Source organism: Mucilaginibacter aquatilis, assembly GCF_009755275.1.
GTDB classification, from domain to species: Bacteria; Bacteroidota; Bacteroidia; order Sphingobacteriales; family Sphingobacteriaceae; genus Mucilaginibacter; species Mucilaginibacter aquatilis.
On the sequence record NZ_WQLA01000004.1, the window covers coordinates 403,699 to 461,369 of the forward strand.

Consider the following 57,671-nt stretch of genomic DNA (forward strand, 5'->3'; position numbering starts at 1 on the left):
ACTTAGCTATTTCAGCAGCAGGTAAATCACCCACATACCTCGGCGATTTGCTATAGAAAATAAATCCTATGTAATCGGGTTTTAGACCAGCAATGCCCTTAATGTTACCGGGCACTTTCATGCCGCATACTTTTATTTTCATCTGATAGCTTATAGATGATGGATCATAGTTCATAGTAGCTTCTTTTAGTTTGATAATTCTTACTATGAACCATGAATGAAATCTAATTCAACAAGGCATTAAAGCTCTTTAAAGCACTTCCTTTCAACAATGATTCCTCTGCCTCATAAAAACAATCGGCGAAGGTTTTGGCAGGCTCAATGGTGCGTATGGCTAGTGCAGCGTTGCATAGCACAACATTATTTTGCACGGTACTGCCTTCAACTTTTAATACCTGCGTAAATATACCAGCCGAATCAGCAACTGTATGTCCACCGGTTATATCCATAGCGTTTACTTTATCAAAACCTAACTGAGTAATACTGTTGATTTTTTCCCCTTCGGCCGAAAACGTTTTAAAATCTCCGGTTAGCGATACTTCATCATAACCATCCAGCGCATTAACAATGGTGTAGTTCACATCGGCTTTTTGGTAAAGGTAAGCATACAACCTTGCCAGTTCGAGGTTATACACCCCCACCATTTGGTTGTTTGGCCTTGCTGGGTTTACCATTGGCCCAAGCATGTTAAAAAACGTTTTTACAGCCAATTCTTTACGTACGGGCGCAACCGTTTTCATAGCCGGGTGAAACAGCGGAGCATGCAAAAAGCAAATGCCAGCCTTATCCAAACTGTTATTCAGCTTATCCAAATCATTGGTAAACTGGTAACCTAAATATTCCATTACATTGCTTGAACCACAGCCCGACGACACACCGTAGTTGCCATGCTTGGCCACTTTATACCCTGCCCCAGCTACAACGAATGATGCCAGCGTAGATATATTGAATGTGTCTTTGCCATCACCGCCGGTTCCGCACAAATCTATAAGCTCATCGGCCTCCAGCTTAATAGGAAGGCAAAGCTCTAGCATAGCATCGCGGAAACCTTCCAGCTCGTCTACAGTGATCATGCGCATACAATAGGCCGTCATAAACGAGGCCATTTGCGAGGTATTATACTTGCCTTGAGCAATATTGGTCAAAATTTCTTTCGACTGCTCGCGGCTAAATGTTTTATGCTCAAATAAGTGGTTAAGTATAGCTTTCATAGCTCCCAGCCCCCTAAAGGGGGAGCTGCCTTTCTAAATTTGTTTAAACTTTTTATCCCTGGTTGATTTTTTTGCTCCCCCTTCAGGGGGCTGGGGGGCAAAGAAAAAGGGTTGCCTTTTGGGCAACCCTTCGTAATATTTTGTACTTACAAAAACAGGAGATTGCCTTACGATTTCTCGTTAAGCCACCACCAGTTGTTGTTTTGTAATTTCATGTTCTGTTTATGTTGGCAAATATATTATTGATTTTTTGAAATGCAAATCTTAATATAATTTTATCAACAAATAATATTGCAATACATCATATGGCTTTTGATAAAAAAGTGAGCAACTCAGAAGATGATTTAGGTTTTGGCAGGCAGGCAGTTGCTAAACGGCAACGCACTATAAATAAAGACGGTTCAATTAATGTAAGTAGAAAGGGATTACCCTTTTTTAGAACTACTGATGTTTACAACAACCTCATCAGCATGAGCTGGACCCGCTTTTGGGCAGTTATTGTAACCGGATATTTAATTACCAACCTTATTTTTGCAACGGTATATAACTTAACCGGTATTGAAAATCTCAGAGGTGCCGATGGCGGAAACTTGTTCGAGCACTTCTACAATGCCTTTTTCTTTTCGGCACAAACGCTTTCCACTGTAGGGTACGGGCACATAAGTCCCAAAGGTTTTTTGACAAATACTATTGCAGCTTTTGAGTCGATGTTGGGTTTGCTAGCCTTTGCCTTAGCTACCGGCTTGCTGTACGGACGCTTTTCCAGGCCCTCGGCCAAAATTATTTTCAGTGAAAACATGTTGGTAGCACCGTACCTGCAAGGCGAACGCGGTCTTATGTTCAGGCTGGCAAACATGCGCGCAAATACTTTAATCGACCTAAATGTAAGCGTAGTATTCTCCTACAATGAAGATGTTGACGGTAAAACCGTTCGTAAGTTCTTTCCTCTTGCCCTGGAACGTACAACGGCAAATATACTTACCCTGAGTTGGACGGTTGTTCATCCATTGAATGATGATAGCCCGATAAAGCATATCACCAGCGACGATTTAGAGCGCACCAATGCCAACTTTGCCGTATTGTTGAAGGCATATGACGATTCTTTTTCGGAAACAGTACACTCCCGTACCTCTTACCAATATGATGAGGTTGTTTGGGGTGCACGCTTTGTGCCTGCTTTTTACGCCGATGAGACCGGCAAGATGATATTAGATTTAGGTAAGATAAGTGATTTTGCACAGGCTGAAATGCCTTTAGATGCTTAATTTGAATTAAATTGAACTAATAGTTAACAAATAGGTTTAGTATTAAAACTACTGAACTATGGAAAACAAACCAACATCATTCCCGGCTGAAACGCAGGAACATCAACCGGGCGACGAAAGCGCGATGACTCCAAGACCCGAGTACATTAGCCCAAACTATAAAGCAGCCGGTAAGCTTAACGGCAAAGTTGCGTTAATTACCGGCGGAGACAGCGGTATAGGACGTGCTGTTAGTGTGCATTACGCTAAAGAAGGTGCCGATGTAGCAATTGTTTACCTTGATGAAGACACCGATGCCCAGGAGACCAAGAAGTTGGTGGAAGAAGCAGGTAAACGCTGTTTACTGATGAAAGGCGACATTAAAAACAGCAGCTTTTGTAAAGAAGCTGTTGAAAAAACAATTGCCGAATTGGGTAAACTGAATATTTTGGTTAATAACGCGGCTATACAGTTTCCACAAAAAAATGTGAGCGATATTGACGACAAGCAACTGGAAGACACTTTCAGAACAAATATATTTTCACACTTCCATTTTGCTGCGGCAGCGGTACCGCATTTAACTAACGGCGATACTATTATCAACACAACATCAGTAACTGCTTATCGCTCATCGCCGGAGTTGATTGACTATTCATCAACAAAAGGTGCTATTGTAACTTTTACAAGGTCGCTTGCTAAAAATCTTGCTGAGAAGAATATTCGTGTAAACGGTGTAGCCCCCGGACCGGTTTGGACGCCACTCATCGTATCTAGCTTTGATGAAGAAAAAGTTGCAAAGTTTGGACAAGATGTACCGATGGGACGCGCGGGTCAACCTTCAGAATTAGGCCCGGCTTATGTGTTTCTTGCGTCTGAGGACTCGTCATACATTACCGGACAAATTATCCATGTAAACGGTGGAGAAGTGATAAACGGCTAATTAAGTTATTTTAACAGTTAGCGAAGCATCGTTTGAAAAAGGAAATCCTCGCCTTTTAAGGCGAGGATTTCCTTTTTTGATTATTTCAATAACGGATCTTTTTCCTTCGCGAATACATTGTACACCAGCTTATCTAACCAAGCCGGGAATATTTTACTGAGCAACACAGTTAGCTTACCCTGCCCTGTTAAAATTAAAGTTCGTTTACGGTTAATAATACCGTTAGCAATAATTACCGCTACCTCTTCAGAAGTCATCATTTTGTCCTCTTCCAGGCTGCTTTCGCCTTGTTGTTTTGCTTCTTTATTTAAGGCTGTATTTCGAATGTTTGATGCAGTGAACCCCGGGCAAGCTGTCATTACATGCACACCGGTTTTCAAGTTTTCAACCCTTAAGGCATCTAGAAAGCCGTTCATCGCAAATTTTGATGCAGAGTAACCGGTACGGCCGGGCAAGCCTTTATATCCGGCTATTGATGATACTCCTACAATACTTCCCTGAGTTTTTAAAATTTCAGGTAATGCATGTTTGGTACAATAAACCGTACCCCAAAAGTTAACGTCCATCAATGACTTTAAAACCTGCAGGTCGAGGTCTTTAAATAAGGCGCGCATTGATATGCCGGCGTTATTTATAAGCACGTCTACCCTATTAAAAGTTAGCTTGGCCTGCTTAATTAAATGAGCACAATCATCTTCAACAGTTACATCGCATTGTACTGCCAGTGCCTTTACGTTAAACTGCTTTTGTATATCGCTGGTTATATCACACAAGGTTACAAACTGCCTTGCACCTAATACAAGATTTGCGCCGCGTTTTGCCAGTTCATAGGCCAGTGCTTTACCAATGCCCGAAGATGCACCAGTGATTATTATTACTTTATTGTTTAAGCTCATATGCCGGAGAAGACCACCCCGGCATGTTCTTTACGCGCAGCTCAGGCAGCCTGAATAAATATTTAACTGCGAAAGTAAGCATTGCACCGTAAAAATTTTTCATATGCTGCCAACTCATTTTTGATGCTGGTTGTGATACTTGCTGAATTACGAATGTTTTGGCAAAGTAGTAGTTTTTAAAACCGGCCAGGCGTATACGGTATGATAAATCTATATCGTTGCCATAATCTTTAAAGCGGTCATCAAACATGCCAATATCCTGTAATACCGAGCGGCGTAATAGCATAAAACATGAGTTAAGCACGTCGGTTTCGGTATTTTCAAAGCCCTCAATCCAACCTGCTTCATAATGTTTGCTGAATAATCTTGATTTGGAAAACAACCTTGACAATCCAGTTAATCTAAAAAAGCTAATCCACTCAGGAGGCATATTTTTGTTAGACCCTTCAACGAAGTTTCCCTCGGCATCAAGCATACGTACAGATACACCACCGGCATCAGGATGTGCTTGCAAGAACTCACTCAATTTGTCAAGGGTTTCCTCACTAACGAGTATCGAGGCATCAAGTAAAAGTACAAACTCTCCTTTACTTGCCTTAATTGCTTCGTTAGCTGCTTTTGCAAATCCCTGCTTACGCGAATGCTCGATAACTTTTGCCTGAGGAAATTCAGCTTTTACCATTCTCACCGAAATATCCTCAGAAGCATTATCAACTACTATTACTTCACTATCTGATAAAGCTGCGCGCTTTAAAGCCCCGAGAGCGTGTCTTAAAGGTCTACATTGATTATGATTAACAATAATTGTAGATAGCTGCATATTTTACTTAGATAGAGAACTTTCGTATGGTACGCGGGTAGCAATCGACCTACCAAGGGTGATTTCATCTACATACTCCAGTTCTCCTCCAAACGCTATGCCACGGGCTATAGTTGAGAAATTTATTTTGAATTCTTTTAGACGTTTGTGCAAATAAAATATGGTTGTATCGCCTTCCATAGTAGCGCTAAGCGCAAATATCACTTCGCGCACCTCTCCGGCCTTCATTCTTTCTACCAACGAATCAATTTCAAGGTCAGAAGGACCTATTCCATCCATAGGAGAAATGAGTCCGCCGAGCACATGGTATACACCAGTGTACTGATTTGTATTCTCTATTGCCATTACATCGCGCGTGTCTTCAACAACGCAAATAGTTACATGATCGCGTTTACGTGACGCGCAAATTTCACAAACGGTAAAATCTGATATATTGTGGCAGGTACGGCAGTGCTGTATATCGTTACGTAGCTTAGTTACCGAGTTACTAAACCGCTCCACATCAGCCTTATCCTGCTTAAGTAAATGCAGCACTAACCGAAGAGCTGTTTTTTGCCCAACACCGGGTAATTTCGAAAATTCTGCAACTGCATTCTCCAGCAACTTCGACGAAAAATTCATTACCAAAATTACAAAAACAACAGCAATTAGGTTTGCCGTTTTAAAGGCTTTACTTTATCGTTACTAAAATTCGTATATATGCGAGAATATTGCCACGTATTGTTATTTTGATATAAGAACGAGGCTAAATAGATATTACACTTAAACAAGATACAGCATGTCGCCCGGAGTTTTACTTTTATTTATTGCTGCCTATTTTTTGGTGCTCATTTTAATTTCGTATTTCACGTCGCGCAAATCGGCTGATAACGATACTTTTTTTGTGGCAAACCGCAATTCAAAATGGTATTTGGTAGCGTTTGGTATGATTGGCACTGCGCTTAGCGGTGTTACATTCATTTCGGTTCCGGGCAAGGTTGGCGCCCCCAGCGGCGATCAGTTTGCATATTTTCAATTTGTACTAGGCAATGCTGCGGGTTTCATCATAATTGCAACGGTGTTGCTACCATTGTATTACCGCTTGCAGGTCACCTCCATATACAGTTATATTGAAAGCGCACTAGGTAAGTGGAGCTATAAAACAGCAGCAACCATATTTTTAATCAGCCGTACTATTGGCTCGTCATTTAGGCTTTATCTTGTGGTAATTGTGTTGCAAAAATTCATATTTGACAGTTATGGATTACCGTTTGCAGCTACGGTTTTGTTTTGCCTGTTGCTTATCTGGTCGTACACATTTAAAGGCGGCTTAAAAACAATCATTATTACTGATAGTCTTCAGACACTATTTTTGGTATCATCTGTTTTCCTATCAATTTACTTTATATGCCGAAGTTTAAATTATAATGTTTTTGAAGCCGCCGAGGCAATTAAGAACAGCAGTTACTCGAAAGTTTTCTTCTTGAATGACTTTATGAGCAGCAAGCTTCACCTGAGCAAGCAGTTTTTAGGTGGCCTGTTTATAACCGTTGCCATGACAGGGCTTGACCAGGACCTGATGCAGAAGAACCTCAGCTGTAAAAACATTGGCGAGGCGCAAAAGAACATGTTTAGCTTTACTACAGTATTTGTAATCATAAACATCTTCTTTTTAAGCGTTGGCGCGCTGCTTTACCTCTACGCAGCAAAAAATGGAATATCGGTAGAAAAAACGGACTATTTGTACCCTACCATTGCCCTGCAACATTTAGGCACCTTACCGGCTATTGTGTTTATGCTTGGTTTAACAGCAGCAACTTTTGCCACCACCGATTCTGCACTTACGGCGTTGACCACCTCCTTCTGTGTAGATTTTTTAAACTTTAACAAGCGCGCCGACGTTAATAGTGAAGCCATGGTTAAAACCAGGCATTACGTTCATATTGCCTTTTCGGCGCTCATGTTTTTAACCATTATTTTATTTAATGCTGTAAATAATGATGCTGTGGTAAGTGCTATATTCAAAGTAGCATCATACACCTACGGACCGCTGCTGGGGCTTTACGGGTTTGGACTGTTTATGAGTAGCCGCCAGGTAAACGACAAGCTGGTACCTTTTATTTGCTTGATTTCTCCGGCGGTATGTTACTTTTTAAGTACAGAGTCAAAAGAATTAATGGGCGGTTACGTATTTGACAATGAATTAATCATCGTAAACGGATTGATAACCTTTGCGGGCTTGCTGCTTACCTCAAAGGCTAAACAACATATTGCAGCGTTGTAATTATTAATATTCTGAATTGATTTTATATGACAAGTGATGATAAAATAAGACAAGCTTTTCAAAACCAAAACTGGCACGAAATAAAGGTTACTGACAGCTGGCAGATCTTTAAAATAATGGCCGAGTTTGTTGACGGCTTCGAAAAACTGGCTAAAATAGGTCCGTGCGTATCAATATTTGGCTCGGCACGTACCGCTAATGATAACCGTTATTATGAAATGGCTGTAGAATGTGGCCGTTTGTTAACTGAGCAAGGTTACGGTGTAATATCGGGCGGTGGGCCGGGTATTATGGAAGCAGCCAATAAAGGCGCTTATGAAGCCGGAGGTAAATCAGTAGGGTTAAATATCGAGCTACCTTTTGAGCAATTTCATAACAAATATATTGACCGCGATAAGCTATTGGAGTTTGATTACTTCTTTGTGCGCAAGGTTATGTTTATGAAATACTCACAGGGTTACATTGTACTGCCAGGCGGCTTTGGTACTATGGACGAAGCATTTGAGGCGATAACCCTTATTCAAACCGGCAAAATTGCTCGCTTCCCTATTTGCTTTGTGGGCGTAGATTACTGGAAAGGTTTGTTTGAGTGGATAGAAGGAACTATGCTTGGTAAGGAAAAAAACATCAGCCCCGATGATTTAAACCTTTATCGCCTGGTTGACACTGCCGAGGAAGCGTGCGAACACATCTTTAGGTTTTATAACAAGTACCTTCTTAAACCTAACTTTTAACCGTAACAGTATGGTTACAGTACAAGTTTAAAACCTATTAAGTTAGTGATTATTTATCCACCACAGTATTGACAGCCACCTTTAAACAGGTAAACGTAAGCTAACACTGCGAGGTAAGCTAACAACAGTAAACCAAAAACTATCAACATAATTAAAGCCATTGCTTTCCAAAAAGGCACTGGCTTTTTTACTTTTATTTCATCTATTGGTGTTGCAGGCTGTGGCTTACCAAATACTACGGTTAAAACAACAATCAAGATAAATCCTCCAAGCAACAAAGGCCAAAACCAGTTACGGCTCCACCAGTCTTTTAAGTATAAAACTGTTGCATGGCTTTCCTCACCAGGCAAGGTGTAAAGTTTGGTAACGTAATACCCGTAATCAGATGACTTGCCAATAACTATCCTGATTTTCTTTTTATGCTGTAACAAAAAATAGTTAGTACGCGAGGTTTGGAGCTTCACCTCTTTGTTATCATAGGCGATAGAAACATTTGTATAAGAAAATGAGCTTTTCGTAAATTTCTTAGTAACACTTAAAACCGGCACAACCACATCGTTCCTCTTGTTGAATGTAGCACCATAAATGAAGTTAACTTTTTGAATAGTACTTAACGTACCCGCCCAGGTTACCGCAGTAACAAAGACTATTAATGTATAAGCTTCCCATTTTTTGAGGCCGTAATATTTGAATGCATAGTAAATTGCAATTCCAAGACTGATTATGAAAATTGCTGTACCGTATTTATAGCCGGTGCCTGCATCAATCATATCAAACATAAAGTACGATAATGAATATACTACAGCAAAAATTGCAACGATTGTAATGAGGAAGTACTTGTCAAAGCGTTTCATCCAAGTATAATTTTATACGCAATAGTTCTAAAGCACATTTGTTTTTTAAATCACTGAAAATTTGCAACCTTAAATATTAATGGAATTAACATAAAATGGTAATAAATTACTTGTTGCACCAAATATTAGTTGACACATCAACCATTATTAATAGCTTTGTGACGTGGAGAAATGTGATTTTAATAAAGGGCTGCTATTATTTCGAATTTTTCATTTACATAAATTAATATGTAACAAAGCCAATAAATTCTTTTCTAATGAAGGAATGCAAATTCAGGTTGAGCAAATACCCGTTTTAATGGTGATTCATCATTTGGGGCCCTGCTCACAGCAAGATATAGCACACGAACTTTTAAGAGACAAATCATCAGTTTTACGTACAGTGAGTTCGTTACAATCAGCAGGTTTTTTGAAAGTAGAAAACGACTCGGAAGACAAACGAAAAAAACTGGTAAAGCTATCAGCACAAGGCTTTTGGCTTACAGAAAAAATCACAGCAGAAGTTGGTGAAATGGATGATAGAATGTTTTCAAATCTTTCAGTTGCCGAGAAGCTGATACTTACCGAACTATTGGATAAGTGCGCCAACAATATTGAAGAAACCGAAGCAAGAAATAGTTGACATATCAACACTAAATACAATTTTCAACGCATATCAACCTTTAAATATGAATCTATCAAAACTAACAGCAGTACTCCTACTGATTAGTGGATTTCAAGCCTTAGAAACGGCCTCGGGTCAAAACCAACCACCCGAAGCACAGGGAATTCACAATTTCAGTGTCAATGAATGTATAAGTTACGCTTACGAACACCAGGCTTCTGTAGTCAATGCCGCGTTAGATGTTAAAAGTGCCGATTACCGTATCAAGCAGGTAATCGGTTCCGGCTTACCGCAAATTAATGGAAGCGCATCGTTCCAGGATTATTTAAAAATTCCCACTACACTCATCCCTGGTGAATTCATTGGGCAACCGGGTTCATTTATTCCTGTAAAGTTTGGGGTAAAATACCAATCGGCTTTGGCGGCAGATGTTACGCAGCTGATATTCGACGGCAGCTTTTTGGTTGGTGTTAAAGCTTCAAAAACCTACAAAGAGTTATCGCAACGCAATTATACCCGCAGCCGCATTGATGTAAATGTAAATGTAACCAAGGCCTATTACCAAGTTTTAGTAAGTGATGAGCAGGTAAAGCTGCTTGATGCCAACCTTAAACAGTTGAAACAGCAGCTAGATCAAACCTCTGCTCAAAATAAACAGGGCTTTGTTGAAAAAATTGATGTTGACCGTTTAACCGTGCAATACAATTCACTGCAAACCCAGCGCGAAAACGTGCTGAGACTTTTAGCGCTCAACTATCAGCTTCTTAAATTTCAAATGGGTATGCCCGTTGCTGATAATTTGATTTTAAAAGATAAGCTGGCAGATGTAAAACTTGATGAATCTGCTACTGCTGAAAGCACTGATACAACGTTTTATAAAAAACGTATTGAATTTGGCTTATCTGAAACTCAAATAAAGCTGTATGAATATGATGTAAAGCGTACCAAGGCTTTGTTTTTACCATCGTTAAGCGCCTTTGGTAACTATACATCATCTTACCAAAATAACACTTTTGGCAACCTGTATAGTAGTCAGTTTCCTGCAAGTTATGTTGGGCTGCGTTTAAACGTACCTATTTTTAGCGGAGGTCAACGCACCAATCAACTACGCCAGGCAGAAATAACAGTTCAGCAATCAAAAAATGAGCAGTCAAACCTTAAAAACGCATTATCGCTTGAAGCTAATCAAGCTAAAATAATTTACTTTAACGGATTGCAAACCCTTGGCAGTCAACGCAAAAACCAGGAACTTGCCCGCGAGGTACTAAGAGTATCGAAAATTAAATATCAGCAGGGTGTTGGCTCAAGCATTGAGGTAACCCAGGCACAAACGGCTCTTGAAGATGCCGACAACAGGTACATACAAGGCCTGTATGATGCCCTGGTAAGTAAAGTTGACCTGGAGAAAGCTTACGGACGTATTCAATAATCACACACAACCTATAGAACACAAATCATGAAAAAATTTATATACATACCTGTACTGCTTTTTTTAGCGGCCTGCAGTAATAAACCTAAAGACAAGAAAGCCGAACTTGCTGAATTGAAAAAACAACAAGCCGACTTAAACTCCAAAATAACTAAACTGCAAGCCGAGGTTGGTAATACCGATTCTACAGCAGCTGTTGAGGTTGGGGTGTTCCCAGTTCAAACGGGTGAGTTTGTTAATTACGTTCAAATACAGGGACGCATTGACGCCCAGGACAATGTAGTAGCTTATCCGCAGGTGCCGGGTACCATTACAGCAATTTACGCCAAAGCGGGTCAGCGCGTAAGCCGCGGGCAATTGCTTGTTCAGCTTGATAATGGCGTAGTTAAACAAAATATTGCTCAGGCCGAAGCTCAACTGACACTTAACCGCTCATTGTTTCAGCGCCAAAAGGCTTTGTGGGATCAAAAGATTGGTACCGAAGTACAATACCTCCAAGCTAAAACTACTTTAGAGGCCAGCGAAAAAGGTCTGTCCGCACTGCGTCAGCAAGCAAATCAAATGCGGATAATAGCTCCTATAAGCGGTACCATAGATCAAATGGACCTTAAGCTTGGCCAGGTAATACAACCTGGGCAAAATGGTATACGCATAGTAAACGCCGAAAACTTAAAAGTTAAAGCTGATGTACCAGAGTCGTATTCAGGAAGTGTAAACACCGGTAACATGGTAAAAATCCTTGTTCCGGATGCCAAAGATTCAGTTGAAACGAGGGTAACATTTGCCGCTAAATCAATTGACCAGGCTTCGCGAAGCTTTGCGGTTGAGGTAAAGCTACCCGAACGCAAAGGCTTGCGCCCCAACATGACTGCAATTTTGAAGATTGCCGATTATACTAAATCTGATGCTATAGTTATACCTATTAAAGCTATACAACGCTCAGAAGAGGGCGACTTTGTATACCTCATAAACAATGGCACAGCAAAAAAATCAACCATTAAAGCTGGCAAAACTTATAGTGGGAAAACTGAGATTTTATCAGGCATCAAAGCCGGCGACCAGTTGATTATTGACGGAGCTACCGATGTTGAAGACGGCGACAAGGTAAAGGTAACCCAGCAGTCAAACTAAACCATATAGGCAACCACCTTACATCATATTAATATGAAAGATGTACACAAAGAATTTGGCCCCTCAAGTTGGGCCATAGATAATAAAACGGCTATTTATGTACTTATGTTCCTGATTACCATTCTGGGTATCATCAGTTACAATAATTTGCCAAAAGAAAACTTTCCTGATATTGCTGTTCCTAAAATTTTCATCACCACAACTTTCGCAGGTCAGTCACCACAGAATATTGAAAACTTGGTAACCAGGCAAATTGAAAAGAAGCTTAAATCATTAAAAGGCCTAAAAAAGGTTACCTCAAACTCTGTACAAAACGTATCAATTATTACCGCCGAGTTTACGCCAAACATTGATACCAAGGATGCAAAGATTGATGTACAGGATGCTGTAGACAAAGCAAAAGACGACTTACCTCAAAACGATGATAATTTTAAGGAGCCGGTTGTATCTGACATTAATGTTGCCGATTTGCCTATTCTTTACGTGAACCTGTCAGGTGACTACGACCTTAAAAAGCTCAAGGAATACGCGGATGTTTTGAAAGATGAAATTGAAGGCTTTAAAGAAATATCGAAGGTTGATGAAATTGGTGCCTTAACTCCTGAAATACAGGTAAACGTTGATATTAACAAGATGAGCGCAGCTCAACTTACTTTTCAGGACATTAATACGGCTATAGGGTACGAAAACATCCTGTCATCAACCGGTACTATAAAATCTGACGGTGTACGCCGTAGTATAGACATTAAAAAAGACTTTAAAAGTGCAGACGAGGTTGCGGCTATGATTATACGTAACCCTCAAGGTAAACCGGTTTACTTGAGAGACATTGCCGAAATAAAAGATTCGTTTTTAGAGCAGGAGAACTTTGCACGTTTGAAAGGGCCGAACGATACCAAGTTTAAAAACGTAATCACTCTAAACGTCAGTAAACGCTCGGGCGAAAACCTGATTGAAGCATCAGACAAAATATTTGCGCTGATTAAAGAAAAAAAGAAAACTTCATTTCCAAAAGGCTTAAACATTACCGTAACCGGCGATCAAAGTGACAAAACCCGAACTACGTTAGACGATTTGATTAACACCATCATTATTGGTTTCGTTCTTGTTACGGTTATTCTGATGTTCTTTATGGGAACAACCAACGCACTATTTGTGGCGCTCTCGGTTCCGCTATCATGTTTTATCGCCTTTTTGCTGATGCCGGCCATAGGGTTTACTCTTAATATGATTGTGTTGTTCTCGTTCTTACTGGCGCTGGGTATTGTAGTTGATGATGCTATAGTGGTTATTGAGAATACCCACCGAATTTTTGACAACGGTAAAGTGCCTATTAAAGAGGCTGCCAAAATTGCTGCCGGAGAGGTTTTCATGCCTGTATTTTCAGGTACAATGACTACGCTTGCACCATTTGTTCCATTGGCATTTTGGAATAGTATAATTGGTAAATTCATGTTCTTTTTACCTATTACACTAATTATTACTTTGCTTGCTTCATTAGTAGTGGCTTATATTATGAATCCGGTTTTTGCCGTTGACTTTATGAAGCCGCACCATGAAGGTGAACATGAAAATCCAAAACTTGACAAGGCAACAAAACGTGCACTTGTTTATTTAGGCATTGCTACGGTCATTGCTTATTTTATTAATGTTGGCTTTGGTAATTTTATGGTGCTTATTATTGCACTTTACCTCATCAATCATTTCTTCCTGCTAAAAATCATTGATAGATTTCAAAAAAACACATGGCCGAAGTTTCAGCGCTGGTATGCTAAATGGCTTAAGCGGGCTGTGAAGCGTCCGGTTACTATATTATTAGGAACGTTAGGCTTATTTGTATTTGCTATAGTGTTAACCGGCCTCGTAGGCAAAACGCCCAACTTTTTTCCATCGGGGGACCCTAACTTTGCATATGTATATATCACCTTGCCTATTGGTACCGATCAGGCTACTACCAACGAGGTTACTAAAAAGGTAGAGCAAAAAGTATCGCAAATTGTTGAACCCGATAAAGACATTGTAACATCAATTATATCAAACGTTACAAAAAGCGTTACCGACCCGCAAGATGAGGACCAACTCGATTATCAAAACAAGGGTAAGGTAACCGTTGCCTTTATAAAGTTTGGCGAGCGTGACGGCAAAGACACTAAGGAAATTTTAAATAAAATAAGAGACGGTGTTAAAGGAATTGTACCGGGCGTACAAGTAGCAGTAACACAAGAGGCTGCAGGTCCACCGGTGCAAAAAGATATTAGTATTGAAATTGTCGGTGACGATTTGGATTCACTTGTAAAAACAGGCAACAGGTTAAAAACCTACCTGGCTAAACAAAATATTGCCGGCATTGAAAACCTTGTACCCGATATTGAAAGTGATAAGCCGGTAATTATTTTTGACATTGACCGAGAACGCGCAAACCGCGAGGGTATTTCAACACAGCAAATAAACTATAACTTGCTTACTGCCATTTTTGGATGGAGAGCCGCTGATTTCAGAAACACCAAAGAAGACGACTACCAAATAAAAGTACGTGCGCTCGAAAGCCAGCGCAGCAGCATTGAAGAGTTGCAGAACATGAAAATTACTTACCGCGATTTGGCTACGGGCGGCGCTATAAGACAGGTACCGGTATCTGCTTTCAGTGATGTGCGTTACACTAATACTTTCAGCAACATTAAGCGTAAACAACAACGCCGCGTTTTAACGTTATCATCGAATGTTATAAAGCCTTACAATGCCAATGATGTAAACGCAAGCATTTTAACCGCAATAAAGAATTTCAAAAAGCCCGATAACATTATTATACGCCAGGGCGGCGGGCAGGAAGACCAGTTAGAAGCTGCTACCTTTTTAGGCGGCGCGTTACTTACCTCCTTTGGTTTAATTCTTATTATTTTGATGTTGCAGTTCAATTCCGTCGGAAAAACGCTCATCATCATCAGCGAAATTTTCTTCAGTATCATTGGCGTATTGTTGGGGATGAGTATGTTCCAAATGACTATGTCAATTGTAATGACCGGAATTGGCATTATTGCGTTGGCTGGTGTAGTGGTGCGAAACGGAATTTTATTAGTTGAGTTTACCGATATGCTTATAGCCCAGGGGGCAAACGTGCACGATGCCGTGGTTGAAGCAGGGCATACCCGTATGACGCCTGTATTACTTACCGCAACTGCCGCCATATTAGGACTAATTCCGCTGGCGGTGGGCTTTAATATCGATTTCGTAGGATTGTTTACCCACTTCAAACCACACATTCACTTTGGTGGTGATAACGTGGCCTTTTGGGGTCCGCTGGCCTGGACAATGATATTTGGTTTAGGCTTTGCAACCATAATTACGCTGATACTGGTACCATGTATGTACCTCATACGCGTGAATATGAAAAATTACTTCTTCGGTAAAAAAGAAGACAAGAAAATTGACACAAACGATTTGAATACAGCGCATTAATAATTACTTCAAAACGAAAACGGGCTGCATTAATGCGGCCCGTTTTCGTTTAAAACATAATATTAAAGACCATTTGGATAAGCCTCTGGCTGATATTGATAAACTACTTCAAATGGCTGATGCTTGTATTTAGTTGCAAGCTGGCCTATCTTTAAATCTTCTGGCTGCAAGGTAGGCTCGCAAACCCAGTAGGCCTTACCGTTATACATAATTGATTCGCCACCTACCGGCTTATCAAACTGCACAGCAATGGTAAGATGCGTTGGAAACAATAAGGCTATCATTGGGCGGTTGTAAATTTCCTTAACTAAATAAAAAAACAGGGCGGCACGGTCATCGCAATCACTGTAGGTATTAAAAAGCGTTTCCTCGGGCGACATGCGTTTCTCTTTCCCATAGCTTACTTCATCATCTTCATACAGAAATGCATAGCGTGTAAAACGCATTAAGTAATCTACTCCCCTTTTTTCGTCCATTCCCTTAACATTTTGCTTCAATAAGGGTATGAATGATCCATATGTTTCTTTGGTAAGCGGTATGTTAAAATAGCTTTTAAAGCTAACGCCAGGGTAATTTGTAAACAAGCTGTCTACTGTTTTATTGAGTTTTATTTTAAAGCTGTATTGTTTATGCTCATACACAAAAGCCAGCTGTTTATCAAAATACGCTTCGGGTTTAAAATCGGGCATACGCGTTACGGCATATGAAAAAGCCATCGTTGCCTCCGGCACTTCGATTTTTACCTGGTAAGGCACATCCTCATTTAAATTAGTTTTTGGATAATCATGGTAATTAAGACACATATACTTTTTACCATCAATCATAAAAAAGGGTATATCGCGTATATCTTCGTCATTATAGACATAAAATATAAGCTTGTTTTTGGCTAACGCCAATCTGGCATCGTACCCAGTTTTGGCAAGTAAAAACCATTTATACAAAGTATAGCGGGGGTAATTTTCCTTTTTGGGGCTTATCTGCTCGGCAACGCGCCTTACAAGCTGATAATACAACCAATCATTAAGTTGATGCTCCTTTTTATAAGCTATTAGTGAATCTGTAATGGACTTGTATTGAGATACAATTATTTTGCTGTAAAATTCTTTTATACCTTTTTGTGTTAGAATGGTATCAACCGGTATTTGAATACTTACATCGGCAGTTGCAACGAAGGGGTCGTTATACAAGTTAAGTTTGATAGGTATACTCCTGCCCTGAGCGTTAACGGTAAAGACCGAACACTTGAGGTATAAAGCAAAAAAAATCACCCCTACTAAAACCTTCACGCTGATTACAATTGGTTATATTAAATATACAATAATTTAACATTATTGTAACATTAAGTTTTTATACCAATTAATATTAGTGAATGATTTTACTTAACATTAACTGAACAAATGCCGGGAATCAAAGCTTGTAATCAATACTTTATCAATTTTAAATACCTCGTTTAGCACCCCATATGTGAATGTGCAACCTATCAGAATAATTGTAGTTATACTGTTTACACAACTCTACTATCCAATTTTGCTTTTGCTGTAAACTTTCAACCGATGAGCCTTGTGGCATCAAAAATACAGCTTCGTTGCTTATTTTATGATCAGTGATTATTTGTTGAACTTCATTCAGGTCATCATTTGTATCTACAACAAATTTGAAGTTTGATTTTGGAGATGTTGCAAACCAACTTATAGCCTCGGGCACAACACGCTCGTTATATTCCACACCAGAGTTTGATAACTTTACCGAAACATTGTATTGATCAGACAAAGCATCAACTTCAGGCAGAGGGATAAACGTGCCGTTAGTTTCATACTCAATGTGGTAAAGCGGGTTGGTTTGACGCAGCAACTGAAGCAATGAAATAAGTGACTTCTGCTGAACCAGGGGCTCGCCACCAGTAATAACTAAATTTTTGCAGTTATAGTCAGTTACAATAGCGTTTATCTCATCATCGCTCAAAAGAGCCATCATCTCATCTTTTGCAAACTTATGATACCCTGGCAAAGCATCATTGTTATGCGCATAAGATGTTCCCTCCCAATTCCAGGTATAATCGGTATCACACCACTTGCAATATAAATTGCACAAGGATAAACGTATAAAAACTGATGGTTTGCCTAAATTTTTACCTTCACCTTGTATGGAGTGAAAAATTTCGGGCCTGTTATTTAGTTTGGCAAGCTTTAACATAACAAGTAATGCGCAATGAGTACGCTGAAAATTCAACTTGCAAAAGTACTATAATTTGGCCGCTTAAGTGTCAATGCAAAGCATTATTCAATAGTCACACTTTCATTATCGAACTATGATTTAATGTACTTACATAAATGATTTAAATACCATAATTTTACAGCGGTCATATGTTTAAGCCCTATACTATAAAAGATATTGCTAAAGCGCTGGGTTTATCAACCTCAACGGTGTCACGCGCATTAAATGGCAGCTATGAGATAGGGACCGAAACCAAAAAACTGGTTTTAGAATACGCCGAGAAAGTTAATTACCGCCCCAACCCTATTGCCCTTAGCTTAAAAGAACAGCGAAGCCGTTCAATTGGCGTGGTGGTATGTGAAGTTGCAAACAACTATTTTTCGCAAGCCATAAATGGTATTGAGTCAATTGCGTACAGCTCGGGCTATCATGTAATTATCACGCAAACGCATGAATCAGCAGCACGTGAGGCTGCCAACGTACAACACCTCTTATCAAGGCATGTAGATGGGCTGCTCATCGCCCTCTCAGCAGAAACTACCGACACCTCGGAATTTAAATTTTTGCACAGCAAAGGATTTCCAATGGTTTTCTTTGACCGTATTGTCGAAAATATTGATACTCACAAAGTTACTGTAGATAACTTTAAAGGTGCGTTTGAAGCTACAGAGCAACTCTTAAATGCCGGATACACTAAAATTGCAAACTTAGCCAGCACGCCTAATTTACTTAATACACGTGAGCGTTTTGACGGTTACAAGGCCGCGTTGCTTAAGCATAATATCCAAATTTTACCTGAGTACGTTAAGTATTGTCATCATGGCGGAATGGTTGCCGGAGAGGTAGAAAATGCTTTGCAAGAACTGATGAGTTTACCCGACCCTCCGCAAGCTATTATATCAACAAACGACAGGCTAACAACCGGCTGCATACCTATACTTAAAAAAATGGGCTACCGTATACCTGAGGATGTGGCCTTAACCGGCTTCACCAACTCAGAGGTGGCAGAATCATTTGCACCTCCGCTCACTGTAATCAGGCAACCTGCGTTCACTATGGGACAAATGGCTACCGAAATGCTTATAAACGTTATTGAAAGTAAGTATCCGGTATATGAAGCAATGAGCACTCAGGTTGATACAGAACTGATTGTTCGCCAATCCTCTATGCCTGCGAAGATTTAATTGCCGTAAGCTAATTTACTTGCAAATGTTTGCAATTTAAACGTGTTCATTACCTTTGCCCGTACTTTATGATAGCAGACAACCTACTGCTTCATCTAATCACACAATTTAATATGCATTATAAAAAATCAATAACAGCCGTTGCTGTAGTTATTACAAGCTTTGTATGTTTATCATTTTCTATTGGAAAGCGTAATACTGCATTCTTAAAAATAGGCCACCGCGGCACGCGCGGATTGATGCCTGAAAACACCCTTCCATCCATGTTTAAGGCTATAGAGTTGGGTTGTAACACTATTGAGTTTGATGTGCACATTACTAAAGATGGACAAGTTGTGGTTTATCATGACTCATCAGTAAACCCGGAATATACTCAATTAGCTGATGGAAGTGATATTATGCCGGGTGAACGTAAGAAGTATACGTTTTACCAAATGAATTACAGCGAGATAAGACAGCTTAAAATAGGTTCGAAAAAGTATCCCGCTTTTCCTGAGCAGCAATCAATAGCATCTTATGCACCTCTGTTATCCGAATTGATTGACTCGGTTGAAGCATTCACCACAACACACAAATATCCAAAAGTTAATTACCTGCTCGAAATCAAATCAAGCAAAGAGACAGATGGTGTTGAGCAACCTGTACCTGCTGTATTTGTCGAAAAGGTTATGGCTGCACTAAAATCTAAAAAACTTCTTGAACGCCTTGTTATTCAATCATTTGATATGCGCCCATTGCAAGTTTTAAATAACAAGTATCCGAAAGTAAAACTTGGATTTTTAACGGGCGACAATAAGGTGAGTATAGAGCAAAACCTGGCGCTGCTTGGCTTTAAACCTCAATTTTACAACCCACACTACGGCATGGTTAATACCGATATGGTTAACACATTACATGCAAAAGGCATTAAAATATGCCCGTGGACTGTGAACGAGCTTGAGGATATAAATAAAACTTTGGCGTTCGATGTTGATGGTGTAATTACCGACTACCCTGATCGTTTGACTAAAGCATTAAAGTAGTAGCTACCCACTCTTTAAATGAAACTATTTCGCCTTGCATGCTTCATATCAATTGTATTTGCTTGCCATCTCACTTATGCTGCAGAGATAAAGAGCCTTGGTGTGCCGTACATTCAAAATTACGCTAAAGCGGCTTATAATGCCGGTAACCAAAACTGGGCAGTTGCGCAAGGCAAGAACGGTGTAATGTATTATGGAAATGCCGAGGGTTTATTGGTGTACGATGGCCGCTACTGGCAAAAGCATCAAATGCCTCACAGGCAAATTGTACGCTCGGTAGCAACCGATAACAACGGAAAAGTTTATGCGGGTGGCTTTGGTGATTTTGGATACTGGTATTATCAAAACAACAAACTTACTTTTAAATCTCTAACCTCGTTGCTTCCTCCAAAGGCAAAAGTAAGCGATGAAATATGGAAGATTTATGTTGACGGCGACCGTGTGCTGTTCCAATCCTTCTCGTCAATTTATATATATCAGCACAACAAAATAACCACAATCAAGGCTGATGCATCATTCTTGTTCCTGCATAAATACGGCAATCGTTTCCTTGTGGAAATTTTAGGCAAGGGGCTATTTGAGCTTAAAGGCAATAAGCTATCATTTGTTAAAGGCAGCGAAAGCATAAAAGAGGTGCTCTCCATACTCCCCTTCACTAACGGAAAGTTTATAATCGGTACAGTAAAAAACGGACTCTATTTGTTCGACGGGAGCGGTTTTTCGGCCTTTAATACGCCGGCAAATGCCTTTTTGAAAAATTACCAGTTAAACAATGGCTGTAAAGTACTTGGTAAATATTATGCATACGGAACGATATTGAATGGCCTCATTATTATTAATGAGCGAGGAGAAATTGTACAGCAGATAAGTAAAAGCAGTGGTCTTCAAAATAATACTGTTTTAAGTATATACGCAGATAATGACGAAAATCTATGGGCCGGACTTGATAACGGCATTGACCGCGTAGAGCTTAACTCGCCGCTGTATTTCTACCTTGATAAGTCAGGAGATTTTGGTACAGTATATTCCAGCTTAATTCATAATGGTAAAATATACCTGGGCACAAACCAAGGACTGTTTTACAGCAAATGGTCGTCTGTGAACCGCAATCAGCTTAAGTTTGAACTCATCTCAGGTACTCAGGGTCAGGTATGGGACTTGTCTTTAATTGACGGTGAATTACTTTGCGGCCACAACAACGGCACCTACCGCGTAAATGAAAACACTGTTGAGCAAATTTCGAAAGTAAGCGGCGGCTGGACAATCAAAAAACTAAAATCGTCGTCCAATTACCTCATTCAAGGCACTTATAACGGCCTTGTTTTGTACAACAAAAGTACAAATAGCCACTGGCAGTTTTATAAGCATATCAATGGTTTTACTGAGCCTTCAAGACTGGTTGAGCAGGATAATAAAGGCAACATTTGGGTAAGCCATGCTTACAAAGGGCTCATAAAATTAACCTTAAGTGCCGATTATGGAAAAGTGATTAGTAAAGCTTATTATAATGAGCGCAACGGTTTGCCGGCAAACTTCAATATAAACGTCTTCAATCTTGAAGACCAAATAGTGTTTGCAACCGATTCGGGCTTTTATACCTATGACGACATTAGTAACCACTTTGCGCCTTATCAATCGTTAAATAAGTCATTACAGCTTTTTTCGGGTTCAAACAAAGTCATTCAGGCAGACAAGCATAAGTACTGGTTCATTAACCATGGGAAGGTTGCCCTGGTGAGCTTTACACAACCCGGAAAAGTTATAACAAACCAAGCGCCGTTCAGTATTTTAAACGGGCGTATGGTTCAGTATTATGAAAATATAAGCTGCATAACTAAATCAACATATCTCATTAGTATTGATGACGGCTTTGTAATTTACGACAGTAGCGAAAAAGATGCCTATCAATACCCAAAAAAGTTACCAAAAGTACTTATACGTAAAGTTGAAGATATAACCGACAAGTATATCACGTTAACTGAAACAGGCACTTCAAACGATGAATTGCAAATAAAAAATTCCCGTAACAATGTCCGTATATCGTACGCGCTTGCTTACTACAGGCAGAATAAAATCAGGTATCAATACTATTTAGACGGTTACTCTCAACAATGGTCAGATTGGGGTGCGGCAACACAAAAAGATTTCACTAACCTCGGTTCAGGTATCTATACATTTAGGGTAAGAGCACGTTTGGCCAACGGCTTGCAAACTGCTATCACCACCCTCCAATTTGAAATTTTGCCACCATGGTACGCTACAAAATTGGCTTGGTTAGTTTACCTTTTGATTTTGGGCGGCTTAGCTTACCTGGCTAAAAAGCTGTACGATAAAAAGCTTGTAAAAGATCATGAACGCATAACTAAACGCATACAGGCCGAGCAGGAACTGATTTTGAAGCAAGAAACGGAAGCGAACGAAAGAGAAATTGCAAGGCTGCAAACCGAAAAGCTACAAGCCGAGCTTGACGCCAAAAATCGGGAGCTATCCAATTCTGCGTTGTCGGTTGCCTATAAAAATGAATTACTGCAAAAATTAAGTGATGAAATTTTAAAGATCAAAGATCAAAGTGGTAATAAGCTGCCTGCCGAACAAGTAAGTAAGGTGCAAAAAGTGATAAACGAAGGAATGAACGATGAGCGCGACTGGAACCTTTTCGAAAAAAGCTTTAACGAGGCCCATGAAAATTTCTTTAAAAAGTTAAAATCTCAACACCCCGAACTCGTTCCAAACGATCTCAAACTTTGTGCATATCTTAGGATGAATATGAGTAGCAAAGAGATTTCATCGTTGCTCAACATAACTTTGCGTGGGGTAGAAATTAGGCGTTATCGCTTGCGCAAAAAGCTGAATTTACCCCATGATAAGAACCTTGCAGAGTTTCTCATGGAGCTCTAATACTACATCATTACCTCTCATAGTGTGTAAAACAATACATGCTATCTTGATTATCACCAGAGAAAAATTGCAAAAAATTTAAACCCATAAATAATTTTAAACCAATTACTTACAAAAGTAAGTAACGGTTTTTTTGTTTAAATACACCATTGTTTTAGATTCAAGATGTATTGATGTAGAGTTAATATAGTTGCACTTCTGCCCGCTCAAATAGAATTTTGCCAAAGCAATAAGCCCCTATTATTGTTAACCAATTAACTAAAATTATTATTTATGAAAAGAATCTTTACAAGGATTGTCTTCCTTGCTTTACTGTTTCTTTCGTCGTTTGCTTTTGCGCAAAACGGAACGATAACAGGTAAGGTAATTGATGCTACAGACAAACAGCCGTTACCCGGCGTAACTGTAAAACTTAGCGGTTCGGCTACTGGTACTCAAACCGATGCTCAGGGTAGCTACACAATATCAGCCCCGGCCAATGGCACGCTTACCTTTAGTTATATAGGTTATGCTAACCAGGATGTAGCTATCAACAACCGCACCACAATTGATGTAAACTTAGCTGCATCTAACAAAAGTTTAGAGCAGGTAGTGGTAATAGGCTACGGCACGCAACGCAAACGCGATGTTACCGGCTCTATTGGCAACGTAAGCGGTGCTGAACTTACCAAGCAACCTGTTCAAACCCCTACCCAGGCACTGCAAGGTAAAGTAGCCGGTGTGCAGGTATTAGGTTCGGGTCAACCTAACGCTCAGCCTCAGTTACGTATACGTGGTACAGGCTCAGTATTAGGTGGCGCTAACCCATTGTACGTGGTTGATGGTGTACTTACTGATGATATTCGTAACATCAACAATAATGACATCGTTAGCATTGACGTACTTAAAGATGCATCGGCTGCTATTTACGGTGTTCGTGGTGCAAATGGTGTTGTAATTATCACTACACGCAAAGGTAAGAACGGCCCTCCGGTTATCAGGTATGATGCCAATGCAGGTTTCCGCGAGCTTTCAAATAAGGTACAAATGGCAAACCGCGATCAGTATATCAATTATTTACGTGATGCCAGCCCTAATGATGTAGCGCGCGACGTAGCACCGCTTACCACCCCGGGCACAACTGATTGGTATGACGCTGTATTACGCAAAGGGTTACAAATGAGCCATAACTTATCATTAGCAGGCGGCAGCGAAAAAACTACATACTTCTTTAGTGCAAACGCCTTTACTGATGATGGTTTGATTAAAACCAATTCGTTTGACCGTTACAGCTTCCGCTCAAATATTGATGTGAAGATTACGGATAACTTAACATTTGGAACTCAAATGTCATTAACCCGTAGCAATGAGCGCCCAGTGCCTTTAACTGGCGTTTACAGCAACGTATACCGTGCAGCACCAATTATTCCGGCACAAGATGAGAATGGCCGTTATGGCAACACCAGTATATGGGGCAACTTAGGTAACCCATTGTTAAGCCTTAACAAAACCAATAACCAAACTATTAATAATCGTGTACAGGGTAACGTTTACCTTGAATACAAGCCAATCAAGTCGTTAACCCTGCGCACAGCATTAAACGCCGATGCGTATTGGAATAAACAGCGCAACTATAATGCAAAATTTGCGGCAGACGGTAACATATTTACTGTTGCAGGTGGTCAGCAATTCAGCAACTTCAGTACTTTGTTTATTCAAAATGACCAGTCGTTTTGGACAGTTTGGGATAACACTGCTACCTGGCAACAAAATTTTGGTCAGCATAACCTAACCGTTTTGGGTGGCTTTACGCAAGAATATATCAAAACAGATTTGTTTAGCGGCAGCCGTCGTGATGTTCCTGAAGATCCTGATTTATGGTACTTAAATACAGGTAACCCTGATGTGGGTGCTGTATATGCTAACTCAGGAACCTTATTCCGTCGCCTATCTTATTTAGGTCGTGTTAACTATAGCTATGCCGGAAAGTATTTGTTTAATGCTTCTTTTAGAGCTGATGGCAGTTCAAGATTTAGCAAAAAATACGGTTACTTTTCAACCGTGGGTGCAGGCTGGGTAATTTCTCAGGAAGATTTTCTTCGTGACAGCAAAGTAATCAGCAACTTAAAGCTGCGTGGTAGCTGGGGACAACTAGGTAATGATAATATAGCTCAAGGCTTATTTATTACAACAGTACAGCCTAACCTGCCTTACTTTTATAATAACAACTTAACCTTGGGTAGCGCTATTCAGGACATAAAAGATCCGAATTTGAAATGGGAGAAAACAACCCAATTTGACTTTGGTATCGAATATGGTTTCTTGAACAACAAGTTAACCGGTGAAATTGACTACTATAATAAAAAGGTAGTTGATGCACTGACGAATGTTACCCTACCGGCTATTTTAGGCGACCCTGATGCATTGTTTGTAACAAACGCTGCTTCATATCGTAACTCAGGTGTTGAATTTGCTATTAAATGGAGCGACAAAATTGGCAAATTGAATTACACCATAGGTGGTAACATCAACTACAACAAAAATGAAGTGGTAGGATTAAACGGTGGTCAGGCACTTTTAGGTGGTAGCATTGGCAACCAAGGCAATATTACCCGTACTGATAACGGTCAGCCAATTGCAAGCTATTATGTGTTGCAACAAACTGGCATATTCCAAAACCAACAGCAAATTGATGCAGCACCAAGCTACAATTTAGGCGGTTACGGTAAAAGCATTGGCGGTATGATCTATGCCGACGTTAGCGGTCCTGCCGGAGTACCTGATGGTGTGGTTGATTCATATGACCGTGTTTACGCAGGCTCATACCAACCTAAGTACTACGGTGGCTTTAACATTGGTTTAGATTATGAAAACTGGGATTTAAGTGCAGATTTTTACGGCAACTGGGGCAACCAAATTTATAATGGTCGTAAGGCTTTCCGTGCCAATGCGCTTGACAACATCCAGGCTGATTATGCCAGCAACCGCTGGACTCCAACCAATGCGTCAAATACCGATCCGCGCACCATTCCGCAAAACATGCCGGCATCTACTTACTTTGTTGAGTCGGGAGCGTTCTTACGTTTAAACAATTTAACACTAGGCTATACCTTCCCTGCCGAAATGCTTAAACGCATAAAAATCAACAAAATCAGGATTTTTGCTGCATCTCAAAACTTCTTTACAGCAAAACGCTACAGTGGTTTCACTCCTGAGCTTATCCCTACTGACGTAATTTCATCAGGTGTTGATTTAAACGGATATCCAACAACACGCACGTTTACTTTCGGACTTAATGTTGAATTTTAATCACTACCACTACAATGAAATCATTATATAAATTTTCAACCCTAACTGCGATGACTGCGCTACTTGTAGGCACCGGTTATTCGTGTAAAAATTCGCTTGATGTAAATCCGCAAGGTGAAATTACAGAAGCACAAATTATCAGCGATCCAAACGTTGCTTCCAACCTGGTTACCGGTATATACAACATATTTTTTGCCGGTGATGCTTTTGGCAATGATGTAAGGGGCTTTCAATTCACCGTTTTAGGTGATATAGCCTCTGATGATGCCGATAAAGGCAGTACCGCCAGCGATTACGGCGACGCTAATACTCTTGACCAGCTAACAGCTAATGGCAATAACGGCGTAGTTAATAATATATGGAAAGGCTATTACCAGGCAATTGCCCGTGCTAATCAGGCGCTTAGCCAACTGCAAAATGCACAGTTTGATGCAACGGTGAAAAACCGTTTAATTGGCGAAGCACGTTTTTTACGCGCTATGTTTTACTTTAACCTGGTTCGCATTTTTGGTGGCGTGCCATTGCTTGACCGTGTTCCGGCTGCAAGCGAAGCTAATTCGCCACAGTTTCAAACCCGCGCAACCGCAGAAGACATTTACAAATTTGTTATAGCCGATTTAACTTTCGCAGCTGAAAACCTGCCGGTTATTGCTAACAACAGTGCTGATGTAGGCCGTGCAAGCAAAGGTGCAGCTCAGGCGTTACTGTCTAAAGTTTATCTTTACAATAAAGACTATACCAACGCATACGCCATGTCTGATGCTGTTATAAAAAGCAATAATTACTCACTATTAGCTGATTATACGTTATTGTTCCGCCAGGTAAGCAACAACAGCAAAGAATCAATTTTTGAAATTCAGGCAGGACAAAACCTGGCTTGTAATGCTGCAATTGACAGGTTTACCGTAGCCCAAGGCCCGCGTGCTGGTGGTAAAAATGGCTGGGTTGACCGGGGTTACGGCTTCAACAATCCATCACAAAGTTTAGTTAATGAATTTGAAGCTGGTGACGTACGCAAAAATGCAACTATCATCACCATAAATCCTTCGAATGGTGCAAACTCTGTAGGTACGGTGTTGTATGACGGATTCCGTATACCAACGCAGGATTCGGTTCAAAATCAACGCTACAACTACAAAGCTTACTACAGCCGTCAGGCTGAACCTAATTGTGGCAACTTTGACAGGTTACCAAAACACGTAATGGTGATCAGGTATGCAGAAGTACTATTAATACATGCTGAAGCTGCCTTACAAACTGGCCAGGGTGGTATTGCTCAAAGCGACATCAATCAACTGCGTACACGTGCTAAAGTTCCAACCATTGGTATACCAACGTTACAACAAATTTGGCATGAGCGCCGTGTTGAACTGGCTATGGAACAAGACCGCTTTTTTGATCTGGTTCGTCAGGATGCCGTACAACCAGGCCGTGCTGCAGCCGCATTTGCTGCTGATGGCAAAACTTGGAATGCAAACCGGGCATTATTCCCAATTCCGCAACAACAAATTGACTTAAGTGGCGGCTTATTAAAGCCAAACCCAAGCAATTAATATTTTGCCGCCACAAATTCACCTGGTGTCTTTGTGGCGGCTTTTTTTTAAAGTCTGTAATTCTGCAGGCGAATTTCTTAAGGCCCAATCGGCATTTTACCCAGTAATCCCTATGAAAAAAGTACTGCTCATTATCACATTATTTACCGTTTTAACAGGGGCAAATGCGGTATCACTTGCGCAAACGGCTGGTAGTACAACTTACAACCCTGATTTAAAAATAAAAAAAGGGCTTACTGATAAACAGTTACTTGACCTCGTAGAAAAACAAACCTTCCAGTATTTTTGGGATGGAGCCGAGCCTAACTCCGGCTTAGCCCGTGAACGTTATCATGTTGACGGCGATTATCCTCAAAACGATAAAGATGTCGTAGCTACGGGTGCGGCGGGGTTTGGAGTAATGGCCATTGTAGCCGGTATTGACAGGCATTATATTACCCGCAAACAAGGGTTTGAGCGTTTGCAAAAAGCTGTGAATTTTTTAGATAAAGCTGATCGTTTTCACGGGGCATGGCCACACTGGTTATACGGTGAAACCGGAAATGTGAAGCCCTTCGGTAAAAATGACGACGGTGGCGATCTTGTAGAAACGGCTTATTTGGCACAAGGTCTACTTTGCGTTCGTCAGTATTTTAAAAACGGCAATGCTGCAGAACGAAAGCTGGCTGCACAAGTTGATAAGCTTTGGAAAGAAATAGACTGGAACTGGTATCGCAATGGCGATAAAAATGTTTTGTACTGGCATTGGTCACCTAACGTGGGTTGGCAAATGAATTTTCCGGTTACCGGTTATAACGAGTGCCTTATTATGTACATCATGGCCGCTTCCTCTACTACCCACGGCATACCTGCCCAGGTTTATCATGAAGGCTGGGCAAAGGGGGGTGCTATCAATACCAACTTTAAATTGTACAACTACAAAATAAGGCTAAAACATAACGGACCTGAAAACCAGGTTGGACCTCTATTTTGGTCTCAATACTCATATTTAGGTCTTTGCCCTAAAGGCCTGACTGACCGCTATGGCAATTATTGGAATGAAGTTAAAAATCACAGCCTCATTCAACACGCATATTGTATAGACAACCCTAAACACTTTAAAGGTTATGGTGCTAATTGCTGGGGGTTAACAGCCAGTTATTCAGTTAATGGCTACGCAGGGCATAGTACGCATGAAGATTTAGGCGTAATAACGCCGACGGCTGCCCTATCCAGCTACCCTTATACACCTGAATATTCCATGAAAGTGATTCGTCACCTTTATGAGGACTTGGGTGATAAAGTATGGGGCAAGTATGGTTTTTATGACGCTTTTAGCGAAACGGACAATTGGTACCCTAAACGTTACCTGGGCATAGACCAAGGCCCTATAGCTGTAATGATTGAAAATGGCCGCTCGGGTCTACTTTGGAAACTATTTATGAGTTGCCCTGAAGTAAAAGCCGGTTTAAAGAAACTTGACTATAAATCTACCTACCTCGCTAAAAAATAATGAAGTTAGGCTTAAATATATTATTCTGCTTGTTATGTAGTATGCCTGCAATAGCGCAGGTTAATCAAAACCGTACATATTGCAACCCGCTTAATGTTGATTACACCTACATGATTTACAATGCCGAGCAAGGCTTATCATACCGTTCGGGTGCCGATCCGGCTGTAGTAAAGTTCAGGGGTGAGTATTATATGTTCGTTACCCGCTCATTAGGTTACTGGCACTCAAAAGACTTAACTAACTGGGATTTTATTACACCCGAAAAATGGTATTTTCAGGGAAGCAACGCTCCTGCTGCCCACAATTACAAAGATTCGGTATTGTACGTAACCGGAGACCCATCTGGCTCAATGAGCATACTTTACACCAACAACCCTAAAAAAGGTGATTGGAAAGCTAAACCTTTTATACTGAACGACCTGCAAGACCCTGATTTGTTTATTGATGATGACGGCAAGGCCTACATGTTTTGGGGCTCGTCAAACACTTTCCCTATCCACGGTAAAGAGCTTGACCCAAATAATAATTTCAAGCCAGTGTCGAATACCGTTGAGCTGTTCAAACTTGATGGTGATAAGCATGGCTGGGAACGCTTCGGCGAAAACCATTCTGATACCAAACTTAAAGGTTACATGGAAGGCGCTTGGCTAACCAAACATAACGGTAAATATTACATGCAATATGCCGCACCGGGTACCGAATTTAATGTTTACGGCGATGGTGTTTATGTAAGCAATAAACCGCTTGGGCCATATACTTACGCCCAAAACAACCCTATATCATATAAACCCGGAGGGTTTATAAACGGAGCAGGTCACGGCAGCACAGTTGTTGGTCCGGGTGGGCAGTACTGGCATTACGCATCCATGGCATTATCAGTAAATGTAAATTGGGAACGCCGGCTTTGCACCTACCCTACCTTTTTTGATGATGATGGCCTGATGTATTCTGATACATACTTTGGCGATTACCCTCATTTTGCCCCGGCCATGACAGGTAAAAAAGGCGGCTTTACCGGCTGGATGCTGTTGAACTATAAAAAACCCATTACCGCCTCCTCTACCTTAACAATCGAACACAGCGCAGATAAAGCTGTTGATGAAGATATTAAAACCTTTTGGCTTGCCGCTGAAAATAATGATAAGCAATGGTTACAGGTAGATTTGCAAAAACAAGCCACCGTTTACGCAGTACAACTCAACTTTGCCGATTACAAAAGCAATTTGTACGGTCGCGTTGATGGACTTAAGCATCAATATACGGTTGAAGGTAGTATTGATGGAAAAACCTGGAGACTGTTAATTGACAAAAAAGATAGTTTTACCGACAATCCTAACGATTATATTGAGCTGGAAACACCTGCTGTAGTAAGGTATGTTCGCTACAAAAACGTTCATGTGCCAGCAAACCTCGCTATATGTGGCTTCAGAATTTTTGGTAAAGGGAATGGATCTGCTCCCACAATTCCAAAAAACTTCAAGGTTACACGCCAAACAGACCGCCGCGATGCAATGATTACCTGGAATGCTGTTAAAGGTAGTCAGGGATATAACATTAAATGGGGCATTGCGCCAGATAAATTATACAATTCTTGGTTAATATATGACAAAAATGAGCTTGATTTGAAAAGTTTAGGTACCGACCAGGCCTATTATTTCAGCATCGAATCGTTTAACGAGAACGGTGTAAGTAAATCATCCAAACCAATTAAAGTACAGTAATGAAACTAAAATTTTTCTTCCTGCTTGCATTATCATGCATCACAACTTTTACCATTGCACAACAAAAACCTGCCTTTTGGAATGACATTCAAAACTTTAAAAAGAAGGACAGCCTAAATGCGCCGGCAAAAGGCGGCATCCTTTTTATTGGCAGTTCATCGTTCACAAAATGGACCGATTTAGAAAAGGTTTACAAAGATTATGGTGCTATAAACCGAGGCTTCGGAGGATCAACCCTTGTTGACGTTAACCGCTACGTAAAAGATATTGTATTCCCTTACCAGGCACGGCAAATTATAATTTACTGCGGTGAAAACGATATTGCAGGCGGTGCAAGCGCAATAGAAACGCTAGACCGTTTTGCCAGCTTGTTTACCAGCATACGCAACAACCAGCCGGATGTGCCTTTGGCTTATATCTCAATAAAACAAAGTCCATCTCGTACTAAATTTTCATCAGCCTTTTTACACGCTAATGCTTTAATTAAAGAGTTTTTAACGCATTACAAGGCTACCCAATTTGTTGAGGTCGATAGCAAAATGCATAACAAAAACGGCAGCCTGCGCCCTGAGTTGTTTTTATCAGACATGCTGCATATGAAGCAGCCAGGATATGATATATGGATAAAGGAGATTACTCCTCACTTGCTAAAAAAATAAAGAACAAAGATTACTAACTATGAAGAAAGCTACCTCGCTTATATGTATTGCTGCGTTTTGTGCTGTCTCTGCGCAGGCACAAGTCAAAACGCCGGTATCAGCCGAAAAAGCTAAAATGAACGCCTTTGTAAGCCAGCTAATGGCTAAAATGACGGTAGATGAAAAGATTGGTCAGCTTAACCTGGTAACTGGTGGCGAGGCAACAACCGGTACTGCCGTAAGTACTGGCGTAGAAAAAAAATTAGCCAGCGGACAGATTGGTGGTATTTTTAGCTTAACCACACCCGGCCGCGTACGTAAAGCACAGGAAATTGCTGTAAAAAACAGTCGCTTGCATATACCGCTGATTTTTGGTCAGGATGTTATACATGGGTATAAAACCAGCTTCCCTATACCGCTGGCTTTAGCCTGCAGCTGGGATTTAGATTTGATACAACGCACAGCCCGTATGGCCGCTGTTGAGGCCAGTGCTGATGGAATCAACTGGACGTTTTCGCCCATGGTTGATATATCGCGCGATGCACGCTGGGGCCGTATTGCCGAAAGCAGTGGCGAAGACACCTACCTGGGTTCACAAATTGCCAAAGTTATGGTTAAAGGTTACCAGGGCGATGACCTGAAAAAGGCCAACACCATTATGGCTTGCGTTAAGCACTTTGCCCTTTATGGTGCTGCCGAATCGGGCCGTGATTATAACACTACTGACATGAGCCTTGACCGGATGTACAATGAGTACTTTCCGCCTTACAAAGCGGCCGTTGACGCTGGTGCAGGTAGCGTAATGGCATCATTTAATGATATAAATGGTGTACCTGCTACTGCTAACAAGTGGTTGCTTAACGATGTGTTGCGCAAACAATGGGGCTTTAACGGCTTTGTGGTGAGCGATTACACCGGCGTGAGCGAAATGATAGACCATGGTTTAGGCGATTTGCAAAAAGTTTCAGAGCTGGCACTTAAAGCCGGTACCGAAATGGATATGGTAAGTGAAGGCTACTTAACCACGCTTAAAAAATCAATGCAACAAGGTAAGGTTACTATAGCCGAAATTAATAATGCCTGCCGTTTAATATTAGAAGCTAAATATAAATTAGGATTATTTGAAGACCCCTACCGCTACTGCAGCGAAGAGCGTGCTCAAAAAGAGATATTAACGCCCGAGAATTTAAAGTTTAGTCGTGAAGTTGCAACGCAAAGCTTTGTACTACTTAAAAACCAGGGTAATGTCCTTCCTTTAAAAAAGTCAGGCACAGTAGCCGTAATTGGCCCGCTGGCTGATAGCCGCGCCAATATGCCGGGTACTTGGGCTGTTAATGCTGATTTGGCCAACACGCCATCATTACTTGAAGGCATTAAAGGCGTAGCCGGTAAAGACGTTAAAATCATCCACAGCTTTGGTGCTAATTTAACCAGCGATGCTACGCTGCAAAAAAACGCTACCATGTTTGGCCGCGAAATTCCACGCGATAACCGCCCTGAAAACGATGTGATTGAAGAAGCTGTGAATACCGCTAAAAAAGCGGATGTTGTATTAGCAGCATTAGGTGAAAGCTCAGAAATGAGCGGTGAAAGCTCAAGCCGTACCGACATTGAAATTCCGGCCGTTCAAAAACGCTTATTGGCTGCATTGTTAAAAACAGGTAAGCCTGTGGTACTGGTATTATTTACCGGCAGGCCGTTAGCCATCAAATGGGAAAGCGAAAACGTTCCGGCTATATTGAACGTTTGGTTTGGCGGATCGCAGGCTGCGTATGCTATTGCCGATGTATTATTTGGAAACGTAAATCCTTCCGGTAAACTGTCAGTAACATTCCCTCAAAATGTTGGGCAGGTACCATTGTATTACAGCCATAAAAACACCGGTCGCCCTTTAACACCAAATGGCTGGTTCAGTAAATTCCGGTCTGGATATTTGGATGTAAGTAATGATCCGCTATATCCATTTGGCTTTGGTTTAAGCTATACTACATTCAGCTACAGCGATGTTAAGCTAAGCGCAGCAAGCTTAAAACCAGGACAGGCAATCACGGCAAAAGTAACCGTTACAAACAACGGCAAAGTTGAAGGCAAAGAGGTAGTACAACTTTATACCCGTGATTTGGTTGGCAGCAGTACCCGTCCTGTTAAGGAGCTTAAAGGCTTTAGAAAAATAAGCCTTAAGCCAGGTGAAAGCAAAGAAGTAAGCTTTTCAATCACCGAAGACGACTTGAAGTTTTATAATCAACAACTAAAATATGTTGCCGAGCCGGGTGACTTCAAAGTATTTATAGGCCCTAACTCGCGTGATGTTAAAGAGAATAAATTTACCTTGCTCAGCAAGTAAAATAAAGTCACACAAGAGAAACGGCCGCTATAAGCGGCCGTTTTTTTTATGGTTAAAACTTAATTACTTATCTTCTTCTATACCTGATTTTTATAATGCTGTTATAAGTTGTCGTCAATCGATAAGCATAGCTTTGAGCAAAGACTGACAAGAATAGCTTAACAGACCTGCATAATAGTCTAATCAACATCGCTAGCCTTTGACAAGCCCAACGCACTTACGTTGCTACTTATCAAACTTTTGAATCACCTTTACAGGAAAAGATCCATAAGGTACCGCAACGTTATTAAGGTTTATAAATATCCTGTCGAGAATTACGCCAGGGTCAACCTGGTAAATGGTAAGCGAATGCATTCCCGCTTTTAGATCTTTTACATTGACTGTTCGTACTGCGGAGTTGCTTAATACGTTTTCTTTCCATTCATTACTCCTGCCTACCGTTTTAAAATTTACAATTTTGAGTGGCCCGCCATCAATGCTTACAGCATAACGCATTTCAAATAATTGATTTAGTGGAGATGTTGGAAGCGTATAAATACTGAAAGCGGCATCTGCATGTTTTAATGTGCAAAATGAATAGGTTACGCTTGCCTGCTTACCACGTATTGCGGCGGTATCGGTTAAATCAAAGTCAGGCTCAGTCAATAACGGAAGGGCTTGCAGGCAGCCGCCCGCTGAACCTAAGTTTACTATCCTTTGCCACGAGTACTGCCCTCTGTTATTTATTTTTGCACGGCCGCTGGAAGCATTGATCATTATTTGGCCTGCCGATTCTACAGGCCCATCAAACGTGGTAAGTTTATTACTTTCAAACGCTTCTAATTCAACGTTTACCTTAATATTCTTCATACCGTAGTTAATATTAACATAACCCGAGCGCGTACCTGGCGGTACCTTTTCCCAGTTAACGCGTACAGTTAAACGTTGCTGGCTTTTTAGCATACCAGTTGAAAGACTCACCACGTTTTGATCTACAACAATCCATTTTGCAGACGGCTTTATGGAAAGCTTAACAGATTTGCTTTGCCCCAAGGCAACATCTATAAAATACCGTTGGCGATTATATTTATCAAATATGGGCAAGGTCAACTTACTATTTTCAACAGGTGGCTGACCTGCCTTATAACCTTCCACATAAACGTTCCATTGTTGACTCGCCGCCGGAGCTGACATGTTAAAGTGAGGTAAATTAAATACCGGTAAGCTGCGAGGCTGCATGGACATCATACCCTTCCATTTTCCTTGAGCAAGTTGATTGTTATAATAATCGGTTTCCTTCATTATTTGCTTATATGCATCTTCTGATAACCTCTTGTAATCACCGGCACTTATGCGTCCTTCAGATGCATATAAAACAGCTTTATCATGATATAAAAACTTTTTGTTCATCAAAGCGGCACCTGTAAGCGGGTATTGAACCAGCTCGTAAAATGCATTCTGCAATCGTTCAGCAATTTCAGTGCGAACCTTCCCTACACGGTTTTGTAAATTTCCATAAGCGTTTATGCGCTGCTGAGCCTGATCGCCATAATTATTGTGGCTATAAGCTGTTAGTTTGGTTTGTGTTGTTGGCTCTGTTTGGCTCCAGCCCATAAACTCAGGCTTGCGCTCAAAAGCCAAATTATAGTATTGCCACATAAGCTGCGATATTTCCATTTGTTGATCCCGCCCAAAGATACCGCCAACCCAATTTTGTAAATGCTCATTTGAATAGCTGCTGCTCATAAACGGTGTTATTTTGTAAGCCATATCGGCAAACAGCTGCAAATTGTACTCGGCGGGCTTAATATCGCCTACATTGACCACCCAAACTGTTCGTGCATTTAAAGTGTAAGCCTTGGTCATTTCCTCGCGCATCAAACCCGGATGTGTGGTTGAAAGCCATAAGTAATCATGCGGACGCCCCCAGTATGATGCATGATAATAAACACCCGAACCGCCTAAGCGCTTACTTTCCTTATTATTACTTAGCCGCTGTATGTAGCCATAATTATCATCAGGCCAAACAAGCGTAACATCTTCAGGAACCTTGAGGCCGGCCTCGTAAATATCAAGTACTTCTTTATAAATGGTAAATACCTGTGGAACTTTTGTAGCATCACGGTTTATGTACTTTTTTAACATGCCCCGCTGATCTGTAAATATTTGTTCAATTAAAGGTATAGCGTCCTTGCTGCTTTTAACCCCCTCCATTCCACTATCATGCACGCCACGCATTCCTAAGGTAAACATAGCATTGTTACCACTGCTTTCCTTAACACGGTCCTCCCAGTATTTATAAACTGTATTTTTATTGGTTACATAATTAAAGTGTCCCATTATCTTTTCGTCCCATTCACCCACGTTATTGCGCAACATTGGCTCAGCGTGAGATGAACCAATCACTATCTGGTAATCTGTTGCAACTTCTTTATTGCCTGGATAAGAATAAAAAGCTTTTGTGCTTGGATGCATGGCTGGCCAGATGAGGTTGGCTTTTAAACGCAGTAATAGTTCAAATACTTTAGCATAGGTTTTAGGGCCAATATTGCCCGTCTCGGGTTCAAATGTTTTTGCTGCCCAAGGCTGTAAACCCCAGTCCTCATCGTTTATAAATATGCCACGGTATTTAACCGAGGGGCTTTGCGAGGTATAATCATCTATATCTACTGTTAAAAACTTCCTTTTCGCAGGCTCTACGTCGGCCCACCAATACCAGGGTGAAACGCCTATTTTTTCTGAAAGACTAAACACACCATAAGCGGTACCCCGCAAATCGCTGCCTGCAATAACCAATGCATTAGTTACGTTTTTCACAGGGTTAGATAAAATTCGCATGCTATAGCGTTCCCATCCGCCTTTAATATTAGTATCAAACCCACCTTTAATGTTGCTGATAAGTGCCGATGTAGTGGTACCGATGATGATTACATTCCCTTTTGCATCTTTCAAATTGGTAAGCACTTGGGGCTGGTATCCGCTAACCCGTTTTATATCGGCAGCTAAAAGGTGCGCAACAATCGAATCGAGTTTACCATCGGCGGTGTATACAATAGAGACCTTTTTGCCGGGTGTTACAATTTCAAATTGTTTAGCACTTAACTTAGTAACAAAAAGTACAAGCGTTGCAAACACTATAAACAGGATTGACTTTTGCATATTGATTTAAATGGGCCTTTAAACATACTAAAGCCCCGTACAAATAGCAATCATAACCCTGCTATACAGGTAACGTTTTCATGGCTTACTTGAAAAAACTTATCAGTAGCAACATACAAGTTTTTATTTAGACTGATTCTTATTAGATTTGCCTTAACATCACTGGTTAGTCTTATCATTCCCTTTAATGAAGAAATTATTTTTTGCTACGCTCGCATCGTTAGTATCCCTGGCAACACAGGCACAAAACAACGCTTTATTGAATGCCCCGTTTTGGCAAACCGAAACAAGCATTGAACAAGTCAAGGCCGAAATATCAAAAGGTGCAAACCCCGCTCAGCTTAACGCCAATAGCTTTGATGCTGTAGTAATGGCAATTAATGCAAAGGCACCAAATGAGACTATAAAATATCTTATTGATCAGCCCGGTAATGATGTTAACAAGCTTACTCATGATGGACGCATATATTTACATTGGGCGGCTATGCGTGGCAATGATGAAATAATGGCTTACGTATTAAACAAAGGAGCAAAAGTTGATTTAGTTGACAGTCACGGAAGCACCCCTCTTCTTTTTGCAGCATCCGCAGGGCAGCCCAATACTAAAGTTTATGATGTGCTGTTAGCTAACGGAGACAATTTTAAAAAGAATGTGAACGCCGCTGGTGCAAACGCCCTGTTATTGGCCATTGCCAATGATAAAGACTTAGCGCTAACTAATTACTTTATATCAAAAGGTATTGACCTTAAAACTACTGATGCTGCAGGCAACAATGCCTTTGACTATGCCGTACGTAGCGGAAACATCGAGTTGCTGAAAAGTTTACAGCAAAAAGGTTTAAAACCCGGCCCTAACGCTATGTTGCAGGCGGCTCAAGCAGGTGGCGGTCGCAGAGGCGCACCAGCCCCCCCTACTCCATTGTCTTACTACCAGTATTTAGAAAGTCTTGGGGTTAAAGCATCAGCAAGTGCAAAAACAGGCGAAAATGCTTTGCATTTCCTTGCACGCCGCCCTGGCCATGCCGAAACTATAGCCTACTTTATGAGCAAAGGTGCAAACGTAAATCAAGCCGACGAAGAAGGTAACACCCCATTGATGTATGCAGCTGCGATTAATCGGGATACTGCCGTTTTAGCTGCATTGCTTAAAGGTGTTAAAAATTTAAATCAAGGTAACGCTAAAGGTGAAACTGCTTTAACTATGGCCGTACGCAGCAATTCGCCCCAAACCATTAACTACTTGATTGCTAAAGGTGCAGACGTAAACGTGATGGATAAAAAAGGCAATAACCTGGCCTACTACCTTATGGAATCCTACCGTCCGCAACGCGGTGCCGGCTCAGCTGCTGGTGACGAATTCGGCACCAAATTATCTCTGTTAATAGAAAAAGGCATTAACGTAACAGCTCCGCAAAAAGATGGCAATACCCTATATCACCTTGCTGTTATCAAAAATGATATAGGTTTACTAAGACGTTTACAGCCACTGGGTATTGATATTAACGCAAAAAATGCTGACGGACTTACTGCATTGCACCGCTCGGCCATGATAGCTAAGGACGATGCCATGATGAAATTCCTTATTTCGGCAGGTGCAAAAAAAGATGCAGTTACAAATTTCAAAGAAACTGCCTATGACCTAGCTGCCGAAAATGAATCACTTACCAAAAATAATGTATCTGTTACCTTCCTAAAATAATAATATGCCTCGCTTTTTTAAACTCTTCTGTCTTTTTGCTGCCTTGTTCATGATTGGCCAAGCTGCATCGGCTCAAACTAATAAATACAAATGCATGGTGCAGATGTCGAATTATATGGGCGACGGTGCATATGTAGTTATTTCGCTTATAAACAGTAAAGGTGCTTACGAAAAAACGCTGTATGTATTAGGGTCCGATAAGAAATGGTACAATAGCTTAAAGGAATGGCATAAGTTTTATAAAGCCAAACCAACAAACATTAATGCCATAACAGGTGCATCGGTAACCGGCGGCGACCGCAGTGTGAATGTAATTGAACTTGAACAATCAAAAATAAATGCAGGATACAAAATACGTTTTGAAAGCGCTGTTGAAGATAAAAAATACAATGTAAGTGACGTAGAAGTTCCGCTTACAACTGAAGGACTATCAGCAAAAACCGAAGGTACCGGTTATATCCGTCACGTACGTTTTAGCGCCAACTAAGGCATTTACACCGCATGACAATTTCAATTTGGAGATATAGCCACTTAGCCCTGGCTGTATCTTCTTTTTTATTGCTTACACTTCTATCAATAACCGGCATTATATTGGCATTTGAGCCAATTAGCCAGAAAACACAGCCATTTGGCGTTAATGGTTTCAGCCAAATTACGCTTGCAAAATCACTTCCTGCCTTACGCAAAGCTTACCCCGACATTAGCGAACTTACAGTTGATGCCAACCAATTTGTCAAAATAAAAGCAACCGACACCAACGGTAAAAATCTTGATGCCTTTGTTGATCCGCTTTCCGGCAAAGTGTTGGGCACTACCCCAAAGGAGAACGATTTATTTGAAACTGTAAGATCACTGCACCGCTCATTGTTTTTGCATGAAGTTGGGCGGGCAATTATTGGTGTTACGGCATTTTTGCTTATGCTTATAACTACATCGGGCATTGCATTAATCATTCAGCGGCAGCGTGGAATTAGGCACTTTTTTAAACGCATTGTGCGCGATAGCTTTGCTCAGTATTATCATGTAGTTTTAGGTCGTTTGTCACTCATCCCTATACTCATTATAGCCATTAGTGGCACTTATTTATCATTAGCGCGGTTTGATATATTCGATATTAAAAAGAATAGCATTAAGGTTGATTTTGACAACATCAAATCGACACCGGTACGTAAAGCAACCGAAATAAGTGTTTTTAAGAACACCAAATTGTCAGAGGTTGAAAGCGTTGAATTTCCGTTTTCTGAAGATGTAGAAGATTATTATACCATTAAGCTTAAAGACCGCGAAATTGCTGTAAACCAAATAACCGGCGACATTTTGAGCGAAGTGGTATATCCAAAAGCAGTAGTGTACTCAAATCTGAGTCTTGATTTGCATACCGGCCGAACCAGCATAGTGTGGGCGCTTGTGCTGGCTGTTGCAGCGGCAAACATTCTATTCTTTATTTACTCGGGCTTTGCCATAACATTGAAACGCCGGGCTAACCGGGTTGATAATAAGTTTAAAGCCAATGAAAGCAACGTTATTATACTTATTGGTTCTGAAAACGGCAGCACATACCGCTTTGCAAAAGCAGTACACCAACAATTATTAAAGCAAGGACAGCGATCATTTATTACCGAGCTTAACAATTACACCATCTTTCCAAAAGCCGAACATCTCATAATTATTACCGCAACTTATGGCCTGGGCAATGCGCCAACTAACGCTGCTAAATTTTTCAACCTGCTTAAAAAGTATCCGCAGGGACAAAACATAAACTATTCAGTATTAGGTTTTGGCTCACATGCTTACCCTGATTTTTGCCAGTTTGCATTTGAGATTAACAACTTCCTTTCGCAACAAACCTGGGCCAAACCACTGATCGACGTTCATACGGTAAATGACCGCTCGCCACAGGAGTTTGAGCTTTGGGCCGAAGCGTGGTCACAGCAGTCAGGCCTCATTATTGAAGCCTCGGCTGATTTAAAAATGCCCCAAAAGCACAAATTAAAATCATTTACAGTAAGTTCAAATACAGCAACGGGAACGGAGGATGGCGCATTTTCCGTACGCTTAAAAACCAAGCGTCTACAAAAAGTTACTTCGGGCGATTTGCTGGCTATCTATCCTGCAAATGATAACCGCGAAAGGCTATATTCAATTGGTGTGATTGATAATGAAATTCAACTTAGCGTGCGCTTACATGAACATGGGCTTGGTTCGGGCTTTTTACACCGCTTAACGGTTGGACAAAAAATGCAAGCACGCATTGTATATAATAAACACTTTCATTTTCCGGCCAAATCACCCGAGGTGGTTATGATATCTAATGGTACGGGCATAGCGCCATTTTTAGGAATGATAAACCAAAATAAGGCAAACGTTCCGTGTCATTTATATTGTGGATTCCGTCATAGCCATTCGGTTGATAATTACAAAGCTGTATTAAACCAAGGCAAAGCTGCCGGTAAACTTCAGCACTTGCGTGTTGCCCTTTCGCGCGAGGGGAACAAACAGTATGTAAGTGATTTGATAGCCCGCGATCCCGATTTTATGGTGAATGTATTAAGCACTAAAGGCACTATTATGATATGTGGCTCATTAGCAATGCAAAGAGATGTGATGGATGTGCTAGAGGGTATTTGTAAAACTAAAACGGGTAAAGGCATTAGCTATTACCAATCACATAATCAAATACTTACCGACTGTTACTAACAGCCTTTATTATAGTTTGAATTTACTCACATCAATATTTGGGGAAGAAAGTACCTTGCCATCGTCGGTAATCATAATGCTACTATATTGCGGGAATTGTCTGAGTAGTTTTAATCCTTTTTCGCGCCCCAATACCATAATAGAGGTGCTGAAACCGTTGGCTATCTCGGCACTCGGGCCGAATACGGTTACACTGCATAGTCCGGTAACTGGGTACCCGGTAGCCGGGTTTATGATATGTGCATAGCGTTTACCGTTAAACAATACAAATTTTTCGTAACTGCCTGATGTTACTACTGCACCCTGCTTTAGTGGTACAATTGCAAAAATAGAATCTTTACGCATAGGGTTAGTGATGCCTATAGCCCAATCGTCTCCGTTAGGCTGTTTACCCCAGGTATTCATATCGCCCGACCCGTTTACAATACCTGCCTTTATTCCTCGTTCTAGCATTAAGCTTCGGCAGCGGTCGGCAGCGTAACCCTCTCCTAATGCACCAAAGCCAATTTTCATACCTCTCTTCTTTAAGAAAATTGTGGACCTCTTAGCGTTTAGCATTACATTGCCATAGCCCACGTTTTCTACTGATTTCCTCACCGCTTTGGGTGATGGCATTTGTGTCATGGTGCCATCAAACTTCCAAATTTTGTCCATTGCGGCAAAACTTATATCAAAAGCACCGTTGGTAATTTTTGAAAGGTGTAAAGCACGTTGGGCCAGCCTAAAAACTTCAGGACTTACCTTAACTGCTTTTATACCAGCGTTGCTGTTCACCTGGCCAATCTGCGTTTCGGCTTTCCAGTCTGATATGAGGTTTTCTATGCGGGTTATTTCAGCTATGCAGGTGTCAATGTTTTGCTCGGCGGTGAGTGAGTCATTCGCAACAATACTTATATCAAACCTTCCCCCCATTAACATAGTTGTACGCTTGCGTAAAACCTGAGCATGGCAAGTAAATGTTGTAAAACACAATAGTATGATGCAGATTCTGTAAATTGATATCGATGTTTTAAGCATAGATCATTCACCGTATAAAGCAAAAAAGACATGCAGCTTTAATAACTGCATGTCTTTCAAAAATATAATTTATTAATATTAGCTTAAAAATAGTGGCACAATGTGACGCTCGTAAAGATTAAGCGTTACGTTGGCGGCAACAATATCTTTGTACTTTTTAAGGGCAGCATAGTAACGGTCACCATTCTCACCCGCAACTTTGTAAGCCACGTGAAGCATCTGACGAAAATCAGGATTGAAATCTGGATGCTTTTGGTCATGACGTAAACTGTTAGCAAATTTGTCGCCGCTCCAACCCTGTACTTCTTCGGCAGTTGGTAATCGGCTCTCTTGCACGTCAATAACGGTAGCATAAGGCACACAAAGCTCATCAAAACGACCTAATGCATTGATGTAAATTTCTATAGCCAATTCTAAAGCCTCATTACCCGCCTCGGCAAGGCCTATCATCTCTTCTAACCAGGTAGTACCCGCAGTTTTAAGGTGAATGCCGGTATCATGCTTTTTAATTAGTTCAGCAATTGGTGCATAAATTGAAAATTTGTCACTACCTGAGTGAACGCTTAATTTCAGGTTTTCAGGTAAGCCAAATTCTTTGATAGCTTCTCTTATAACCAATATATCTTCTTCAAACTCTTTAGCAAACTGTTGAAGGTTGCCTACGTAGTCAACGCCTTTATTAAACCGACCTGTAAACTTCGGTGCAATGGTTTGTGCTTTAATATCGTTATCGGCTAGTGCACTTAGTATAAAGAATAACTCAACCGGGGTTTGCGGATCATTAACCTCATCCATTGATACTTCGGCAATAAAATTATCCTCACCTTTACCGGCAGCAATATGCTTGTATAATTTACCAGCTTCTATAGCAGCCAAAAGAAATTTACCAGCAATTTCGCGAAGCATGTCCTCAGTAATTTCAAACTGTTCAGCAATACCTGGTATTGACAGGCTGCCAACATACTTTTTACGGCGCTCAACAAAAGCTTCAATCTCAGCGTCAGGAGCAGCTTTACCAATATAATCGGCAACATCTAAAGTAAAAAAGTCAGAGCTGGCAATAAAACCATCAACGGTTGCCAAGGTAATATGATCGGCGTCAACACGGTAAGAATCGGTCCAACCTAATGCTGCTACAGCTGCATCAGCTTCGGCGCGTAGTTCGGCAGGCTCGGTTTTAACAGTTTTGTGCTCGCGGTTTGATTTGTTCCAGATTGGGGTAATGTTTACGCCCTGCTCTTTAGCCTTCATAACTGCTTTCAGTTGTGCTTCGCCCTGATGAGCAAAGCGGTCGCCCATGCCAAATGAGAATTTCTCTAACTTCATAGATTTAGTGTATGTTCGATTTTACGATAATGGGAATAAATATAGAAAACCGTTATTAATAAAGCAGGCTAAATGCGTCAATCCTCTGATTTATTTTTTGAAGTTCATCCTACCACTGTATTAATTGTATGGAATGATTAATTATAGTTCAAGAAAATCAACAATTTCACAGCCTTGTGGTTAACTAATAGTATAATAAGAAACTTTACAGCAATGCCAGATATAGCTAAACGTTTTGATCAAAATCCATTGTTAGCTCCCAAAGACTTACCCGCCAGTGGCCAAGGTTTGCAGGTTGCCTGTTTACTTAATCCAGGCGTGTTTAGGTTTGATGGTAAAATATGGCTATTGGTACGGGTAGCCGAGCGGCCTCAGCAAAGCGAGGTTCATGTATCGTTCCCGGTGCTTACCGATGATGGGGGCATAGAAATAATGGAAATTGAACTGAACGATGCCGACCTGATTGCTACTGACGCACGCGTTATTCGATACAAGGGCATTGATTACCTTACAACGCTGTCACACCTGCGCCTTCTGTGCAGCGATGACGGCATAAACTTTTACGAGCCTGAGGGCTACCCTAAGCTGTTTGGGCAGGGATACCTGCAAACGTTTGGTATTGAAGATTGCCGGGTTAGCTTGGTTGAAGGCGAATATCACCTGACTTTTACTGCAGTATCATCAAACGGTGTAGCCGTTGCGCTGCGCAAAACAACCAACTGGAAAAACTTTACCTCGCATGGCCTAATTATGCCTCCGCACAATAAGGATTGCGCCATATTTGAGGAGAAAATTAACGGCAAGTATTATGCCTTACACAGACCGAGCAGCGTTGACCTGGGTGGTAATTTTATATGGATTGCCGAGTCGCCTGATGGTATACATTGGGGCAACCATAAATGTATTTTGAAAACACGTGCCGGATATTGGGATAGCGGCCGCGTTGGCGGTGGTGCTGCACCTATTAAAACTGAAAAGGGCTGGCTGGAGATTTATCATGGCGCTACCAAAGAACATAGATATTGTCTTGGAGCGGTTTTGTTGGATTTGGAAGATCCATCGAAAGTACTGGCGCGGAGCGAAGATCCGATAATGGAACCATTGGAAGAATATGAAACCAGCGGTTTTTTTGGACATGTAGTTTTTACTAACGGCCATATAATTGATGGCGACCAACTAACCATATATTACGGTGCGGCTGATGAATTTGTATGTGGCGCTCACTTTTCCATTAGCGAGATATTACAGTCTTTAGGTTACTAAATACGTTGAATACGTATGTTAAATATGTCTTTGAGTGCTCGTTTTGCGGCGTAGTAACCGCACATACCATGCACACCGCCACCGGGTGGTGTTGATGATGAACAGATATACAAACCTTTAGCCGATGTTCGGTATGGCGAAAAACGCAGTGCCGGGCGGGTGAATAATTGCGTCAGATCCAGCCTCCCTCCGTTAATGTCTCCACCAATATAATTTGCATTATACTCCTGCATTTGTACTGCATTCATGGTATGTCTGCCTATTATTCTTTCTTTAAACCCCGGAGCAAAACGTTCAACCTGGCTTTCAATAATGTCTGTCATGTTTTTGGTAGAGCCATTTGGCACGTGGCAATATGCCCAACCAGTATGTTTGCCCGATGGAGCGCGGCTTTCATCAAATAAGCTTTGCTGAGCCAGCAAAACATAAGGTTTATCAGTATATTGGCCCTTAGCCGAAGCTTGTTCCGCCGCTATTATTTCGGCAGCCGTACCGCCTAAATGTATCGTGCCGGCATTTAGGCAATTTGATGCTGTAAAAGGTATAGGAGCATCCAATGCCCAATCTATTTTAAATACACCATCGCCGTAGCGGTATTTTTCCAGCTGCCATTTATATAGGCTTGAAAAACGGTGCCCGGCAATTTGAAGCATTTGCTGAGGCGTTACGTCAAATAAAACAGCGTTTGCAGACGGAAGCTGCTTCAAACTGGTAACGTAGAAATTAGTTTGTATTTCACCGCCAAGGCTACAAAAGTAAGCGGCCATCGCGTTAGCTATTGACTGTGAACCGCCTTGCGGTGTTGCCCAACCACCAGTATGACCGGTAAGTAATAATACTAATGCTACAGCAGCAGTAGCCGGGTTTTGTAAAGGTTGAATTGCGTGAGCGGCCATACCGGCAATAAGCCCCTGCCCAAGCATGGTGTTAAATTTATTGATAAGCATTGTTGCCGACTGCAAACCAATTAGCCCGAATTCAGCCATTTTGAATGGATGATTTGGCAGTTTTAAAGGGCCTAGAACGTCAGATGCTATTAATGGCCAGCTATTGACTAATGACGAGATTAAAGCTTTGTAAGTCTGCTCATCACCTTCAAGTAAAGCGGCAGTTTCTTCAACGGAACGTTTGAGCACGGCGCAAGTTCCGTCATCAAAAGGATGCGCAGCGTCTATATCCGGCATTACGTAATTTAAACCGAAGTTATGAAGGGGAAGAGTTTTAAGAAATGGTGATTTAAATGCCAGCGGATGTATTGCTGAACAGATATCGTGCTTAAAACCCGGCAATGTTAATTCTGCAGTGCGTAGCCCGCCGCCAACGGTACTTTTTGCTTCTACAATAAGTACCTTAAGTCCTTGTTGTTGCATTAAAATTGCAGCCGCAAGACCATTAGGGCCTGCGCCAACAATTACTGCATCATAATCATATTTATTCAGCTTCATTAGCTCCTTTGGCAAGAACGGCTTGTTCTTAAGCTAAGCTAACTAAAACATCTCAAATATGTTTAGCCTATTGATTGAAAGCCGCTATTAAGCAAATGGATATATTTGAGGCGTGAGGACGGATTCGAACCGCCGTACAAGGTTTTGCAGACCCCTACCTAACCACTCGGCCACTCCGCCATTTGATCATTACGCCGAACGTTTTCCCGCCAGATAATTATTGGAACGATACACAGCATCAACCACTTCATTTACCGGAATTGTGTTACTGATGTTTTCATTTGGATAGCTAAAAGCTACTTTAAAATCATGATCAGTTACATAAGTGGCCGGAAGTGGAATATTTACATCAATACCGCCGTAAAAATTCCAGGTTGGGCTATGCTCAGAAAACACGCCAAATAAACCGGCAATGGTAGCATTTGCATCTGAATGTATAGGTAACGATATATTGTGCATCCACAGTAATTGCTGTAACGCATCTTCATCTCCATCAGCATCAACCACTACAATTTTTCCGTCGTAAAATTTAGTTTCATTTCTTATAGTATTCAGCTGTTTTAGGTGCTCCAGCCCAACATTGCCCCAATGCTTAGAATAAAAATAAACTACTAATACCTTGCTTAATTTTGGCAATGCCTTAGCATTACTAAAATTACTTAAAGCGCCAATCACAGTCACCGGCAAACCATGCTTAACACTTTCGCCTGTTTTTACAGGTTTAAGTTTTTGATATTTATTAGTGTTATACTCCAACTCAGGAGTAATCTCAAGTATATCAAATTGAGGATAGTCCATATGAAAAAAAGAAAATTTGGGTTAATAAAATTTGAAAAACGCCGAGGGCACAAAACTACAAGCACTTACAACAACAACAGCGATTGCTGGTGATGTTGCTAAAAAGGTATGCTGTGCTCTTTTGCGTCATGATTTTAATGCGTTCAGATTGCTTAGATAAAACAAATATATACAAAGTCTATATAACTAGTAGATTTAATTTAAATTTTATTTTAATCGTGAATAACTTTAATGTAATTACCTTACAGCAACCTAAAATTATAAGCCGGAGCGGCTTTTTTATACCATGTTAAGCTATTACCATTTCAATAAAGCATTTATTGTTTTTCTGATTTTAGTTCATTGTGTACCCAGGAACACAAATGCTCAGCAAAAATCAGCACCCTTAAGTAAGGAATTACCCTACCACTCGAAAGTTTGGGCACCCGACTTAAACAACGGTTATTATAAAAACCCAATTATAAACGCCGATTATTCAGACCCGGATGTAGTACGGGTTGGAAATGATTTTTACATGGTTAGCTCGAGCTTTGAAGACATACCGGGGTTGCCCATACTCCATTCAACTGATCTTGTAAACTGGAAAATAATAGGTCATGCCCTACAAAAACAATATCCTGTCGATCATTTCAATCTTCCCCGTCACGGTGACGGCGTTTGGGCTCCATCTATCAGGTATTACCATAAAGAGTTTTACTTATACTACCCCGATCCTGATTTTGGGATTTACCTAACTAAAGCAACTAACGCTGCTGGCCCTTGGAGCAAGCCGGTGCTTGTTATGGGAGGCAAAGGACTTATTGACCCCTGCCCTCTTATGGATGATGATGGCTCAATGTATCTGGTGCATGGTTTTGCGGGGAGCCGCGCGGGTATAAAAAGTATAATTGCCGTAAACAAACTGAATAAAAATGGTGACAAGGTACTTGACGAAGGGGTGATTGTGTACGACGGGCACGAAACTGACCCAACAATTGAAGGCCCTAAATTTTACAAACAAAACGGCTTTTATTACATATTTGCCCCGGCCGGGGGTGTTTCAACCGGTTGGCAGGTGGTGTTGCGTTCCAAAAACATTTACGGTCCTTATGAACGCAAAGTAGTAATGGATCAGGGTAAAAGTTCAGTGAACGGTCCGCATCAGGGCGCATGGGTAAACACCGCGTTGGGAGAAGACTGGTTTATTCACTTTCAAGACAAAGATGCTTACGGCCGGGTAGTACACTTACAACCCATGACGTGGAAAAATAACTGGCCGGTGATAGGCTCCGACGTAGATGGCGATGGCAAAGGGGAACCAGTTTACCAATATAGAAAACCTAAAATCAACATTGCATCAGTCATTGAAAATCCGGTTGAAAGTGACGAGTTTAACAATAATGTGCTAGGGTTACAATGGCAATGGGTGGCTAACAACAAAGCGCATTGGAATTATTTGCATCCGGCTAAAGGAGTGCTTAGGTTATACAGTGTACAGGCACCTGAAGGAGCTAAAAACTTGTGGGATATTCCGAACATGCTATCTCAAAAATTCCCTGCTGATGAGTTTACAGCAACCACCAAACTGGAATTTAAGCCAAATATTAAATTAGACGGTGAAAAAGTCGGACTAGCTATAATGGGCTTAAGTTACGCCAACATTGGTATAATACATAAAAAGGATGGAGATTACTTATATTACGGCGTATGCAAAGACGCAGATAAAGGTGAATTGGAAGATATAAAGATAATAACCAAGCTGGAATCGTCGAGCGTATATCTGCGTGTAATGGTGGCGAAAGATGCCATGTGCAGGTTTAGCTACAGCACTGATGGTTCAATATTTAAAGTAACTGGTGATGAATTTAAAGCTACGCCTGGCAAATGGAAAGGCGCCAAGCTTGGCTTATTTTGCACCCGTTCTACACAAATTAACGACTCAGGGTATGCTGATTTTGATTGGTTTCGCATAACGGCTTTTGATAAAAATTAATTACAAAAAAGGGCTCACAAAAATGAGCCCTTTCATTACTACGATAACACCTGGCAATTAAATGCCAGCAACACTATGTTAATTAAACGTAGTTTATTTGCTTAACTGTGTGTTGTACAAAATTTTTCCGCTTACGCTCACCACCTTTACGTTCAAACGCTTGTCGTCTACCGAAAAATACATAAACCCATTTTCAGAGGCACCAAACTTACTATACTCAATTCCAGGTGTAATATAGGTTAGCTCTGAACCTGCACCTGAAATAAACTGGTGGGTAAATCCTTCGGGCTTTAAATGTTGTACTGAATGCTCATGGCCAGATAAGTAAACATCTACCTTGTGCTTTTCCAATAATGGTTTTAATGCTTTTCTAATAGCAAGTGTATCATAATTACTTACCCTTGGTCCTGCGGTGTGCGTTGGATGATGACCCACAACTATTTTCCACTTTACATCGGCTGATGCTTTTTTCAAGGTTTCATCTATCCAGGCAAGTTGCTTTTCCGGATGCTGATCTTCGTGGTTTTGAACAATGGCCTGACTGTCAATCATTAAAAAAAGCACTTTGCCTTTGTCTTTTCCCAATGCCACCTCTTTACTGTAATAACGGGCTGGCATGTTCCACCTGCGGCTAATTTTGCTGTAGCGTATCTGAGCATCAGGATCTGAGTAATAATCATGGTTACCTAAAATCGCAAACCAATCGGCCTGTAAAGAGTGTGCGGTATATACATTTTCAAATGAGTAATGCCACAGCGGATCCTGCTCACTTACCACTCCTTTCGGATAAAAATTATCTCCTACAGACAATATAAAGTTTATAGGATTATTTTTTGCCCAATCGCCCATTTGTCTTGCTGTTTCCAATTGAAGACATTCACCGTTTCGTCCCCAATCGCCAAGTGCCAAAAAGTTAAGGGTAAATCCATTTGGCTCGGGGCCAGCAGGTGCAAGGTCTTCGCTTTCAAAATGCGTAACCGCATTTTCAGCCAGTGCACTCAACGGAGCGGCAACTGAAGTACCAAGCGCCGTTAGAGCGGTATTTCTAACAAAATCTCTTCGTTTCATTTTAGTTGGTTAATTAGGGTGCAATCAGCAATATATTGCGCTGCGTTAAAATCACTTTGCAGCGCAATATATTAAAACAGCAGCAATTAATATCCCGGGTTTTGTACCAGGTTAGGATTCAATGACCTTTCGCTTGTTGGAACCGGGTAAATACGCTTGTTTACATCGGCGTTGTTTTTAAAACCCCAGGCGCTTTCAAATTTGCCAAAGCGTATTAAATCATTTCTGCGCCAGCCCTCCCAGGCAAACTCACGTGCACGCTCGTCTAGTAGCTGATCAAGCGTAATACCGCTTAATACAGGTGCCTTTGCACGCGTACGTATTTTATTCACCAATACATCGGCTGTTTGTAATTCGCCGCCAACAGAGGTTGGTGCTGCGCCGCGTAAAATTGCTTCAGCTTTCATCATTATAACATCAGCTAAACGTAGTATTGGCATATCATTCCCTTGAAAACGGGTGTTTGGATTGGCATTCTTATCAGGGTAAAACTTAATTGAGCGTACACCTTTGGCCTTACCTAATTCATCATTGCCAACATCCATAGTGGCAGGCCTAACCAGTGTAAGTTCAGGCGTAAAATCCAAATGATAATCTACAGATGCAGTACCATCGGCGCCTGCATATGAGGCATCAACGCCTTTTTTGGTTGATTTGATAATAATTGGTGCTCCGTTGTTTTCATATTGTTTACCGGCCAGCCAGGTGTTGTTACGAACATCGCCCGTTAAATTGAACTTTTGCCAGAACTCTTTGATAGTACTCAAAGCAATACTTGGCCTAAATGGTATGCTGTATTTGGCTTGAACAGCGGTGTGTAAGCCAAAACGCGTAAAGTGATTACCTTCGGCAACGTTCGGATCGTAAGGCACAGCAAAAATCGTTTCTTTTATTTGAGGCCCATTCTCCGGCGCAAACAAAGTCATGTAGTCGGCATCAAGCGAATATATGTTTTTTGCACGATCCAGAACGCTGTCAGCCATGGCTACAGTTTCGGTGTAACGGGCCTGGCCGGTGTAATACTGTGCGTTCAGATATAGTTTTTCGAGCAGTGTAAATGCCATCCATTTAGTTGGCCTACCGTAAGTAAGTGTGCCTGCAGTGCTGCTTAAATTTGGAATAGCCTCCTTCAAGTCTTTCTCAATAAACTGAAATACCTCGGCACGTGGTGCTGTTTTAGGCAAACCATTTACAGGGAATGTTGATATGATGGGCACATTACCATACAAATCCATCATAATGAAGTAAAACAGTGCACGCATGGTGCGCAGTTCGGCAATACTTGCCTTTGCCGTTGCAACAGCACCATTGGTTTCAAATAAACTAATAAGCCTGTTACAAGCATTTATTCCTCCAAAACCCCACTCCCAGTTTGAGCGCACGTTTGGATGATCGGGCCCCCAGGTGTGCATGTGTAAAAACCGATATTGTCCGCCATCGTCATAATTACCATCACGGGCTGGTATGATAGCCTCATCGGTTGATAGCTCCTGCATTCTCCAATAATCTACCGCGTAAATTGAGCGCAATTGGGTATATACAGGGCCGGTAGCTGCAATGTATCCTTCAGGGTTATTTGGAAAGTTATCAGGCGTAAGTTCAGACTTTACCGGAACATCAAGTTTGGTACAGCTTGCAGCAGCACAAGCTAACGCCGCAAAAAATAATATCTTTTTCATTGTTGATTAATGATTAAAAAGTAACGTTTAAGCCTAAAAGGAATGAGCGTGTTTTAGGATAGAAATTGTTGTTATCAATACCGGGCGTAACACCACCCATATTCATTTCGGGGTCAATACCGCGGTATTTGGTTATTAAAAACAAATTATTTCCGGTGGCATAAATGCGCAAGCGGTTTATTGATTTTACCTTCAATGGAATGTTATAGCCTAACGTAGCATTATCTAAACGCAGGTAAGAACCGCTTTCCAGATAACGGTCTGAAAGTATGTAAGCGTTATTATCGTTGGGAGACTCGTTTAACGTGAACCTTGGAATGTTCACGTTAGTGGCATCAGACGGACTATTTAAATTAGCCAGGGTTGCATTCAAAACCTTGTTGCCCAATACACCTCGTACAAAAAAGCCTAAATCAACATTTTTGTAGGTAAAGGTGTTGCCCCAACCGTAAATAAGTTTTGGCTGTGCATTGCCAACATAAGCAAAATCGGCCACTACGGGTGGAGTGGTTGATATTGAGCCGTCGGCCTTGTAAAACTGACTTACCCCTTGAGCATCCTTCCCGGCGTAACGAGCTAACAAGAAGGAGCCTAATGGTAAACCCGTTTGCAAAATTTGCGAAGGATTAGCTGATTGCCCCTTACCGCCAAGGTAGGCCGTACGCTGATAATCTAACTGGAATAAATTGCTTGATAGTGACTCTACCGTGTTTTTGTTATAAGCCACGTTTACCGTGCTTGTCCATTTCAGGGCTTTGCCCACTAATGGCCTTACGCTAACTATGGCCTCAATACCTTTATTTCTGATGTTACCACCGTTGGCCGTTAAAAACGGCAGGTAATATTGAGTTGTTGACACCTGGTAATCGTTGATTAAATCTTTGGTACGTTTATCATACACATCAACCGAACCTGACAGGATGTTATTGAACAAGCTAAAATCAACACCGATATTAGCTACATCAGTAGTTTCCCATTTCAAATCAGGGTTTTGATTTTGACGCGGGCCAATCGGATTAATGTAACTTCCGTTGTAGTAAAACCTCGAACCGGTGGTTACACCATAAAGCAACAGCGTAGTAAACGGCCTGATACCGTCGCTATTACCTGAGCTACCCCAGCCAGCCCTTAGTTTGAGGTTATTTACAAAGCTTACACCTTTCATAAAGTCCTCATTGCTGATGTTCCATGCTGCCGATACTGATGGAAAATATCCCCATCTGCTATTGGCGCCAAACGCTGAAGATCCATCACGACGCAATGATGTTTGGAAAAGGTACTTGTCTTTATAATTATACTGTGCCCTGCCGTAAAAAGATATAATTCTTAATATAGCAATAGGTGGATTGGTGCCACCCAGTATAGGATCATCAACGCTGTAATTAATTACTGCTCCTGCAGGTGCGTTGCCTAAAGTAAGATTGTTGTAGGTAAGATTATCGTTTACAAAGTTTTGATTTGAAGTACCAAAACCGTTGTTTCGTTCATCCTCTTGCCATGAGTAGCCGGCAAGCAACTTCAAGTCATGATTGCCAAACCGCTTATCATAGTTAAAATAACTTTCAATAATCTTTTTGTTGTTTGTCCATGATTGTCTACGAGCATAACCATTAAGCCCTTGGGCTAAACCCGAGAAACGGTTGTTATATGAATCATTATAATTTTGCTCGTCTTGGTAAGAGATGCTTAGCGTGTACTTCAAACCTGTGAATAAACGTGCTTCGGCAATTGCGTTTCCTAAAAAGGTTTTTACCCGGCTGTTGTAGATATTATTATCAATCAATGATACCGGATTCAGGTATCCACGTGTACGGGTAAAGTTTTCTGTATAAGAGCCGTCAGGCTGCCTTACGTTTACCGTTGGCAAGTAAGTAAGCATATTTTGATATACCTCACGGGCAATGTTACGGCTGCTGGTAACACTGTTTACGCCCGAAACATTTAAGCGCAATCGGTTATCAAAAAACTTTTGATCAATATTGGCGCGTAAGATGAAACGCTCAAGTCCGGATGTTTTAATGATACCTTTATTATTCAGGTAGTTTAAACTTACGTTGTAAGCCGTTTGGCCTGAGTTACCATTAAGGGAAACGTTGTGGTTATTGGAGATACTTGTTTGAGTAAGTTCCTTTTGCCAGTCGGTATTAGCACCGGCATTATTATCAACCAGGTTTAAGGTACGGTTATTGGCCTGCAGGTAGCTGCGTAACTCATCGCCACCAAGTACGGCAATCTGGTTGGATACGTTTTCAACTGCGCCGTAACCACTATAACTCAGGCTTGATTGCCCCGGTTTTGCCTTGCGGGTAGTAACCATAATAACACCATTGGCAGCCCGCGCACCGTAAATTGCGGTTGATGATGCATCTTTAAGCACATCAATGCTCATAATATCATCAGGTGCCAATAAATCAATTGATGCACCCGGAACGCCGTCAATTACATAAAAAGGTTCCTGCGCACCGGCACGTAATGTTGATGGCCCCCTGAGCAATATCGAACCCCTGTCGTTAGGGTTACCGCTACGCGTAATGTTAAACCCCGGAACCTTACCTTGAAGCAACTGTGCCGGAGAGCTTATTACGCCGCGATTAAAATCTTCTGCCTGCACCGATGTTATGGCACCGGTTAAGTCGGCTTTACGGCTGGTTCCGTAGCCGGTTACTACCACCTGGGTTAACGAGGTTGCACTTTCTTTTAGCGTTACCGAAAGTGAAATTTTGTTACCGGCCAATGCCTGGTAACCTGTAAGTGTTTTAGTTTCAAAACCAATAAATGTAAAGGTGAAGCTGTAGTTGCCACCCGTTTGGAGATTACTGATGTTAAAAACACCATTTACATCTGTAGTTGCGTTGGTTGCTTTGCCTGTAAGCTTGTTTTCGGCTTTAACGGTTGCTCCAACTATGGGTACTCCGAGGGTGTCTTTAACCATACCTGAGGCCGATGGACCAGATTGAGCGTGCAAGGCATTTCCAAGCAGCAAAAAGCCGCATATGAGGAAGATTGCCTGCAGGCATTTAAAACATTGCTTGTAAGTTTTGTTCATAACTTTTTTGGGTTGATTTGCAGTAGTTTATTTTTTAGTGATGATGTAAGTACTATCGGGCTGCATATTGAAGTGCAGTTTATTAAGTGCCGTAATGGTGCCTAAAACGTTGTTAAGGCTTTCGGTGCGGGTATTGAACTCGCCTGTGAAGTAATACTTTTTTAAGCTTACGCGCGATTGAATGTGTACGTTGTAGGTCTCTTCAATTTTATTAATTCCAAGCGGGAGCTGCTGATTTGTAAAGTTGAGCGTATCACCTTTTATAATGGTTTTGCCGGCCTGCACTGCAAACTTTGCTTTAACAGGGTTTAGATTAAACGCTGAAACTATAAGCGATTGGTGTTTATTGTTAAACACAAGCTCTTTACCCGGCAATAAATACACTGCCTGACTCTCGGGCTCGGGGTTTTGGAATTGCACAACTTTTACCTTACCGCTTAAAAGCTTTACTTTGGTCTGTATGCTGTTTGGCTTGGCTGTTATTTTAAACACAGTACCCAAAGCGGTAGTTGCCAACGGCCCGGCATAAACCGTAAACCGCCTGCTTCTATCTTTAGCTACGTGAAAACGGGCAACACCTTTTAAATATATTTCCCTGGCATTACGCTTGAAAGGCACAGTGTATCTTATAGTAGCCTTTGGCTCCATTACTATGTGCGAGCCATCATCCAGCAAAATGCTTAACTCATGATTGGCCTTGTTTCTGGTAATCTTCCAATTTAATTGTTTGGTTACTTTTGCCGCAAACGGCACTGGTTTAGCCTTAGTTACCTGGTTAAAGTGCACCCATAATAAAATATTTACCGCTATGCATAAGCAAGCAGCTAAAGCATTAACAATTGCCGGATTTATGAGCCTTACCTTTTGCTCGGAGTGACGTTCAATGCCCAGCAGAATATTGCCCAGCATTTTTTCGGTGCGCGAGGTTTTAGGACTACCGTAAAGTGCTAAATCATTCCACTCCTTTTCACCAACGTATTCTTCAAGTACTTCGGGGTGCGCTAACAAATACTGATGAACAAGTTCAGCTTCGTGGGATGTGCACTCGCGTTTAAAATATTTAATAATTTGAGCTGGCGTGGGCTGCATATACAAACAATACGGCCGTCACAATGCTAACCCCCAACACTTAATAATTACTTAATATTGCATGAGCTACATAAAGAAAGGAAACTGTAATTATTGTTGAATTGCGTAGTTCTTTTAAAGCAAGATTGATATGATTTTCGACAGTCTTGGTTGAGATGGAAAGCATTGCCGCTATTTGGGCGTTAGTGAGGTGGTTAAAGCGACTCAATTTAAAAACGGTTTTACGTACGTGAGGCAATTTTTCAATGGCTTTAGTAACGTTTTTTAACGTTTCGCGGTTATCAAATTGTTCATTATACCCGGCGTTTATATCAAATTCAATGCGGCTAATATGGTTATTTCTGATGCTATCTTTTCGTAACTCATCAATGAGCGTGGTACGTGCAATGCGAAACAGTTGAACATCCAACCCAAATTGCAGTGACAGACTTTCGCGGTTGTTCCATAGCTTTATGAATGTTACCTGCACAACCTCTTCGGCAATGTAAGATGAAGATGTTTTACCCAACAAAAAAGCATATAACTTTGGATGATACTGGTAGTAAACCATTTTAAAAGTTGTAAGGCAACCATTGCGAATAAGGGTAACATATTCCATACCCTGCAAAGATTTAGCTCTGATGTTACTTCAAAAACATGCTAATGTTAGGGATTTGTTAAAAACAATAAAAACTTTTCCACCTGTGTAAAACAAATAAAGCCTTCCTTTTACGGAAAGCTTTACTTTGATAAAAAGTTAACATCTACTTATCTGGTAGCCGTAAAAGCTTTGCCATTGATAACCACATTTTTTAAAGCAATATTTTTGAAGGTGCTGTCTGATAAATTTACAGTTGCCACAGCCAGCGTTACATTAGTAAGCTGTATAGGATGAATGGTTGTTTTGGCAGTTCCTTTTACCTCACCTAAAGTTGCGCAATCACCTTTTACGTTTTTGATGCTTATGTTTTTAATCAGTGATGAAGGTGGTTGCTGACCTTTTAAATCAAAATACTGTGTCCAGGGTGATACCTTTAAAAGCTGCGATTTGCCAGACATGGTTATATCACTTAAACTTATATTTTCATATTGTTGCGGCGTGTCGGGACGTAGTTTAAGCCTTAGTACATTCACTCCCCTGGCAACGCAACGCTCAATGGTTACGTCGCGCACAATGGTTGCCTCACTGCCACATGTAACCACGCCACCACCAGCCTCAAATACGCAATCGGCTATACGAATGCGCTCAACCGGGGGACTATCTTTATCATTCATGGCAAAAGGCCCTTTTGTACCTTTGAGCGCAATATCATCGTCGCCAACGGCAAAGTAGCATTTGCTTATAAAAATATCCTGCGAACTGTCAACGTCAATACCGTCAGAACTGGGAGCATGGTCATCGGGTTTTGAACGGTGTGCTGCTTCAAACCGGCAGTTCTCAACAATCACATTCTTATCCCTGTACAAATGAAGATTCCAAAAGCCGGAGTCTTTAAAGTTTATGCCAGAAATTTTAACG

41 protein-coding genes and 1 tRNA gene (2 of these 42 only partly in view) are annotated in these 57,671 nt (G+C 41.1%); 22 read left to right on the forward strand and 20 right to left on the reverse strand.

The window, feature by feature from the left end; all coding sequences use genetic code 11:
- Together GO816_RS12495 and trpD are read right to left on the reverse strand one after the other, a co-directional pair.
- Window positions 1–175: the 5' end (the start) of a phosphoribosylanthranilate isomerase gene (locus tag GO816_RS12495; RefSeq protein WP_232336565.1), read on the reverse strand. The gene continues 479 nt to the left of window position 1, outside the view; the window shows 175 of its 654 coding nt (coding positions 1–175); it begins with the start codon at window positions 173–175; its stop codon lies beyond the left edge, outside the window.
- Window positions 176–224: 49 nt separating this feature from the next.
- Window positions 225–1,211 carry an anthranilate phosphoribosyltransferase gene (gene trpD, locus GO816_RS12500; RefSeq protein ID WP_157542264.1) on the reverse strand — a complete coding sequence of 329 codons (987 nt, stop codon included), beginning with the start codon at window positions 1,209–1,211 and terminating at the stop codon, window positions 225–227.
- A gap of 305 nt (window positions 1,212–1,516) precedes the next feature.
- On the opposite strand from trpD, the gene GO816_RS12505 reads away from it, so the two are divergent.
- Window positions 1,517–2,476 carry an ion channel gene (locus GO816_RS12505; RefSeq protein ID WP_157542265.1) on the forward strand — a complete coding sequence of 320 codons (960 nt, stop codon included), beginning with the start codon at window positions 1,517–1,519 and terminating at the stop codon, window positions 2,474–2,476.
- A gap of 58 nt (window positions 2,477–2,534) precedes the next feature.
- Window positions 2,535–3,395 carry an SDR family oxidoreductase gene (locus tag GO816_RS12510; protein WP_157542266.1) on the forward strand — a complete coding sequence of 287 codons (861 nt, stop codon included), beginning with the start codon at window positions 2,535–2,537 and terminating at the stop codon, window positions 3,393–3,395.
- An 80-nt stretch (window positions 3,396–3,475) separates the two neighbouring features.
- On the opposite strand, the gene GO816_RS12515 is transcribed toward GO816_RS12510, so the two are convergent.
- Genes GO816_RS12515 through recR form a run of 3 tightly spaced genes read right to left on the reverse strand, consistent with a single transcriptional unit; the run spans window position 3,476 to window position 5,732 of the window.
- Complete coding sequence (locus GO816_RS12515; protein WP_157542267.1) at window positions 3,476–4,291, reverse strand: SDR family oxidoreductase; 816 nt, start codon at window positions 4,289–4,291, stop codon at window positions 3,476–3,478.
- Complete coding sequence (locus tag GO816_RS12520) at window positions 4,275–5,111, reverse strand: glycosyltransferase family 2 protein (protein ID WP_157542268.1); 837 nt, start codon at window positions 5,109–5,111, stop codon at window positions 4,275–4,277. Before GO816_RS12520 ends, GO816_RS12515 begins: the two co-directional genes overlap by 17 nt.
- 3 nt (window positions 5,112–5,114) lie before the next feature.
- Entirely contained in the window at window positions 5,115–5,732 is a 618-nt protein-coding gene (recR, locus tag GO816_RS12525; RefSeq protein ID WP_157542269.1) for a recombination mediator RecR, read from the reverse strand.
- 157 nt (window positions 5,733–5,889) lie between these two features.
- Between recR and GO816_RS12530 the strand changes: the two genes are divergently transcribed.
- A complete protein-coding gene (locus GO816_RS12530) occupies window positions 5,890–7,374 on the forward strand; it encodes a sodium:solute symporter (protein ID WP_157542270.1) in 1,485 nt (494 codons plus the stop codon).
- Window positions 7,375–7,400: 26 nt separating this feature from the next.
- The gene (locus tag GO816_RS12535) at window positions 7,401–8,108 is read left to right on the forward strand and encodes an LOG family protein (protein WP_157542271.1); all 708 of its coding nucleotides are present in this window, start codon (window positions 7,401–7,403) and stop codon (window positions 8,106–8,108) included.
- Between the two features lie 53 nt (window positions 8,109–8,161).
- On the opposite strand, the gene GO816_RS12540 is transcribed toward GO816_RS12535, so the two are convergent.
- Window positions 8,162–8,962, reverse strand: a complete 801-nt coding sequence (locus GO816_RS12540; RefSeq protein WP_157542272.1) for a hypothetical protein — start codon at window positions 8,960–8,962, stop codon at window positions 8,162–8,164.
- 265 nt (window positions 8,963–9,227) lie between these two features.
- Here GO816_RS12540 and GO816_RS12545 point away from each other — a divergent pair, with 265 nt between their 5' ends.
- The 4 genes from GO816_RS12545 to GO816_RS12560 are packed head-to-tail and all read left to right on the forward strand — an operon-like array spanning window position 9,228 to window position 15,582.
- Complete coding sequence (locus GO816_RS12545; protein ID WP_157542273.1) at window positions 9,228–9,584, forward strand: MarR family winged helix-turn-helix transcriptional regulator; 357 nt, start codon at window positions 9,228–9,230, stop codon at window positions 9,582–9,584.
- 46 nt (window positions 9,585–9,630) lie between these two features.
- Complete coding sequence (locus tag GO816_RS12550) at window positions 9,631–10,995, forward strand: TolC family protein (protein ID WP_157542274.1); 1,365 nt, start codon at window positions 9,631–9,633, stop codon at window positions 10,993–10,995.
- A gap of 27 nt (window positions 10,996–11,022) precedes the next feature.
- Window positions 11,023–12,126 carry an efflux RND transporter periplasmic adaptor subunit gene (locus GO816_RS12555; RefSeq protein WP_157542275.1) on the forward strand — a complete coding sequence of 368 codons (1,104 nt, stop codon included), beginning with the start codon at window positions 11,023–11,025 and terminating at the stop codon, window positions 12,124–12,126.
- Between the two features lie 33 nt (window positions 12,127–12,159).
- Window positions 12,160–15,582: an efflux RND transporter permease subunit gene (locus GO816_RS12560; RefSeq protein WP_157542276.1), complete on the forward strand. Its 3,423-nt coding sequence runs from the start codon at window positions 12,160–12,162 to the stop codon at window positions 15,580–15,582.
- A 62-nt stretch (window positions 15,583–15,644) separates the two neighbouring features.
- On the opposite strand, the gene GO816_RS12565 is transcribed toward GO816_RS12560, so the two are convergent.
- Both GO816_RS12565 and GO816_RS12570 read right to left on the reverse strand, forming a co-directional pair.
- The gene (locus GO816_RS12565; protein ID WP_317163631.1) at window positions 15,645–16,868 is read right to left on the reverse strand and encodes a hypothetical protein; all 1,224 of its coding nucleotides are present in this window, start codon (window positions 16,866–16,868) and stop codon (window positions 15,645–15,647) included.
- Window positions 16,869–17,019: 151 nt separating this feature from the next.
- The gene (locus GO816_RS12570; protein ID WP_157542277.1) at window positions 17,020–17,775 is read right to left on the reverse strand and encodes a 7-carboxy-7-deazaguanine synthase QueE; all 756 of its coding nucleotides are present in this window, start codon (window positions 17,773–17,775) and stop codon (window positions 17,020–17,022) included.
- A 170-nt stretch (window positions 17,776–17,945) separates the two neighbouring features.
- Between GO816_RS12570 and GO816_RS12575 the strand changes: the two genes are divergently transcribed.
- The 9 genes from GO816_RS12575 (at window position 17,946) to bglX (ending at window position 33,936) form a co-directional block, all read left to right on the forward strand.
- A complete protein-coding gene (locus GO816_RS12575; RefSeq protein WP_157542278.1) occupies window positions 17,946–18,980 on the forward strand; it encodes a LacI family DNA-binding transcriptional regulator in 1,035 nt (344 codons plus the stop codon).
- Window positions 18,981–19,093: 113 nt separating this feature from the next.
- A complete protein-coding gene (locus GO816_RS12580) occupies window positions 19,094–20,002 on the forward strand; it encodes a glycerophosphodiester phosphodiesterase family protein (RefSeq protein WP_198171511.1) in 909 nt (302 codons plus the stop codon).
- Window positions 20,003–20,020: 18 nt separating this feature from the next.
- Window positions 20,021–22,900 carry a triple tyrosine motif-containing protein gene (locus GO816_RS12585; RefSeq protein ID WP_157542280.1) on the forward strand — a complete coding sequence of 960 codons (2,880 nt, stop codon included), beginning with the start codon at window positions 20,021–20,023 and terminating at the stop codon, window positions 22,898–22,900.
- Between the two features lie 273 nt (window positions 22,901–23,173).
- Entirely contained in the window at window positions 23,174–26,188 is a 3,015-nt protein-coding gene (locus tag GO816_RS12590; RefSeq protein WP_157542281.1) for a SusC/RagA family TonB-linked outer membrane protein, read from the forward strand.
- A gap of 14 nt (window positions 26,189–26,202) precedes the next feature.
- On the forward strand, window positions 26,203–27,741 hold the full coding sequence (locus tag GO816_RS12595) for a RagB/SusD family nutrient uptake outer membrane protein (protein ID WP_157542282.1): 1,539 nt from the start codon (window positions 26,203–26,205) through the stop codon (window positions 27,739–27,741).
- Between the two features lie 112 nt (window positions 27,742–27,853).
- Entirely contained in the window at window positions 27,854–29,233 is a 1,380-nt protein-coding gene (locus GO816_RS12600) for a glucoamylase family protein (RefSeq protein ID WP_157542283.1), read from the forward strand.
- 41 nt (window positions 29,234–29,274) lie between these two features.
- Window positions 29,275–30,954, forward strand: a complete 1,680-nt coding sequence (locus GO816_RS12605) for a family 43 glycosylhydrolase (protein WP_232336566.1) — start codon at window positions 29,275–29,277, stop codon at window positions 30,952–30,954.
- On the forward strand, window positions 30,954–31,613 hold the full coding sequence (locus GO816_RS12610) for a GDSL-type esterase/lipase family protein (protein WP_157542285.1): 660 nt from the start codon (window positions 30,954–30,956) through the stop codon (window positions 31,611–31,613). Before GO816_RS12605 ends, GO816_RS12610 begins: the two co-directional genes overlap by 1 nt.
- 19 nt (window positions 31,614–31,632) lie before the next feature.
- Window positions 31,633–33,936, forward strand: a complete 2,304-nt coding sequence (gene bglX, locus GO816_RS12615; RefSeq protein WP_157542286.1) for a beta-glucosidase BglX — start codon at window positions 31,633–31,635, stop codon at window positions 33,934–33,936.
- Between the two features lie 225 nt (window positions 33,937–34,161).
- Here the strand turns inward: bglX and GO816_RS12620 are convergent, their stop codons facing one another.
- Window positions 34,162–37,074, reverse strand: a complete 2,913-nt coding sequence (locus GO816_RS12620; protein WP_157542287.1) for a glycosyl hydrolase 115 family protein — start codon at window positions 37,072–37,074, stop codon at window positions 34,162–34,164.
- A gap of 187 nt (window positions 37,075–37,261) precedes the next feature.
- On the opposite strand from GO816_RS12620, the gene GO816_RS12625 reads away from it, so the two are divergent.
- The 3 genes from GO816_RS12625 to GO816_RS12635 are packed head-to-tail and all read left to right on the forward strand — an operon-like array spanning window position 37,262 to window position 41,470.
- Window positions 37,262–38,773, forward strand: a complete 1,512-nt coding sequence (locus GO816_RS12625) for an ankyrin repeat domain-containing protein (RefSeq protein WP_157542288.1) — start codon at window positions 37,262–37,264, stop codon at window positions 38,771–38,773.
- Between the two features lie 4 nt (window positions 38,774–38,777).
- Complete coding sequence (locus GO816_RS12630; RefSeq protein ID WP_157542289.1) at window positions 38,778–39,260, forward strand: DUF2271 domain-containing protein; 483 nt, start codon at window positions 38,778–38,780, stop codon at window positions 39,258–39,260.
- A 14-nt stretch (window positions 39,261–39,274) separates the two neighbouring features.
- Window positions 39,275–41,470 carry a PepSY domain-containing protein gene (locus GO816_RS12635; RefSeq protein WP_157542290.1) on the forward strand — a complete coding sequence of 732 codons (2,196 nt, stop codon included), beginning with the start codon at window positions 39,275–39,277 and terminating at the stop codon, window positions 41,468–41,470.
- 9 nt (window positions 41,471–41,479) lie between these two features.
- Here GO816_RS12635 and GO816_RS12640 read toward each other — a convergent pair whose 3' ends face one another.
- Together GO816_RS12640 and GO816_RS12645 are read right to left on the reverse strand one after the other, a co-directional pair.
- Window positions 41,480–42,382 (reverse strand): FAD:protein FMN transferase, encoded by a 903-nt coding sequence (locus GO816_RS12640; protein WP_157542326.1) that lies wholly within the window; start codon window positions 42,380–42,382, stop codon window positions 41,480–41,482.
- A gap of 183 nt (window positions 42,383–42,565) precedes the next feature.
- Complete coding sequence (locus GO816_RS12645) at window positions 42,566–43,813, reverse strand: tagaturonate epimerase family protein (protein ID WP_157542291.1); 1,248 nt, start codon at window positions 43,811–43,813, stop codon at window positions 42,566–42,568.
- 213 nt (window positions 43,814–44,026) lie between these two features.
- On the opposite strand from GO816_RS12645, the gene GO816_RS12650 reads away from it, so the two are divergent.
- Window positions 44,027–45,076 (forward strand): glycoside hydrolase family 130 protein, encoded by a 1,050-nt coding sequence (locus tag GO816_RS12650; protein WP_157542292.1) that lies wholly within the window; start codon window positions 44,027–44,029, stop codon window positions 45,074–45,076.
- On the opposite strand, the gene GO816_RS12655 is transcribed toward GO816_RS12650, so the two are convergent.
- From GO816_RS12655 to GO816_RS12665, 3 genes are all read right to left on the reverse strand, one after another.
- Entirely contained in the window at window positions 45,073–46,521 is a 1,449-nt protein-coding gene (locus tag GO816_RS12655) for a phytoene desaturase family protein (protein WP_157542293.1), read from the reverse strand. The two genes, GO816_RS12650 and GO816_RS12655, sit on opposite strands and share 4 nt — an antisense overlap.
- A gap of 108 nt (window positions 46,522–46,629) precedes the next feature.
- Window positions 46,630–46,701: transfer RNA gene (locus tag GO816_RS12660), tRNA-Cys, on the reverse strand.
- Between the two features lie 9 nt (window positions 46,702–46,710).
- Entirely contained in the window at window positions 46,711–47,319 is a 609-nt protein-coding gene (locus GO816_RS12665; RefSeq protein WP_157542294.1) for a redoxin domain-containing protein, read from the reverse strand.
- 286 nt (window positions 47,320–47,605) lie between these two features.
- Here GO816_RS12665 and GO816_RS12670 point away from each other — a divergent pair, with 286 nt between their 5' ends.
- On the forward strand, window positions 47,606–49,291 hold the full coding sequence (locus GO816_RS12670; protein ID WP_157542295.1) for a glycoside hydrolase family 43 protein: 1,686 nt from the start codon (window positions 47,606–47,608) through the stop codon (window positions 49,289–49,291).
- 93 nt (window positions 49,292–49,384) lie between these two features.
- On the opposite strand, the gene GO816_RS12675 is transcribed toward GO816_RS12670, so the two are convergent.
- From GO816_RS12675 to GO816_RS12700, 6 genes are all read right to left on the reverse strand, one after another.
- Window positions 49,385–50,359 (reverse strand): purple acid phosphatase family protein, encoded by a 975-nt coding sequence (locus GO816_RS12675; RefSeq protein WP_157542296.1) that lies wholly within the window; start codon window positions 50,357–50,359, stop codon window positions 49,385–49,387.
- 86 nt (window positions 50,360–50,445) lie between these two features.
- Entirely contained in the window at window positions 50,446–52,038 is a 1,593-nt protein-coding gene (locus tag GO816_RS12680) for a RagB/SusD family nutrient uptake outer membrane protein (protein ID WP_157542297.1), read from the reverse strand.
- 13 nt (window positions 52,039–52,051) lie between these two features.
- The gene (locus GO816_RS12685; protein WP_157542298.1) at window positions 52,052–55,084 is read right to left on the reverse strand and encodes a SusC/RagA family TonB-linked outer membrane protein; all 3,033 of its coding nucleotides are present in this window, start codon (window positions 55,082–55,084) and stop codon (window positions 52,052–52,054) included.
- A gap of 27 nt (window positions 55,085–55,111) precedes the next feature.
- The gene (locus GO816_RS12690; RefSeq protein WP_157542299.1) at window positions 55,112–56,173 is read right to left on the reverse strand and encodes a FecR family protein; all 1,062 of its coding nucleotides are present in this window, start codon (window positions 56,171–56,173) and stop codon (window positions 55,112–55,114) included.
- A gap of 40 nt (window positions 56,174–56,213) precedes the next feature.
- The gene (locus GO816_RS12695; RefSeq protein ID WP_157542300.1) at window positions 56,214–56,771 is read right to left on the reverse strand and encodes a sigma-70 family RNA polymerase sigma factor; all 558 of its coding nucleotides are present in this window, start codon (window positions 56,769–56,771) and stop codon (window positions 56,214–56,216) included.
- Window positions 56,772–56,920: 149 nt separating this feature from the next.
- Window positions 56,921–57,671, reverse strand: partial view of a glycoside hydrolase family 28 protein gene (locus tag GO816_RS12700; protein ID WP_198171513.1) — the 3' portion only. Its footprint extends 557 nt past the window's final position; 751 of the gene's 1,308 nt are visible here — the last part of the coding sequence; its start codon lies off the right edge, out of view — the gene reads right to left on this strand; it ends in the stop codon at window positions 56,921–56,923.

Excerpts from the sequence above, each read along its gene's own strand:
- trpD (WP_157542264.1), bottom strand. The coding sequence starts at position 1,211 with ATGAAAGCTATACTTAACCACTTATTTGAGCATAAAACATTTAGCCGC.
- GO816_RS12505 (WP_157542265.1), top strand. The coding sequence starts at position 1,517 with ATGGCTTTTGATAAAAAAGTGAGCAACTCAGAAGATGATTTAGGTTTT.
- GO816_RS12510 (WP_157542266.1), top strand. The coding sequence starts at position 2,535 with ATGGAAAACAAACCAACATCATTCCCGGCTGAAACGCAGGAACATCAA.
- GO816_RS12515 (WP_157542267.1), bottom strand. The coding sequence starts at position 4,291 with ATGAGCTTAAACAATAAAGTAATAATAATCACTGGTGCATCTTCGGGC.
- GO816_RS12520 (WP_157542268.1), bottom strand. The coding sequence starts at position 5,111 with ATGCAGCTATCTACAATTATTGTTAATCATAATCAATGTAGACCTTTA.
- recR (WP_157542269.1), bottom strand. The coding sequence starts at position 5,732 with ATGAATTTTTCGTCGAAGTTGCTGGAGAATGCAGTTGCAGAATTTTCG.
- GO816_RS12530 (WP_157542270.1), top strand. The coding sequence starts at position 5,890 with ATGTCGCCCGGAGTTTTACTTTTATTTATTGCTGCCTATTTTTTGGTG.
- GO816_RS12535 (WP_157542271.1), top strand. The coding sequence starts at position 7,401 with ATGACAAGTGATGATAAAATAAGACAAGCTTTTCAAAACCAAAACTGG.
- GO816_RS12540 (WP_157542272.1), bottom strand. The coding sequence starts at position 8,962 with ATGAAACGCTTTGACAAGTACTTCCTCATTACAATCGTTGCAATTTTT.
- GO816_RS12545 (WP_157542273.1), top strand. The coding sequence starts at position 9,228 with ATGCAAATTCAGGTTGAGCAAATACCCGTTTTAATGGTGATTCATCAT.
- GO816_RS12550 (WP_157542274.1), top strand. The coding sequence starts at position 9,631 with ATGAATCTATCAAAACTAACAGCAGTACTCCTACTGATTAGTGGATTT.
- GO816_RS12555 (WP_157542275.1), top strand. The coding sequence starts at position 11,023 with ATGAAAAAATTTATATACATACCTGTACTGCTTTTTTTAGCGGCCTGC.
- GO816_RS12560 (WP_157542276.1), top strand. The coding sequence starts at position 12,160 with ATGAAAGATGTACACAAAGAATTTGGCCCCTCAAGTTGGGCCATAGAT.
- GO816_RS12570 (WP_157542277.1), bottom strand. The coding sequence starts at position 17,775 with ATGTTAAAGCTTGCCAAACTAAATAACAGGCCCGAAATTTTTCACTCC.
- GO816_RS12575 (WP_157542278.1), top strand. The coding sequence starts at position 17,946 with ATGTTTAAGCCCTATACTATAAAAGATATTGCTAAAGCGCTGGGTTTA.
- GO816_RS12580 (WP_198171511.1), top strand. The coding sequence starts at position 19,094 with ATGCATTATAAAAAATCAATAACAGCCGTTGCTGTAGTTATTACAAGC.
- GO816_RS12585 (WP_157542280.1), top strand. The coding sequence starts at position 20,021 with ATGAAACTATTTCGCCTTGCATGCTTCATATCAATTGTATTTGCTTGC.
- GO816_RS12590 (WP_157542281.1), top strand. The coding sequence starts at position 23,174 with ATGAAAAGAATCTTTACAAGGATTGTCTTCCTTGCTTTACTGTTTCTT.
- GO816_RS12595 (WP_157542282.1), top strand. The coding sequence starts at position 26,203 with ATGAAATCATTATATAAATTTTCAACCCTAACTGCGATGACTGCGCTA.
- GO816_RS12600 (WP_157542283.1), top strand. The coding sequence starts at position 27,854 with ATGAAAAAAGTACTGCTCATTATCACATTATTTACCGTTTTAACAGGG.
- GO816_RS12605 (WP_232336566.1), top strand. The coding sequence starts at position 29,275 with ATGCCTGCAATAGCGCAGGTTAATCAAAACCGTACATATTGCAACCCG.
- GO816_RS12610 (WP_157542285.1), top strand. The coding sequence starts at position 30,954 with ATGAAACTAAAATTTTTCTTCCTGCTTGCATTATCATGCATCACAACT.
- bglX (WP_157542286.1), top strand. The coding sequence starts at position 31,633 with ATGAAGAAAGCTACCTCGCTTATATGTATTGCTGCGTTTTGTGCTGTC.
- GO816_RS12620 (WP_157542287.1), bottom strand. The coding sequence starts at position 37,074 with ATGCAAAAGTCAATCCTGTTTATAGTGTTTGCAACGCTTGTACTTTTT.
- GO816_RS12625 (WP_157542288.1), top strand. The coding sequence starts at position 37,262 with ATGAAGAAATTATTTTTTGCTACGCTCGCATCGTTAGTATCCCTGGCA.
- GO816_RS12630 (WP_157542289.1), top strand. The coding sequence starts at position 38,778 with ATGCCTCGCTTTTTTAAACTCTTCTGTCTTTTTGCTGCCTTGTTCATG.
- GO816_RS12635 (WP_157542290.1), top strand. The coding sequence starts at position 39,275 with ATGACAATTTCAATTTGGAGATATAGCCACTTAGCCCTGGCTGTATCT.
- GO816_RS12640 (WP_157542326.1), bottom strand. The coding sequence starts at position 42,382 with ATGGGGGGAAGGTTTGATATAAGTATTGTTGCGAATGACTCACTCACC.
- GO816_RS12645 (WP_157542291.1), bottom strand. The coding sequence starts at position 43,813 with ATGAAGTTAGAGAAATTCTCATTTGGCATGGGCGACCGCTTTGCTCAT.
- GO816_RS12650 (WP_157542292.1), top strand. The coding sequence starts at position 44,027 with ATGCCAGATATAGCTAAACGTTTTGATCAAAATCCATTGTTAGCTCCC.
- GO816_RS12655 (WP_157542293.1), bottom strand. The coding sequence starts at position 46,521 with ATGAAGCTGAATAAATATGATTATGATGCAGTAATTGTTGGCGCAGGC.
- GO816_RS12665 (WP_157542294.1), bottom strand. The coding sequence starts at position 47,319 with ATGGACTATCCTCAATTTGATATACTTGAGATTACTCCTGAGTTGGAG.
- GO816_RS12670 (WP_157542295.1), top strand. The coding sequence starts at position 47,606 with ATGTTAAGCTATTACCATTTCAATAAAGCATTTATTGTTTTTCTGATT.
- GO816_RS12675 (WP_157542296.1), bottom strand. The coding sequence starts at position 50,359 with ATGAAACGAAGAGATTTTGTTAGAAATACCGCTCTAACGGCGCTTGGT.
- GO816_RS12680 (WP_157542297.1), bottom strand. The coding sequence starts at position 52,038 with ATGAAAAAGATATTATTTTTTGCGGCGTTAGCTTGTGCTGCTGCAAGC.
- GO816_RS12685 (WP_157542298.1), bottom strand. The coding sequence starts at position 55,084 with ATGAACAAAACTTACAAGCAATGTTTTAAATGCCTGCAGGCAATCTTC.
- GO816_RS12690 (WP_157542299.1), bottom strand. The coding sequence starts at position 56,173 with ATGCAGCCCACGCCAGCTCAAATTATTAAATATTTTAAACGCGAGTGC.
- GO816_RS12695 (WP_157542300.1), bottom strand. The coding sequence starts at position 56,771 with ATGGAATATGTTACCCTTATTCGCAATGGTTGCCTTACAACTTTTAAA.